Source organism: Acinetobacter sp. ABJ_C4_1 (genome assembly GCF_044538495.1).
GTDB lineage: Bacteria > Pseudomonadota > Gammaproteobacteria > Pseudomonadales > Moraxellaceae > Acinetobacter > Acinetobacter nosocomialis_A.
Genome location: NZ_JBIUCQ010000007.1, coordinates 1 through 57,671 on the forward strand (window position 1 = coordinate 1; position 57,671 = coordinate 57,671).

At 39.2% G+C, this 57,671-nt stretch carries 44 protein-coding genes and 3 pseudogenes (1 of these 47 running past the window's edge); 19 read left to right on the forward strand and 28 right to left on the reverse strand.

Annotation, left to right across the window (positions count from 1 at the left end):
• Positions 1-196 precede the first annotated feature (196 nt).
• Positions 197-397 (reverse strand): annotated as a pseudogene (locus ACIF8R_RS10295) (hypothetical protein); the annotation flags it as partial.
• Here ACIF8R_RS10295 and ACIF8R_RS10300 point away from each other — a divergent pair.
• The 3 genes and pseudogenes from ACIF8R_RS10300 to ACIF8R_RS10310 form a co-directional block, all read left to right on the forward strand.
• Positions 393-479 (forward strand): annotated as a pseudogene (locus ACIF8R_RS10300) (TetR family transcriptional regulator); the annotation flags it as partial. The pseudogenes ACIF8R_RS10295 and ACIF8R_RS10300 overlap by 5 nt on opposite strands.
• A gap of 259 nt (positions 480-738) precedes the next feature.
• A complete protein-coding gene (locus ACIF8R_RS10305; RefSeq protein ID WP_396480578.1) occupies positions 739-3,933 on the forward strand; it encodes a type VI secretion system Vgr family protein in 3,195 nt (1,064 codons plus the stop codon).
• Between the two features lie 70 nt (positions 3,934-4,003).
• Positions 4,004-8,698, forward strand: coding sequence for an RHS repeat-associated core domain-containing protein (locus ACIF8R_RS10310; protein ID WP_396480580.1), 4,695 nt, complete (start codon positions 4,004-4,006; stop codon positions 8,696-8,698).
• A 27-nt stretch (positions 8,699-8,725) separates the two neighbouring features.
• Here the strand turns inward: ACIF8R_RS10310 and ACIF8R_RS10315 are convergent, their stop codons facing one another.
• Positions 8,726-9,583 (reverse strand): tetratricopeptide repeat protein, encoded by an 858-nt coding sequence (locus ACIF8R_RS10315; RefSeq protein WP_107973765.1) that lies wholly within the window; start codon positions 9,581-9,583, stop codon positions 8,726-8,728.
• Between the two features lie 377 nt (positions 9,584-9,960).
• On the opposite strand from ACIF8R_RS10315, the pseudogene ACIF8R_RS10320 reads away from it, so the two are divergent.
• From ACIF8R_RS10320 to ACIF8R_RS10340, 5 genes and pseudogenes are all read left to right on the forward strand, one after another.
• Positions 9,961-10,685: pseudogene (locus ACIF8R_RS10320) on the forward strand (tetratricopeptide repeat protein).
• A 171-nt stretch (positions 10,686-10,856) separates the two neighbouring features.
• Entirely contained in the window at positions 10,857-11,327 is a 471-nt protein-coding gene (locus tag ACIF8R_RS10325) for a tetratricopeptide repeat protein (protein WP_396480583.1), read from the forward strand.
• A gap of 343 nt (positions 11,328-11,670) precedes the next feature.
• A complete protein-coding gene (locus ACIF8R_RS10330; RefSeq protein WP_257258690.1) occupies positions 11,671-11,796 on the forward strand; it encodes a hypothetical protein in 126 nt (41 codons plus the stop codon).
• 12 nt (positions 11,797-11,808) lie between these two features.
• Positions 11,809-12,069, forward strand: coding sequence for a hypothetical protein (locus ACIF8R_RS10335; RefSeq protein WP_396480585.1), 261 nt, complete (start codon positions 11,809-11,811; stop codon positions 12,067-12,069).
• Between the two features lie 58 nt (positions 12,070-12,127).
• Complete coding sequence (locus ACIF8R_RS10340; RefSeq protein WP_396480587.1) at positions 12,128-12,427, forward strand: hypothetical protein; 300 nt, start codon at positions 12,128-12,130, stop codon at positions 12,425-12,427.
• A 316-nt stretch (positions 12,428-12,743) separates the two neighbouring features.
• On the opposite strand, the gene ACIF8R_RS10345 is transcribed toward ACIF8R_RS10340, so the two are convergent.
• The 10 genes from ACIF8R_RS10345 to ACIF8R_RS10390 form a co-directional block, all read right to left on the reverse strand.
• A complete protein-coding gene (locus tag ACIF8R_RS10345) occupies positions 12,744-13,214 on the reverse strand; it encodes a hypothetical protein (RefSeq protein ID WP_168726846.1) in 471 nt (156 codons plus the stop codon).
• A 238-nt stretch (positions 13,215-13,452) separates the two neighbouring features.
• Positions 13,453-13,812: a hypothetical protein gene (locus ACIF8R_RS10350; protein WP_000416092.1), complete on the reverse strand. Its 360-nt coding sequence runs from the start codon at positions 13,810-13,812 to the stop codon at positions 13,453-13,455.
• Positions 13,813-14,193: 381 nt separating this feature from the next.
• A complete protein-coding gene (locus ACIF8R_RS10355) occupies positions 14,194-15,552 on the reverse strand; it encodes an amino acid permease (protein WP_396480590.1) in 1,359 nt (452 codons plus the stop codon).
• A gap of 144 nt (positions 15,553-15,696) precedes the next feature.
• Positions 15,697-17,142, reverse strand: a complete 1,446-nt coding sequence (locus ACIF8R_RS10360) for an NAD(P)/FAD-dependent oxidoreductase (protein WP_396480592.1) — start codon at positions 17,140-17,142, stop codon at positions 15,697-15,699.
• A 19-nt stretch (positions 17,143-17,161) separates the two neighbouring features.
• Positions 17,162-18,493, reverse strand: a complete 1,332-nt coding sequence (locus ACIF8R_RS10365; protein ID WP_396480594.1) for an APC family permease — start codon at positions 18,491-18,493, stop codon at positions 17,162-17,164.
• A 195-nt stretch (positions 18,494-18,688) separates the two neighbouring features.
• Positions 18,689-19,396 (reverse strand): cache domain-containing protein, encoded by a 708-nt coding sequence (locus ACIF8R_RS10370; RefSeq protein WP_396480595.1) that lies wholly within the window; start codon positions 19,394-19,396, stop codon positions 18,689-18,691.
• 65 nt (positions 19,397-19,461) lie between these two features.
• Positions 19,462-20,181, reverse strand: coding sequence for a FadR/GntR family transcriptional regulator (locus ACIF8R_RS10375; RefSeq protein ID WP_396480596.1), 720 nt, complete (start codon positions 20,179-20,181; stop codon positions 19,462-19,464).
• Between the two features lie 59 nt (positions 20,182-20,240).
• Positions 20,241-21,011 (reverse strand): nuclear transport factor 2 family protein, encoded by a 771-nt coding sequence (locus ACIF8R_RS10380; protein WP_191106788.1) that lies wholly within the window; start codon positions 21,009-21,011, stop codon positions 20,241-20,243.
• A 28-nt stretch (positions 21,012-21,039) separates the two neighbouring features.
• Positions 21,040-22,470, reverse strand: a complete 1,431-nt coding sequence (locus ACIF8R_RS10385; RefSeq protein WP_396480598.1) for a gamma-aminobutyraldehyde dehydrogenase — start codon at positions 22,468-22,470, stop codon at positions 21,040-21,042.
• A 319-nt stretch (positions 22,471-22,789) separates the two neighbouring features.
• Positions 22,790-23,212 (reverse strand): Lrp/AsnC family transcriptional regulator, encoded by a 423-nt coding sequence (locus tag ACIF8R_RS10390; RefSeq protein WP_002001056.1) that lies wholly within the window; start codon positions 23,210-23,212, stop codon positions 22,790-22,792.
• Between the two features lie 135 nt (positions 23,213-23,347).
• On the opposite strand from ACIF8R_RS10390, the gene ACIF8R_RS10395 reads away from it, so the two are divergent.
• From ACIF8R_RS10395 to ACIF8R_RS10405, 3 genes are all read left to right on the forward strand, one after another.
• On the forward strand, positions 23,348-24,583 hold the full coding sequence (locus ACIF8R_RS10395; protein WP_396480601.1) for an aspartate aminotransferase family protein: 1,236 nt from the start codon (positions 23,348-23,350) through the stop codon (positions 24,581-24,583).
• Positions 24,580-25,674, forward strand: coding sequence for an arginine N-succinyltransferase (astA, locus tag ACIF8R_RS10400; RefSeq protein ID WP_396480603.1), 1,095 nt, complete (start codon positions 24,580-24,582; stop codon positions 25,672-25,674). Before ACIF8R_RS10395 ends, astA begins: the two co-directional genes overlap by 4 nt.
• A gap of 333 nt (positions 25,675-26,007) precedes the next feature.
• Positions 26,008-27,471 carry an amino acid permease gene (locus ACIF8R_RS10405; RefSeq protein ID WP_396480605.1) on the forward strand — a complete coding sequence of 488 codons (1,464 nt, stop codon included), beginning with the start codon at positions 26,008-26,010 and terminating at the stop codon, positions 27,469-27,471.
• Between the two features lie 82 nt (positions 27,472-27,553).
• Here ACIF8R_RS10405 and ACIF8R_RS10410 read toward each other — a convergent pair whose 3' ends face one another.
• Positions 27,554-29,014 (reverse strand): coniferyl aldehyde dehydrogenase, encoded by a 1,461-nt coding sequence (locus ACIF8R_RS10410; protein WP_396480607.1) that lies wholly within the window; start codon positions 29,012-29,014, stop codon positions 27,554-27,556.
• A gap of 129 nt (positions 29,015-29,143) precedes the next feature.
• On the opposite strand from ACIF8R_RS10410, the gene ACIF8R_RS10415 reads away from it, so the two are divergent.
• Positions 29,144-30,214, forward strand: a complete 1,071-nt coding sequence (locus ACIF8R_RS10415; RefSeq protein ID WP_396480609.1) for an AraC family transcriptional regulator — start codon at positions 29,144-29,146, stop codon at positions 30,212-30,214.
• Positions 30,215-30,229: 15 nt separating this feature from the next.
• Here ACIF8R_RS10415 and ACIF8R_RS10420 read toward each other — a convergent pair whose 3' ends face one another.
• From ACIF8R_RS10420 to ACIF8R_RS10460, 9 genes are all read right to left on the reverse strand, one after another.
• Complete coding sequence (locus tag ACIF8R_RS10420; RefSeq protein WP_284116131.1) at positions 30,230-31,126, reverse strand: DMT family transporter; 897 nt, start codon at positions 31,124-31,126, stop codon at positions 30,230-30,232.
• A gap of 145 nt (positions 31,127-31,271) precedes the next feature.
• Positions 31,272-33,023 carry a tannase/feruloyl esterase family alpha/beta hydrolase gene (locus ACIF8R_RS10425; protein ID WP_396480611.1) on the reverse strand — a complete coding sequence of 584 codons (1,752 nt, stop codon included), beginning with the start codon at positions 33,021-33,023 and terminating at the stop codon, positions 31,272-31,274.
• A 33-nt stretch (positions 33,024-33,056) separates the two neighbouring features.
• Positions 33,057-33,446 carry a PaaI family thioesterase gene (locus tag ACIF8R_RS10430; protein WP_396480613.1) on the reverse strand — a complete coding sequence of 130 codons (390 nt, stop codon included), beginning with the start codon at positions 33,444-33,446 and terminating at the stop codon, positions 33,057-33,059.
• Between the two features lie 40 nt (positions 33,447-33,486).
• Complete coding sequence (locus tag ACIF8R_RS10435; RefSeq protein ID WP_075382566.1) at positions 33,487-34,023, reverse strand: DUF3237 domain-containing protein; 537 nt, start codon at positions 34,021-34,023, stop codon at positions 33,487-33,489.
• 57 nt (positions 34,024-34,080) lie between these two features.
• Entirely contained in the window at positions 34,081-35,331 is a 1,251-nt protein-coding gene (locus ACIF8R_RS10440) for an OprD family porin (protein ID WP_396480616.1), read from the reverse strand.
• Between the two features lie 82 nt (positions 35,332-35,413).
• Complete coding sequence (locus tag ACIF8R_RS10445; RefSeq protein ID WP_396480618.1) at positions 35,414-36,553, reverse strand: acyl-CoA dehydrogenase family protein; 1,140 nt, start codon at positions 36,551-36,553, stop codon at positions 35,414-35,416.
• Positions 36,554-36,628: 75 nt separating this feature from the next.
• Entirely contained in the window at positions 36,629-38,515 is a 1,887-nt protein-coding gene (locus ACIF8R_RS10450) for a feruloyl-CoA synthase (RefSeq protein WP_396480620.1), read from the reverse strand.
• A gap of 81 nt (positions 38,516-38,596) precedes the next feature.
• Complete coding sequence (locus tag ACIF8R_RS10455) at positions 38,597-40,048, reverse strand: aldehyde dehydrogenase (protein ID WP_396480622.1); 1,452 nt, start codon at positions 40,046-40,048, stop codon at positions 38,597-38,599.
• Between the two features lie 37 nt (positions 40,049-40,085).
• Positions 40,086-40,925 (reverse strand): p-hydroxycinnamoyl CoA hydratase/lyase, encoded by an 840-nt coding sequence (locus ACIF8R_RS10460; RefSeq protein ID WP_276124221.1) that lies wholly within the window; start codon positions 40,923-40,925, stop codon positions 40,086-40,088.
• A 248-nt stretch (positions 40,926-41,173) separates the two neighbouring features.
• Between ACIF8R_RS10460 and mhpT the strand changes: the two genes are divergently transcribed.
• The 3 genes from mhpT (at position 41,174) to ACIF8R_RS10475 (ending at position 43,749) form a co-directional block, all read left to right on the forward strand.
• Positions 41,174-42,406, forward strand: a complete 1,233-nt coding sequence (gene mhpT, locus ACIF8R_RS10465) for a 3-(3-hydroxy-phenyl)propionate transporter MhpT (RefSeq protein ID WP_032037968.1) — start codon at positions 41,174-41,176, stop codon at positions 42,404-42,406.
• Positions 42,407-42,476: 70 nt separating this feature from the next.
• A complete protein-coding gene (locus ACIF8R_RS10470; protein WP_396480625.1) occupies positions 42,477-42,932 on the forward strand; it encodes a MarR family winged helix-turn-helix transcriptional regulator in 456 nt (151 codons plus the stop codon).
• Positions 42,933-43,056: 124 nt separating this feature from the next.
• Complete coding sequence (locus ACIF8R_RS10475) at positions 43,057-43,749, forward strand: GntR family transcriptional regulator (protein WP_005802836.1); 693 nt, start codon at positions 43,057-43,059, stop codon at positions 43,747-43,749.
• A gap of 43 nt (positions 43,750-43,792) precedes the next feature.
• Here the strand turns inward: ACIF8R_RS10475 and ACIF8R_RS10480 are convergent, their stop codons facing one another.
• On the reverse strand, positions 43,793-44,737 hold the full coding sequence (locus ACIF8R_RS10480; protein ID WP_396480627.1) for a PDR/VanB family oxidoreductase: 945 nt from the start codon (positions 44,735-44,737) through the stop codon (positions 43,793-43,795).
• A gap of 12 nt (positions 44,738-44,749) precedes the next feature.
• The gene (locus ACIF8R_RS10485; RefSeq protein WP_396480629.1) at positions 44,750-45,826 is read right to left on the reverse strand and encodes a Rieske 2Fe-2S domain-containing protein; all 1,077 of its coding nucleotides are present in this window, start codon (positions 45,824-45,826) and stop codon (positions 44,750-44,752) included.
• 516 nt (positions 45,827-46,342) lie between these two features.
• Between ACIF8R_RS10485 and ACIF8R_RS10490 the strand changes: the two genes are divergently transcribed.
• From ACIF8R_RS10490 to ACIF8R_RS10500, 3 genes are all read left to right on the forward strand, one after another.
• Positions 46,343-47,689, forward strand: coding sequence for an MFS transporter (locus ACIF8R_RS10490; RefSeq protein ID WP_396480631.1), 1,347 nt, complete (start codon positions 46,343-46,345; stop codon positions 47,687-47,689).
• Between the two features lie 31 nt (positions 47,690-47,720).
• On the forward strand, positions 47,721-49,001 hold the full coding sequence (locus ACIF8R_RS10495; protein WP_396480633.1) for an OprD family outer membrane porin: 1,281 nt from the start codon (positions 47,721-47,723) through the stop codon (positions 48,999-49,001).
• Between the two features lie 252 nt (positions 49,002-49,253).
• Positions 49,254-51,452 (forward strand): OsmC domain/YcaO domain-containing protein, encoded by a 2,199-nt coding sequence (locus ACIF8R_RS10500; RefSeq protein WP_016802978.1) that lies wholly within the window; start codon positions 49,254-49,256, stop codon positions 51,450-51,452.
• 64 nt (positions 51,453-51,516) lie between these two features.
• Here the strand turns inward: ACIF8R_RS10500 and ACIF8R_RS10505 are convergent, their stop codons facing one another.
• The 4 genes from ACIF8R_RS10505 to ACIF8R_RS10520 all read right to left on the reverse strand — a co-directional run bounded on the left by ACIF8R_RS10505 (position 51,517) and on the right by ACIF8R_RS10520 (position 56,567).
• The gene (locus tag ACIF8R_RS10505; protein ID WP_206261065.1) at positions 51,517-53,187 is read right to left on the reverse strand and encodes a GMC family oxidoreductase; all 1,671 of its coding nucleotides are present in this window, start codon (positions 53,185-53,187) and stop codon (positions 51,517-51,519) included.
• A gap of 27 nt (positions 53,188-53,214) precedes the next feature.
• Positions 53,215-54,108, reverse strand: a complete 894-nt coding sequence (locus ACIF8R_RS10510) for an alpha/beta hydrolase (protein WP_396480636.1) — start codon at positions 54,106-54,108, stop codon at positions 53,215-53,217.
• Between the two features lie 72 nt (positions 54,109-54,180).
• Positions 54,181-55,035, reverse strand: coding sequence for an SDR family NAD(P)-dependent oxidoreductase (locus ACIF8R_RS10515; protein ID WP_396480638.1), 855 nt, complete (start codon positions 55,033-55,035; stop codon positions 54,181-54,183).
• Positions 55,036-55,079: 44 nt separating this feature from the next.
• On the reverse strand, positions 55,080-56,567 hold the full coding sequence (locus ACIF8R_RS10520; protein ID WP_396480639.1) for a flavin-containing monooxygenase: 1,488 nt from the start codon (positions 56,565-56,567) through the stop codon (positions 55,080-55,082).
• Between the two features lie 134 nt (positions 56,568-56,701).
• Between ACIF8R_RS10520 and ACIF8R_RS10525 the strand changes: the two genes are divergently transcribed.
• Positions 56,702-57,671, forward strand: partial view of an AraC family transcriptional regulator gene (locus tag ACIF8R_RS10525; protein WP_396480641.1) — the 5' portion only. 44 nt of this gene lie beyond the right edge of the window; the window shows 970 of its 1,014 coding nt (coding positions 1-970); it begins with the start codon at positions 56,702-56,704; its stop codon lies off the right edge, out of view.

The following is a 57,671-nucleotide window of genomic DNA, read 5'->3' on the forward strand; positions in this document are numbered from 1 at the left end:
ACCAATTAATAAAATTTAACGACTAATTTTGATATTATCTGCTCTATTTTTTTGTGCTTTTTAAAATGTCTTAGGTCTTATTTTTGAAAAAATAATTTATATCAATTACTTTTTAGTTAGGTAAGTAAATATGTCCCAATTACTTATTTTTCTTATTTCTTAAATAAATTAAATCTAGGCTTTACTCAGATGAATCTTACTTCTTTTTGTTAAAGTGATATTTATATTTTAGACATCCATAACTCTGGAAAAATATTTTTATCAATCATTCCTCTGCTTTTTTTCCAAAAATATTACTAACCACACCGCCAGTAATTCCTGCACTAATTGCACCGAAAGATGTTCTTACATTACCATCCATAATTACACCTAATGATTCATCTACAGTACCAATCGATGGTTTACTGCTACAGGTTTTAAGCTCAAACAGTTTAGAAGAGAGGGATGCGGTGGTGGAGCGGTTTTTTATGCCTGTGTGATAGCGGGAAAACTCATACTAATTATTCAGTATATGGCCTGAGGGGGATTTATTATGATTTGTTTTAATAATGATAGTTTGAATTCTATGACTAGGTCCTACTGAATTATTAATATTTACTTAAGTTTTAGCTTTATATTTTTTCTATAAAATAGTTATAAAACTAAGGTTAAAACTGAAGTTAATATAAACGAGATAGACAAATCTGTCTATTTTATATAAAGTATAGTCGATTGTAACTCAAATTTATAAATAAAGTGATGTTTAATAATATTACCCAGATTTTAGAGAGTGTTGGTTTTCTCTCACAACATCGTTCGGTGTATCTCCAGTTTTCAGATGCATCCCTGAATAGTCAGGTCTTTTTACAACGCATAGATGGGCAACATTATCTTAATCAGGGCATGACAGCAGAGCTGATTTGTTTATCAACAAATGCCCATATTCCACTCAAGCAATTTATTGGGGTGCAGGTTGCTGTTGACCAAGTAACAGACCGAGGAAGCTTTTTCCGTACAACTGGTATTATTACTGGAGCATCGCAAGGACAAAGTGATGGTGCTTTAACTTTATATAAGCTGGCTGTAAGTGATCCAACTTATCTCTGGCATAAACGCAGAAATAGTCGTGTGTTTATGAACAAGAGTGTGAAAGAAATTAGTGAAATTCTATTTCAGGAATGGCAGGGGAAAAGTCCATTATTTGCTTCTAGTCTGACTCTAGATTTGAGCGGATTGAAACAGACCTATGATGTCCGTCCTTTTGTTATGCAGCTCAATGAAAGTGACTATGACTTCTTAACTCGTTTATGGCGTAGTGAAGGCGTTAGCTGGCTCATTGACGAAGCTGAGCTTACTGTAGAGAGCAATACAGATGATATTCAGCCACAAAAATTACGTTTGATTGATGATAATAACCAATATGAAGCACTGACAAGAAGAGCGATTCGTTACCACCGCAGCAGTGCAACTGAACAATCTGATAGCATGACCAGCCTCATGGCTGATCGTAGTTTACAGCCGACCTCTGTTTTTGTGCAGCGTTGGCAGTCAGATGTATTAGAGCAAACTGATGGGGTAGGCAGTGTCCAAAGTAAACATTTGCATAGCTCTAACTACGACAATCAAAGCTTAAGCCTTGAAGAAGCATGGCACTATAGTCCGGCATGGATGCAAGATTTAAATAGCGAAGATGGTGCAACCTCAGCAAGTAATCAACAACTAGAAAAGTTCAATCAGAACCTAAGTGCTTATTATGATGCTCAGTCTAAGCAGTTTATTGCTAAAACCACAGTACGAGATACCCAAGTCGGCTATTGGTTTGAACTCAATGAGCATCCTGAAATAGATCAGCATGAAAGCTCAGATAAAGAGTTTTTAATTGTAGGTAAGAACTACTATAACCAAAATAATTTACCCAAAGATTTAAACCAGCAAATCCAGACTTTAGTTCAACAAAGTGATTGGCAAGCGAGTAATAACGACGAGCGTCAAGCGAATCAGTTGATTTTACAACGTCGTCATATTCCAACAACACCCGCCTATAACCCACAAACCCATAGTCCTGCCACTCATCCACAACGTGCGAAAGTGGTGGGTCCTGAAGGTGAAGAAATCTATGTAGATGAATGGGGACGTATTAAAGTCCGCTTCCTGTTTACCCGTAGTGATGACCATAGCCATGATGGTGGAGCAGGAACCAACAACAATGACACCGATTCTGCTTGGATTGACGTTCTAACGCCGTGGGCTGGAGAAGGTTACGGTGCACGGTTTTTACCGCGTATTGGTGAAATTGTTGTTATTAACTTTTTTAATGGCGATATAGACCGACCGTTTGTGATGGGACGAGTGCATGAGGCTCAGCGCCAACCGACCAAATTTGATAACAAAGGTAAGCTTCCCGATACTAAAAAGCTGAGCGGTATCCGTTCCAAAGAAGTCTCAGGTGGTGGTTTTGGACAACTCAGATTTGATGATACCCCGGGGCAAATTAGTACTCAACTTCAAAGCAGTCATGGTGCAAGTCAGTTAAATCTGGGGAAACTCAGCCATCCTAAAGATAAAGCGGAAAGTGAAGATCGCGGAGAAGGATTTGAACTGCGTACTGACCAATGGGGAGCTTTGCGCGCGGGGCAAGGTTTGTTGGTGTCCACCCATAAACAGGATAATGCAAAAGGCGAACACCTCGATGCCGAAGTTGCGAAAAAGCAACTTGAGGGTAGTCAAACTAACAGTAAAGCACTGAGTGACATTGCTAAAAACCAGAAAACCGATGAAATAGAATCGATTGAACAGTTAAAAGATTTTGCTTCACAAATTCAGCAGCAAATCGCTAAATTTGAAAAAGCTTTACTGCTTTTAAGTTCACCAGATGGCATAGCTTTGAGTACGTCTGAAGATATTCACATCTCGGCTGATGCACAAATCAATCAGGTTGCTGGAGACAGTATCAATATAAGTACTCAAAAGAATGTCATTGCCCATGCTCAAAATAAGATCAGCCTCTTTGCAGCGCAAAGTGGACTAAAAGCTGTAGCAGCACAAGGCAAAGTAGAAATACAAGCTCAGGCAGATGCGCTGGATGTGTTGAGCAAACTTGGAATTACAATTTCATCAACCGATGACAAAGTCATCATTAGTAGCCCGAAAGAAGTCAAAATCACGGGTGGCTCATCGCAAATTACTCTAAATGGCTCAGGAATCTTTCCGAAAACTGGCGGAAAATTCCAAGTCAATGCAGGACAGCATTTGTTTATGGGAGGAGCGAGTGCAAGTGCTAATGCTCCTGAGTTACCTAAAGCAAAACCTATGCAAGGAGCATTGGAGCTACTGCGGAGTTATGGTGGAGATAACTTCTTTAAGCAAAATAGTTATAAGGTCATTGATTCATTAGGTAAGCAAATTACAGGCAAACTTGATGGGAATGGTTTTGCACAAGTAAAAGGTATTGCACCTGGACCAGCTAGAGTAGTTTTTGAGAAGGACAATACCAGTGCTTGGCTACAAAGCAGTGATTTTAATCGTAAATACACTTGGGCTGAGCCAGTCAAAAGTGTTCAAGGATTAATGAAAAATGCCCTAGGAACAGTGGGGCAAAATACGATGTCTCAGTTGCAAAATAATCTTCTTTCAACTGATAAAAATAGTTTCAAAAACTTGGGTAAAAATACTTTAGATAATTTAGCTGGGCAAGCAGTAGGCCAGATTAAAAATCAGGTCACTAATACTGCGCTCAACACTGTTTCAAAAGAACTTAATCTCAATTTATCTGCTGATCAAATGAAAAGTCTTGGTCAAATGGCGATAAACCCAAGCCAGTCTCTTGAAATGCTAAAAGAGCAAGGCCAAGGTTTTTTGAGTGATCAAATGACCGCAAAATTATCTAAGTCCACAAATCAAGATTCACCTATTCAGCAAGGGGCTTTAGATACTTTTGTTCGGACAAAAAAGTAGATTGGATGAATAGAGCGATCCAACATAGAAAAATATTGCTGTAATTGAATGAATTAAAGGTTTTATATTAATGGCTAAAGAGAATACAAAACAGAAAGAAATTAAAAAACAACCTGCTGTTGAACTTGCTGTTTTTAACTTAAATAGCGTGAGGGATGTAGCGGATTTGCAAATGATCGCAAGTCAGGTTCAGCGTTATTTACAAGTGTGTGGAAACACAACACTAGAACAAATAAAAAGTAAAGCCAATATAATCACGGTTGCTAATATCTTTGCATTGACGGGTAGTGTACTAGACCTTATGCTCTTTGCCACAGATAAGAAAACTGGTGATGCTGCTGTACAACGTGGGGCATTACTTGCGGCAAATTTAATAGGCTTATTTTCAGAACCGAGTAATGAAGCTCATGCGCGCATGGCTTTACGTCCGATGTTTGGTTTAATGGCACAGTGCTTATATCGAGAAAATGGAAAAATTACAGAAACTGATATTAAGCGGTTAGGTTTACATCTCAATGCGATGATCGCTGGAGATTTAGAGAACTTTTTAAAAGAGACTCAAGCGAAGTTAAGCACTCTACTTGCCAGTGCTACGGCGTTGGGTGTAACTATATTACAAAGCATGGCGACCCCAGCAACAAATATAAATGTAGGAATAACCACTGCGGCAGGTGCAAGTGCAGAGAAACGAGATCCGAAACTCAAATTTACCAACTGGGCTGTTCCACTCATTGATTTATTAGGGAAGCCGAGCCAAGCAAATTTAACCCCAAAAATACAACCAAATATAACAAGTCGTTTGCAACACGAAGCAACTCAGGCTATTGCGGCTTTAGGTCAAGCTTTACAGCAACAAGCAAATGCTAGTCAAAAATATACGTTGGCATGGCTATTACAAGAAACACTGAAAGCTATACAAGCATTAGAAAACAAAGGTAATGCAAGTGTGCCAATCAACCAGACGGGTGAATATGAACGGCATACGAAAGGAGACACTTTAGAGTTTGTAAGTTTACAAGCAGATGCTTTAAATGCTCCTCCATGTGAAGGCCCTGATTCCCAATCTAGAAAAAGTATTAGCTATTCAATTGGTGCTGAACGGGTTCAACATACAGACTTCTATTTACCAAAAATAGGTTTTTCTTTTATACGGCAATATAACTCACAAATGGATGAGTTTGATCAAAGCATGGTCGGTGCACGTTGGATGATGCCATTTTCCAATATGATTCAACGAACTGCTCAAGGCTATTTATTTATTGATAGTAAAGGGCGAAAGCATCAACTGCCAGCTTCCATTACACTTGAAACTTATGAAGTTCCTTATGAGGGAATAATAGTACAACCTCTTAAAAATGGAGATCTGGTTCTAAACTTTGGGGGAGACTGGACTTTTCAATTTCATCAGTTTTCAGTCGGACAGCCTTATCAATTGATTCAACAATTCAATGAAAAAACACAAGAAAAAATTGATTTAAGTTACCTTATTTTTGAAAAGGTTGCTTATCTTCAATGTGTTGATTTTCAATTAGAGCATGCTAAACACCAATTAAAATTTGCTTTTAATGAGCAAGTTAAAATGATTGCGGTGTTTTTAGATGATAAAGCCGAACCATTAGCACGTTATGAATACGATACCCAAGGGAACTTAATTAAAGCTATTGATCAGAATGGCCATACAAGAACTTATGAATATAACCACTTTCATCAACTAACGCGCTATACAGACCGTACAGGGCGTGGACAAAATATTCGTTATGAATCAACTGAAGCCAAAGCTAAAGCAGTAGAAGAATGGGCGGATGATGGTAGTTTCCATACCAAACTAAAATGGCACCCGCGCTTACGTCAAGTGGCGGTTTATGACGCCTATGATGTACCAACCTACTATTACTTTGACCTCAATGGGTTTACTTACCGCACACGTTTAGCGGATGGGCGTGAGTCATGGTATAGCCGTGATGGGCAAAAGCGGATTACTCGTCAAATTGATTTTGAAGGACGAGAGACTCAACAGGAATATAATGATCAAGATCAACTTGTTAAAATTGTCCAGCCAAACGGTGGGATAATTCGTTTTGCATATAATGAACAAGGTAATTTAGTTGAAATTAAAGACCCAGAAGGCAGTATTTGGAAACGGGAATATGATGAAAATGGTAATCTTAGTAAGGAAATCAATCCATTAGGGCATATCACACAGTACAAATATAACAATGATAATCAACTGGTTGAAGTCATTGATGCAAAAGGTGGGGTTAAGAAAATTCAATATAATGAATTGGGGCAGATGATTTCATATACCGATTGCTCAGGTAAGAGTAGTACATGGGAATATGATGAAGATGGTGCACTGACAGCTCAACAAACTGCAAATAATAAAGTTGTACAGTATTTTTATAGTACCAAAGGCCGAGATAAAGGACAGCTGCAAAGTATTATTTATCCTGATGGGTTAAAAGAATACTTTGAGCATGATGAAGAAGGACGCTTACTTAAGCATATAGACACTAAAGGTTTAGTAACGGAATATAAGTACAATCAAGTTGGCTTATTAGAGCAGCGTATTGATGCCAATCGACATAGCGTAACTTATCAATGGGACAAACAAGGCCGCATTCAAAAGCTGATTAACCAGAATCAAGCCGAATATTTGTTTGGATACAATCCGTATGGATATTTGATACGTGAACAGGCCTTTGATGGAGAGGAAAAGCACTATAGTTACAATGAGAACGGAAGGTTATTTCAAATCCGTCAACCAAATATACTGACCGAATTTGACTATTATGCAGATGGGCAAATTGCTTCGAAAAGCTTTACCCATTTACATACAGGCCAGAAACAAACAGAGCAATTTGACTATAACCTGAATAACCAGCTGAGCCGAGCCAGTAATGAGGTTAGCCAAATTGATTTCTATCGCAATGCACTTGGGCAGTTGGTTAGAGAGCACCAGCATTATAAAATTCTAGAACTGAAACCGCTCACAGCAGTATTACATTATGAGTATGATGAGCTTGGAAATTTAATTAAAACAATTCGACCTGATGGACATACACTGAATCATCTTGTTTATGGTTCAGGACATATTTATGCAATTGGTTTAAATAACCAAGAAGTTGCTTCATTTCAGCGTGATGATTTGCATAGAGAAACAACAAGATTACTAGCAAATGGGCTTATTCAAACTAAACAATATAATGATGTGGGATTACTGAGTTCACAGCTAATTCAACCTGAGCAAGAAACTCAAGACTATTTACAATATCAAGTATATAGACACTATCAATACGATCAAAACTATTTGCTTAGTCAAGTCGAAGATAGCCGTTTGGGTAAGCTCAATTATCAATATGACCCAATTGGGCGTTTAATTGCAGCTCAAAGTTTACATAAAACAGAAAGCTTTAGCTTTGACCCAGCAGGTAACTTAATTGATTCTGACTCGGTAGTAAGTCCTGCACAAATTAAAAATAACCTTATTAAAGGTTATAAAGGTAAACACTACCAATACGATGCACAAGGTAATGTGACAGAGATTATTCAAGCGGGCAAAAACCTTAAACTGACTTGGGATAATCAAAACAGACTTATTCGAAGTGATAATAATGGTCTAGTTACAGAATATGGTTACGATGTCTTTGGTCGTCGACTCTACAAAAAAACAGCCAGAGCATTAACGTTATTTGGTTGGGATGGCGATTTAATGATATGGGAATCATTTAAATCGGCACAGACTAGTTATACAAAGCACTATATTTATGAACCTGATAGCTTTGTTCCACTATTACAAACAGGTTATAAGGATTTCATTCAACTGATAGAAACTCCTGATTATCAGGAATATCAAACAAAACCATATTCTATTTATAAAGACCCGGTATGGAATAGTACTACTCGGAAAAAGCGTGCTGATTTAGAGCAAATCACATTTTACCACTGTGATCAGGTCGGAACACCACAAACCATGACTAATACTCGCGGTGAATGTGTATGGGAAATTCTCCAAGACACGTGGGGAACAGCATTAGAAATTAAAGCAGTAAATCAAGATAATCCATTTGAACAAAATAATTTACGCTTTCAAGGTCAATATTACGATCTGGAAACAGAACTGCACTATAACCGTTATCGTTATTATGAACCTCATAGTGCAAGATATGTGAGTAAAGATCCGATTGGTTTGAGTGGCGGAATTAATACCTCTGCTTATGTAAGTGATCCAACTCAATGGGTAGATCCGCGGGGGCTTGCATCAAATTCAATTGGATCATATGGAAGTGTAAAATCAGCATCAGATACATATGAAAAGTATGCAACAAGTAAAAGTTTAAAAGATGTAGCTGAAAGATATGCGGCAGGGAAATCTGTAGGCGGCTCAGCGACAGCAGGAGTTGGTGTTGGGATTTACGCTAATTATAAAGGTAATGGTGAAAGTACATTAACAATGGAACGAAAAGTAGGTTTAGGTTATGAGTATGGGGTTTTTGAACGTAATTACCATTATGGAGAAAGACAAGTTAATAGAGGTTATATAGAAGGGTGTGCGGCAACAGGAGAATCTAAATACTGTGCGGGCTCACATACTGATAAAATAAGCCCTTATATTTATAAAGATGAGTATAAGTCAAAAAGTAAAGCAAGAGGTATTACTATTAGTCAAGGTAAAGAAATGGTTGGTAATCCAAATGGCCCATCTATTATTCATGGTCCCGGTCATAGTTGGGATTTGGGAGCACATGGCTTCCCTTCAACATATTAAAGAGAAACCTGTCTAAATATAAAGATATTAGTTCATCTTGGATAATTCTTGAGCTGCATAAGAGTTTCCTGCTTCAGCAGACTTTTCAAACCAAGTACGGGCTAAGGATAAGTTCTTATCTACTCCTAGCCCGTCTTTATATATTTTCCCGAGATGGTATTGTGCATTGCTTTCGCCTTGATTTGCAGCTGCCAAAAACCATTTTTGTGCTTGAAGATAATCTTGTTTTATACCATCTCCGAGTAAGTACATAAGCCCTAAATTATATTGGGCATCAATATCTCCTTGGACGGCAGCTTTTAAATACCATTGAGAAGCTTCTAACTTGTTTTGAGTTACTCCTCTACCATGTAAAAACATAGTGGCAAGATTTGTTTGAGCATCTGAATCACCTGCATTTGCAGCATCTAAGTAGTATTTTATAGCCTTTTGATAGTCCTGCTTAATACCTAAGCCTTTACTGTAGAAATTTCCAAGTTCGTTTAAGGATGGAATATCACCTTGTACTGCAGCTTTCTCATACCAATATTTTGCTTTGATGTAATCTGGTTTAATATGCTTATTTCCCATGTATAATAAACCTAAATTATATTGAGCATTAACATAACCTTGATTTGCAGATAAAGTGTACCATTCAATAGCTTTTAGAATATTGGGTTGAATATCTTTATATCCTTCTGCATACATTACACCTAAATTGTACTGTGCTTCCGGATCTCCCTTTTCAGCTTTTGATCGGATATCATTTACATTAATATTATCTATATTATTCTGATTAGAGTGCTGTTGTTCATTATTGTCATTAGCTTGATTGACAGATTTTGCACAACCTGAATTTAAGATACTTAAAAGACAAACAGTTAGAAAAATTTTTTTTGATAACATCTTTTATCTCGGATAGATTAATGGGTGTTAATTTACTATATAGGAATTCTACTTGCTCAATTTGCAACGTAAAATAACATAAACGAAAAAATAACGTTTCAAAAAGAAGGATTTTCATAGATCAATTTAAGAAAAGATATGCCTATATCTATAGAAAATTATAATCTATCTAATTACTGATTTTAATAATAAGAATAATTTTATGATCATGTACATACTACTAAAGATTGAGAATATAATTTCAAAGCTTCACAAGACCAACAGTCAACTGTTGATCATAAATTACCAGCAGCTCCAAGAATTCCTGAGGCTCCTTCCAAAATGGGCTATCATCCACTTGATTTCCAAACCAAGGCATGTTTTAAATGAGAGATAATATGAAAATTTTCTTATCAATATTTATATTTAGTACATTAACTTTGGTAGGATGTGATTCTTCTAATATAAAAGTCAAAAGCTCCAATAGTGAGTTAAGTAAATATGAAAAAGATGCAGAAAATGGTGACCCAGTTGCTCAATATAATATAGGTGTTATATATCAACAAGGATTAAATGGTAATAAGGTTAACTTAGATAAAGCGGTGTATTGGTTTGAAAAAGCTGCCGAACAAGGTGAAGAGGAAGCCAAAGCTAATTTGGTATAATTTATTATACAGAGGGAACTAAATATACTAATATTCCCAAGGCATTAGATACTTTTTCTGAACTTTCGAAAAAAGATAATAGAGTAGCTATTAATTTTTTAGGAAGAATGTATAAGGATGGAGTTGGTGTAGATCAGGATAGTAATAAGGCCTTTAATCTTTTTAATAGAGCTGCTCTTTTGGGTGACTTAAGTGCACAGTTTAATTTGGGCAATATGTATTTTAATGGTGAAGGGACCCCTTTAGACTATGAAAAGGCTACCTATTGGTATAACAAGGCTATTATAAATGGAAAAGATGGAGATGCCGCTAAAATACTTGCTGGAATGTACTATGAAGGGAGAGGGGTAGAAAAAAACATTAGTAAATCAATTGAATTACTTCAAATTGCTGCTGATCAAGGAGATCAAGAGGCGGCCAAAAATATAGAAATTATAAAAAAAGAATGTAGCTGCTAATAAATATTTATTAAATTGTTCTAAATTTAGATAAATTTTATATAAACTAAGAATAATATATAGTTAATTAGATATAATATTTTTATTGAAATTGTTGTTGGTATTAAGGAGTGCTAGATTTACTTTTGAAAATGAGTTTTTTAATAGTATTTTTTAAAATTTGAGTCTATTATGAGTAAATATTTAAATATCTTTATATTCAGTATATTAGTAGGGTGTAATATCCCTGATAGTTCAGCAAATTCTGAATTCGAAAATTTAAAAAGTGCAGCAGAACAGGGAGATATTCGTGCTCAGTCACAAATGGGTGATGCATATCTATTCGGTGAGTATGATTTAAATGTTGATTATAAACAGGCTATTAATTGGTATCAAAAAGCTGCTGATCAGAGTGATGCAAAGTCTCAATATAATTTAGCAATAATGTACCTTAATGGTTATGGTGTAAAAAAGGACTTATCAAAATCTGTAGAATATTATCGTAAATCTGCTTTACAAGGAGATGCTGATAGTCAACTTCAATTAGGAATTAGGTACTTAAATGGAGAGGGAGTTGAAAGAAATATAGAAACTGCAAAAGAATGGTTTAAGAAAGCAAAATTATCTGGTAATCAAGAAGCTGATGTTTATTTAAAAAAATGAATAATTAATAAAGAATATATTAAATTTTTCTGGGTTACATAAATATTATCTAAGCTCAGGATGATATGTGGATAATAAATTTTATTAGTTAATTAGCCTATTTTATACTTTTTAAATTATAATAAAATTAAATTATAAATTAATCATATAATTTGCTGTAGTAATTGTACTCCAAATTAGTAAGACTTTTGCTTTTAAGTAACTTAACCCATTGGGTCGACCCTATAGGGCAGCAGCTAGTAGACGGAAAAAATTAGGATTAGGTATAGGTTTCTTATTTTTAAATACTATGACTTGATTTGGTCAAGTTGGTTGAAAAAGTATAGTATTAAATGCGCCAAATATGGGACAGTTCCTTAAAAATAATGCTTCAGGAATGGTGATATTTACAAATAAACAAATGATTGGACAAGCTGGTTCGAGAGGTGTTAAAGCTGCGACTGAGAAAGATAAATCAAGTAAGAAATAGTAAGGTGAAATAATGCTAACGATATTGGTAGAAGTAATTATGGCTGTTTTTATTGCTAATTTTAAAGTATCAGAACACCCTATTATAAATATAATAGTACGTGGCCTTTTGGTGGCAGTAATCGGCTCTTTTATAGCATTATTTTCTTCAATCCTAGAAGGTTGGGATTTTTCGATTGGGTTTGCTTTAATATTCAGCCTGATAATTGGCTTGGCCGTAAGTATTTTTCTGTTCGCGGTAGAGGCTTTTTTTAACTATATTGATAAGAAATGATTTTATATATTAAGAAACGTTAGAGAAGTAGTGATAGGAGTTATAAAGGGAAGTTGAAATGAAAAAAATTGCAACGAATCAATTGAATCTTGAAGATATACCTATGAACTACAAATGGAATAGTTTTGTTCAGTTTGCTTTAAGTTTTGATCCTAGATTAGAGATGGATCAATGGAGCGAAAGTGATTATATTAGTCCAAGTCGGTTGCCAACTGAATCGGATTCTATAATAGGATTGAGAGGCTATTTGTACCATCTTCAGAGAGTAAATAATCAAGATATTAATGATGAAAATACTTTAAAGTTTAGAGTGGAAAAGGCATATAGTTTATTAAGAGAAAAGTTAAAGGAATCTTAATTTTTCAGTATTCTTATATCCTTAATGGAAATATACACAAATTATTTTAGTAAGAGAAAATAGGAATATTGATAGTTTTATTTGAAGATATTATGCGCGCTTTTATAGAAAACTTTAAAGTATCCTATTAAAAATATAGTAATACATAGTATTTTAATTATGATTGATGGTGCTAATTTTGTAAGACTTTCATCAACAATAAAGACTTGATAAGTAATTGAATTATAGATTCTTATTGCTGAGTTAACTATATATTCCTTTATTATTTTGAGCCAAACAACTTGTTTGGCTCTTATTTTCAGAATTTAATTCCTATCTATTGAGACTCATCTAAATCACGTTCGCGGCATGATAATTCATAATAATTACCTTTTGGCAGAGAACTAATTTTAAACCCATAGTAAGTGCTATTGGTTTCTATCGGAGCGATATTACATTGATTCTTTTTTGCAAATTTTTCAATTAATTTTAAATTGGTGGTTTGCTTAAATACAGCTCCCCAACCTTCACTCACACAACAGCCCACATATTCAGACATATATTCATCTGAAATAAGCACAACGTTTTGTCCCATAAATTCATAAGGTTTTTTGAGTTTGTATATATCGTTATAGTCTGCTCTTGAAATATTAGGTTTTTTGGCTAGGAAACCTTTTTGTTTAAGAATTTGAAAATTTAAAAAATCTTCAGGACCAGTACCAAGTCCCCGATAAATCGAGCTATTGTCCTCTGCAAAACTATATGAGCTGAAAATGCTAATTAAGCTTAAAAGTAATAATTTTTTCATTTTAAATTTCAAAAGTTATATGAGGCCACAATTCTTTCATATCTTATGAATAGCGTAAAGTAAATGACTGATTTTTATAGTCTACTCATAAAATATAGTATCGGTAATAGTTAGTTATTAGATTATTTTTTTCTTTGAATAAGATGAGATAAGAGAGGGAGGAAAGCAACCTAAATAGTGGCTTTCCTATCTTTTAAAGTCATGAACGTGCTTTAAAAATAAGCTTAATGAAATAGGGTTATTTCTTCTGTTTAAAACGGTATTTACATTTCAAGCAGCGATAGTCCTGAAATATATTTTTATCAATCATTACGCCTGCTTTTTTACCAAAAATATTACCTACCACACCGCCAGTGATACCTGCACTGATTGCACCGACAAATGTTCCTACAGTTCCACCAACAATTACACCTAATGGTCCGGCAACAGTACCAATCGCTGCCCCTACAGTAGCACCAGTTGCGGCGCCGCCTACAGTACCTGCCGTAGTACCTGCAGCTGTTAATAAAACACCGCCAGTGGTTTTAAGTAATTTGTCATGATCACGTGTTTCAATTTCTGTAGAACCACATTTCGGACATTGCAGTGTTTTTTCCATAAAATTTTCCTGTCTTTCATCATTGAGCGACGCAGTAAATAGCGCGAAATCTATAAGTGGGTAAAGCACTGGGTTAGATGAAGTGTCTTTTTCCTAGAAGGGCATCGCAACAATATACTTTGTCAGCCTCGATTTTAGCTGAACATAAGCACAAATAATTATAGATCATGTAAACACTTGTATTTTACTCATGATCTGTTGAGTATGGCTTAATTGCTTGTTTTAGAATGAATAAAGACTACATAAAATATCTCAGAATTAATTATTGTGAATTAAATTAGAAATAGGCATATGGCATAATTGGTTTGTTCTGAAGGCAAATTGTTTGTAAACCCCAAAATAATAAAGGCTTATCCTGTTTGAATAAGCCTTATTTGAAGATTAGAGTGATTTTTTCCAACTCAAAATTGTATATAGCCCAAACATAAAGGCGATCCAGATTGGAATGAGAATCACCGACTTTTCAAAGCCTTGAGTCCACATGATATATAAAATCATGCCAATAAAAGTCAAAACGATATAGTTACTCAAAGGTGAAAATAGGGCAGGAAATTTGGCAACTTTATTTTCAAGCTTCATCGAACGTTTAAATTTTAAATGGGTAAAACTAATAATTGCCCAGTTTAAAACCAAAGCTGCTACAGCCATGTACATAAGATAGCTTAAAGCTTCTTCTGGTATGAAATAGTTAAGTAATACACACCCAAAAATTAGAATAGAAGAAAAGATAACCGCTGATGTAGGTACACCTTGTTTGCTTACTTTTGCAAAAACTTTAGGTGCGTTGCCTTGAACTGCTAGCCCGTACAACATACGGCTATTGGCATACATCCCACTGTTATAAACAGAAAGGGCAGCAGTTAAAATAATAAAGTTAAGTAAATGTGCCGCCCAACCAATGCCCAGTTGGCTAAAAATCATGACAAATGGACTCTTATCTAAACCGCCGAGGTCCAGTTGATTCCATGGAATAAGCGACATAATAATTGCCAGCGAAGCCACGTAAAAAACCAAAATTCGGAAAATAACTTGGTTAATGGCTTGTGGAATACTTTTTTCAGGATTTTCAGCTTCAGCTGCTGTCATTCCAATGAGTTCAATACCACCAAAGGCAAACATTAAAAAGGCGAGCATATAAAACAGGCCCGAGAACCCATGAGGGAAAAATCCGCCATGCTGCCATAGGTTTGAAAAGCTAGCGATAGAGTCATTACCTGCGGTAAGCAGTAAATATAAGCCAAATACAATCATTGAAATGACCGCAGCAACCTTAATAATAGCTAACCAAAATTCAGATTCGCCATAAAATTTAACGTTGCCCAAGTTCAAACAAGTGACCAGTACAAAGAAAAATAAAACCGAAACCCACGCAGGTATATGAGGCCACCAATAATGCACATATTTAGCTACGGCGGTAAGCTCAGTCATAGCCACTAAAATGTACACTACCCAATAGTTCCAGCCCGATAAAAAACCGGGAAATCTTCCCCAATACTTTTGTGCAAAGTAGCTAAAAGAGCCAACCACAGGTTCTTCTACAATCATTTCACCCATTTGGCGCATAATTAAAAATGCAACCAAACCGACAATGGCATAACCTAAAATGATTGAAGGACCAGCAGATTGAATGACTTGTGCAGAGCCTAAAAACAGTCCTGTGCCCACAGCACCACCCATAGCGATTAACTGGATGTGACGATTTTTAAGTCCACGTTTTAATTGGGAAGTTGAGTTACTCAAAATACTATGCGCTGTCTAAAAAAGCCGATGCTATTGTAATGGATTGGATAGGGATAACCTAGTTTGAAAAGTAATATTGGGCTTATATAAAAAGATTCGCACAAATCTGTACGAATCCTTTTTAGAAAATGACGTTTTTATAAATTAGAAAGATACCATTTTGCCTGGGTTAATCATTGCACCGATACCATACATACTTTTCGCGAGTGGAATAACGACAGGGGCAAGGGTACGGCCAAAAATAATATTTTGATGGTCAATTTTAGATAACATTTCAAAGTCATTCGATTGACCAACAAAGTCATTTGCAATGGCTTTACCAATACGTACCGTCTGTGCAACGCCGTGACCGCTCCAACCGTGAACAGCATAAATCGGAAATTTATTGCCAAACTTACGGCTGTCGACAGCACCATTTACCGTTAAATCAGTGGTTCCACTCCAAACAAAATCCATCTCTAGATTTTTAATTTGCGGGAACACGGTATGAATTCGATGCTCTAGATAATTTAGAGTTTTCTCTGGTCCCCAACATGTTCCAGTACCTTGTCCACCAAACAGTAAACGGTTATTAAAGACAGGGCGGTAATAATCAATCTGGAACTGAGTGTCATAAACCGGATGTCCAAATGGCAAAAGCTCTTTGGTATCAAGCTCTAAAGGAGCGGTGGTCGCGACATAGGTATAAAACGGGATAGTAGTATTATTTTGTTCAGATAAAAGTTTAAATGAAGCATGGTGTACCGCTAACACCACAGACTTTTTAGCTTTTACGACAGCATTTGCTGTTTGAACATAAATACCATCTGCTTTTTCTTCTATTGAAATGACTTCTGTTTGTTCATAAACAGTACCGCCATTTTGGCAAAAGCCATAAATTAAGCCACGGTTTAAAGCTAAAGGATGAATTTGTCCACCTAACTCATCAATTAAACCACCTGTATAGTAGTCCGACTTAATAAAGTCCATGAGTTCGTGCTTACCCACAATGCGGGTATGGTCTTCACCTAAATATTTTCGAGCATCGGCGCCTTGGGTTAAGCCAACCAAATGTCCTTCATGAACGGCGGCAGTAATATGGCCGTATTTTCGGTCAAAGTTAAGTTGGTATTTTCCCGAGATGTCATCAATCAGTTGCATGGCCTCCGTAGAGGTAAAATGCCACAGTTTTTTAGCATCTTCATAGCTGAGTCGATCGGCCATTTCTTGAGCTTCCCAGCGTGCTAAACCGGGAGTCAGCTGTCCGCCATTTCGGCCTGAGGCTGCACTACCAATGCGGTTTTTTTCTAATAAAACCGTATCTACACCTTGTTCAGCTAAGTGTAGGGCAGTCGATGAACCTAATAAACCACCACCAATAACCACGACATCACATTCAATGTCAGCATTTAAACTATTGAAGGTATGCCAATCAGACAGTGAACTTTCATAGTAGTTGGCTGGGTTATCTACCGATGCATCATCAACCGCGGCTGTATCAAATTTCGCATGTTTTGGATTTAACCAACTCCACTCTTTGCCCACTTGTAGAGATTTACTTGGTTTGTATTCCACGTCTTTTAAAAGTTGAGGTTTAGAAATAATTTTCATAGAGAAGTTCCTTAAAAAATTAATAAGCATTACTAATGGCAATACTTTGTTTTTTAATCGTTTTATAAATGAATAGAAGAATGCCTAAAGATAGCCAGAAGCATCCAAAAATCAGTGAAGATGAGTCAAGATTGAGCCATAAGCAAATAATGCTAATGACCGATAGAAGCGGTAAAAACAGGTTTAGAAATTTATTTTTAAAACCTAAGCGCTGTTTATCTTTAATATAAAATTTCATAAAAACTGAGAAGTTGACGGCCGTAAAAGCAACGAGCGCACCAAAACTGATCAGGCTTACGACTTGAGCTAAATCTAAAAAAATAGCCGACATTGAAATAAGCCCGACAAATAAAACCGAGAAAAATGGCGTACCTAAAGAGCTATGGATGGTTCCAAAATACTTTTTAGGAAAAATATTGTCGGATCCCATTATATACAGTAAACGCGAAGCACTGGCATGTGAGGCAAGACCAGAGGCGACCGTGTTCATAATTTGGCCGCATAAAAATATCGACTGGAACAAAGCACCGCCGACATAAAGCACAATTTCAGGAAGTGCTTCTGAAGGGTGGTGAAAACGAACATTGTTTGGAAAATAAAGTTGAATAAACCAAGCAGCTGTGAAGAAAATAAGTCCGCCAGTAAGTGTTGTTAACATGACTGCACGAGGAATATTTTTGGTGGGTTGTTTGGTTTCATTTGAAAGGGTAGTAACTGCATCAAAACCTAAGAATGAAAAACATAAAACCGAAGCGCCAGCAACGAGCGGTAATAGTGACTGCTGACCGTGCCATAGCGGAGCCAAGGTCAGCACGTGTTCATAACCTTGAGTTGAGCCAATACCACGAACCACTAAATATACAAAAATGACCATGAGGATAATCGGAGCAAACACAAACACGAGACTTAGGTTGGCAAGTAACCGAATACGGAAACTGTTGACTAAAGTCACAAGGCCCGCCGATACCAATACCCAAAACCAATAAGGCATACTAGGAATGAGTGCGGTGAGATAAATTGCAGCCAGTAACACATTAATAAGGGGTAATAACAGATAGTCGAGTAGAGAACACCAGCCAACGAAAAATCCACTTTTAGGCCCTAAACTTTCAGCAGTATAACTATAGGCCGAACCTGATCTTTCAGAATTTTTACTAAACCTCGCATAGCTCCAGGCGGTGAGCAGCATCGCGCCTAAAGCAAGTAAATATGCGAGAGGAACATGCCCTTGAGTAATTCCGGAAACAATGCCGAAAGTATCAAAAACCGTCATGGGGGTCATATAGGCAATACCAATAATCGTGACTTGCCATAGTGTTAGTTTTTTTAAGGAAGACGCTTTATTTTCCATGTCTTTTCAACCTCAAATTTCGTTGTTTTTGCTTTTCATCCAGAAAGGCGATGCTATTTTTAGGCCAAAACTTCCCTGTGACCTGAATAAACAAGTCTGATTGAAGAAAGTTTGAACAGTAGCTAGAGGCTTAAAGTGCTATTTCACCTTGGTGGTACACTAAAGCGAGAATAAAGAACCAATATTCTTTGCTTTTTAAATCACGACCAACTGGAAAGACTGACACGGTCGCGAGAAAAACTGTTGAGCAGTCTTTTCTTTAAATAATGTTCCAGTTCTGATGCTAATGTCGTTTGAAGTAATGACCCGAGATGAATCATTCATAATGACTGCTTTTTGCTTGATATTTTTGAGTTTTGGCATAAGTAGTTTTTCAAGCGCCGAAACTAAAATATCGGTAGCAATGACACCAATAAACTGATCATGAATCATGACAGGGTGAGCAATGGTGATGGTGTAGGCGCCGTTGCAAATATAATCAACATAAGGGCCATGTATGCACGGGCTTTTATCTTGAGCAGGTTTATGGAACCACTCAAATGAGCGGAAATCTAAAAAGCGCTGCGCATTTTGGTAGTTTTCAAGTTTCGCTTGTTGTAATTGGTCTTCTTTTTTATACCACCATTCGAGTGTCCAATAGTCTTGTTCATCTTGCGTTGCTGGACTATAACTTGCAAAACCAGTTCCTTGACTATAATGGCTCTGATTTAGCGCATTTTTAATTTCCTTCTGCAAAGCAGAGCGTTCTGAAGTTGAAAGCTTAATATCTGCATTTTTTTCAGATGCATGCTTTGACAGAATTTTGCTTGCTTTAGCCGCCAGTGTTTCCGTAATCGTTGTTGTTTCCTCAACAACACTTTTTAACAAATTTTGAAGCTCTTCTATATCTAAATGTTGGGTCATTCCTATAACTCCTAAAATTCCGTATTTCTCACTTGATACTTTATAAGCGCTCTACTTTATTGTTTTTATTCGATAGATAACTTATATCGAAGCATTTGGTCTGTTAGCATCGAAATGATTTTTCGTGCTTGAATAACAGCATCATCTTCATTGCCTTGAACAAAAGATGATAAAAGTTGATGGTATTGAGCGACGACCGATTGATGAAACTGATCATCTTGGTAAAGCACAGCAATGAGCGGTGCCCATTCGGCTTGTATGGTTAACTCTTGATTTGCCAGTCGAGCTGATTGAGCAAAAGAGGTGAGTGTTAACAAGCAACGTAAATCAAGTTGGGCACGTGTGTCTGCTTCAACGGCCTGTTCAAATTGATCAATAAGCTCTTTAATTTTGCCTAATTCATATTCAGTGGTTCTCTGTGCTGCCAAATATGCACCATGGCTTAAAATTGCACTGTGAAACTCGCCTAAATCGGCAAGATACTCATTTGAAGCTTGGCGCAATGGGTGTTGGTTTAACAGTAAATCTGAAGGTAGCTCACAAACAAAACTTCCACCATTTCTGCCGCGACGTGTATCAATTAAACCTTTTACACGTAAAGTGTTTAACGCTTCGCGAACAGTAATGGGTGAAACGCCCATTAAGCGTGCTAAATCTGCCTCATTAGGAAGTTGTTCATTGCTTTTGAGCAAACCAGAGATAATTGCATTTTCCAAGCGTTCTACAACTTGTTCCGAACGAGTTGCTTGAGCAATAGGTGCAAAAATTATCGTATATGCTGACATGGCGAATTCTCTAAAAGCTAAGTCAAAAGACTTAGCTTAATGAAGCGGATAAATAATTATTAAAACACGCCATAACCATGGACAGCCTGTTCATCTTCAGGCACAGCTGGTATTGCATCCCAAAGTTCAACAATTTTGCCATTATCTACACGCCATAATTCAAAATAGGCATGTCGGTTACCGGCAATACTGCCTTCGGAATGAGTCAATACAAATTGACCATCAGCAATGGAGCGATGCGTTTTTGAGTATACCAAACCTTGTCCTTCATTACGGATATTGTTCAAAAAATCAATGACGGCTTTAACACCATCTCCAATATCTGGACTATGCTGAATGAACTGATCGCCGTGGGTGTATTCTTTAAAGGCATCGTAATTTCCATCAATTAATGACTCCTTAAAGAAAGACGTCACAATCTCACGGTTTTTCTCTGGGTCATGGTGAGTTACGATTTCAGTCGGGCCATCTAGTTGAGTTCTACCGCTTACATTCGGTGCAGCTTCTGCTACAAGACCATCCCAATGCTCCACAATTTTGCCGTCTTTTACTCGGTAAATGTCAAAACCAACTAAAGGGTTTTCATCTAAGCCTTGAAAGCGGCCATGAATTGCAACCAAATCACCATCTGCGAGCACACGTACAGCTTCGTGTTGCATATCGGGACAATCTTCTACTAATTGGCGAAGACCTGAAATACCATTTGCAACCAGTGGTGAGTGCTCTATAAAGTCTTCAGAAAAATAACGGTCTAGAGCAGTGGTGTCATGTAAATTAAAGAGCTCATGATGGGCTTTAGTCACCAAGTCTTTCATTTCTTGCTTATTCATTTTGATCTCCTTTCAAAACGCATTGTTATTATTCGTTTGAACTCATCACATGTTTAACGCGGGTATATTCTTCAAAACCGTAGCCAGATAAATCTTTACCATAACCTGACTTTTTGAAGCCGCCGTGTGGCATTTCTGCGGTTAAAGGAATATGGGTATTAATCCAAACTGTACCGAAATCAAGTTCACGTGACAGACGTGTTGCACGAGCATGGTCTTTGGTCCAAACACTTGAAGCTAGGCCATATTCAACATCGTTGGCTTTTTCAATTGCATCATTTTCATCGGTAAATTTTTGAACGGTAATGACTGGTCCAAAAATTTCTTTTTGAATGGCTTCATCGTGTTGTTTTAAACCACTAATAACAGTTGGTTCAAAATAGAAACCTGGGCGGTCTGCTTGTTTTCCGCCTGTTTCAACTTTTGCATGAGCAGGTAAGTTATCTATAAAGGCTTTAACATTCTTTAATTGATTGGCATTGTTGAGTGGACCATATAGAGCATTTTGATCATCTGGATCGCCAAAACGAGTATTTTTGGCTGCTTCAACGAGTTTAGCTAAAAACTCATCGTGAACAGCTTCAGCCACAATGACACGCGTCGCCGCAGTACAGTCTTGGCCTGCGTTGAAATAGCCAGTTAATGCAATCATTTCAACTGCTTTATCAAGATCCGCATCTTCAAAAACCAGTACAGGAGCTTTACCGCCAAGTTCAAGATGGGCTTTTGCTAAATTTGCCGCAGCAGAAGCTGCAACTTGTAATCCGGCACGAACCGAACCTGTAATCGAAACGAGAGCAGGGGTTTTATGTGATACAACTTTTGAACCAACTTGCGCTTGGCCTAGCACTACATTAAATGCACCTTTCGGAAAAAATGGTGCAGCAATTTCTGCAAGTAAGAGGGTACTTTCAGGAGTGGTATCACTTGGTTTAAGCACTACAGTGTTACCCGCTGCCAACGCTGGAGCAATTTTCCAAATTGCCATCATAAGTGGATAGTTCCAAGGCGTAACTTGACCAACCACACCGATGGGTTCGCGGCGGATAGAAGAGGTTAAACCTTCTAAATATTCACCAGTTGCTGAGCCATCGAGTAAACGTGCTGCACCTGCGAAGAAACGAACTTGATCTGCCGATACACCTACTTCTTCAGATGCAATTAAGTGTTTTAACTGACCTGTATTGCGGCTTTGAGCTTCAATTAAACGGTCAGCATTTGCTTCGATAGCATCTGCTAACTTAAGTAATGCTTTTTGACGCATTGATGGTGTACTGCGTCCCCAAATTTTAAATGCTTCTTTTGCAGCGGCATATGCTGCGTCAACTTCTGCATCGGTTGCATTGGGTGACTGTGCATAAACTTCACCAGTCACTGGGCTCACCAAGTCGAAGTAATCATTTCCTTTGCTAGCAACATATTCGCCGTTAATAAAGTGTTGTAGTTGAGTTTTAGCCATTTTCTTATACCTTGTCCTTAGGTTTTAACATATAACATATAATACTATATGTATTATGTTTTAATTTTTCTGTCAAATGCCTTGATGATGGGAATGAGTAAAAAAGTGAGAATTTAAATCAAATTAGATTTTAAGTTTTTGATTTGATTATTTAAAAAAAATTAAAAATTTATTGAGGATTTTTAGAATGAACTATGGTTGTGATGGTTTTTAATTTTAATAAAGGGTAATTAAGGAAATTTCTTTGTAGGAATGGGAGGGTGAGCCAAACTTTATGCTTAGCTCATCAATTCTTATTCTTTGAAGTTAAAGTGCTTTATCAGGTCTTATGACTCGCAAGCAGAATGCTAGTTTCACTGTTATAAATACCTGAAATATTTCTGATTCGTTCTAAAACTTTGTCGAAGTTTTCTAAAGTGTCGGAACGTAGCTCAACCAAAATATCCCATTTACCGTTGGTTTTATGCAGACATTCAACCGCACTTTCTAGGCGTAGTTCTTTAATTACGGATTGTGCTTTGGTGCCTTCAACCATAATGCTCATCCATGCACGGATGACATTGCGTTCGGCATTCGGTTTAAAACGAACCGTATAGCCAGTAATGATGCCTGAAGACTCAAGATACTCCATTCTCTTTTTAATGGTTGCTCTTGAGACGTGAACTTTTTCGGCTAACTCGGTCACAGACATCCGTGCATTATCTTTAAGTAAACCTAAAATAATTTGATCAATATTGTCCATAATGTCATTGTCAATTATCAAATTGGTAAAAAATAATTCATTTTTTGCTGAATTACAAATTTTGTGAATCAATTTGATTTTGAATAATAGGGGCATTAGCTCACCCGAATAATTCAATTTAATGGACTAGATAAAATGAATAATTTTGCAGTTTCTCGTAGCGACTTTAACGAGTGGATGGTTCCAGTATTTGCACCGGCAAATTTCATTCCGGTACGTGGTGAAGGTTCACGTATCTGGGATCAAGAAAATAAAGAATATATCGATTTTGCAGGCGGGATTGCAGTAAACGCATTAGGTCATGCGCATCCAGTGGCAGTAAATGCATTAACAGAACAAGCAACAAAACTTTGGCATGTCGGTAACGGTTATACCAATGAACCTGTTCTACGCCTTGCTAAACAACTCACCGAAAATACATTTGCAGATAAAGTATTCTTCTGTAACTCAGGTGCAGAAGCGAATGAAGCCGCATTAAAACTGGCTCGTAAAGTTGGACTCGACAGCGGTGTTGCAGGTAAAAGTGGCATTGTGGCATTTAACAATGCTTTCCACGGCCGTACTTTATTTACCGTTTCGGCGGGTGGTCAACCTAAATATTCACAAGACTTTGCACCACTTCCAAATGGCATTAACCACGTTGCCTTTAATGATTTAGAAGCTGCCAAAGCAGTCATTAATGAACAAACCTGTGCAGTTATTGTTGAACCGATCCAAGGTGAAGGCGGTGTTATTCCTGCTGACATCGAATTTTTAAAAGGTTTACGTGCGCTGTGTGATGAGTTTGGTGCCTTACTTATTTTTGATGAAGTGCAAACAGGTGTCGGCCGTACAGGTACACTTTATGCCTATATGAACTCTGGTGTTACACCAGATGTACTCACTACTGCAAAAGCATTGGGCGGTGGTTTCCCAGTTGGTGCAATGTTAACAACTGATAAATTTGCGCCGCATTTTTCAGTGGGTACACATGGTACAACTTACGGTGGTAACCCGTTAGCAAGTGCGGTTGCGGGCACAGTCTTTGAGTTTATTAATACACCAGAAGTGCTTAACGGCGTAAAAGAACGTCATGACTACTATAAAAACGCTTTAAATCAATTAAATGAAGAATATGAAGTTTTTGAAACAATTCGCGGTGAAGGTTTGCTAATAGGTTGTGCCTTAAAAGATAAGTTTGCTGGTAAGGCAAAAGATATTAATAACCTTGCGGGTGAGGAAGGTTTACTGAGCCTGATTGCTGGACCAAATGTTGTACGTTTTACGCCGTCTTTAATTATTCCGTTTGCTGATATTGATGAAGGTTTAAAACGCTTCGAACGTGCACTTGCTCGCTTTGTAGAAATTCAAAAGGATGAACAAGCCGCATGATGATTATTCGCTACATTGAACCTAAGGATGTTAATGATCTTTACCTTTTGGCTCAAAAAGCGGGTTTTGGTTTGACATCTTTACAGTCAAATATGGAAAAGTTGGCTGCACGTATTGAACGCGCCTGTAAAACGGTTGCGGGTGAATTACCAAAAGCAGATCAGGTTTATTTATTTGTTTTAGAAGATACCGAGCTCAATAAAGTGGTAGGTGTTTGCGGTATTGAAGTTGCGCTTGGTTTAAAAGAGCCTTGGTACAATTTCCATGTAGGCACCCAAGTGCATGCCTCGGAACCTTTAAGTGTCTATAATGCTTTACCAACTTTGTATTTGAGTAATGACCACACTAACTGTAGCGAGCTTTGTACGTTATTTTTAGATCCAGACTACCGTTTAAATAAAAATGGTAAATTTTTATCTAAAGTTCGTTTCTTGTTCTTGTCTGCATTTCGCCAATACTTTGAAGAAACCATTGTGGCTGAAATGCGTGGCTATTCTGATGTAAATGGGCAGTCTCCATTTTGGAATGCGGTAGGCCATAAATTTTTTAATATTGAATTTACCAAAGCGGACTATTTAAGTGGAATAGGGCAAAAGGCCTTTATTGCCGAGCTGATGCCGAGACATCCGCTCTATGTCGATATGTTGCCAGACGATGCTAAAGCGGCAATTGGAATGGTTCATCCAAATACACGGCCTGCTTATAATCTTTTGCTAGAAGAAGGGCTTCGCTATAAAGGCTATGTCGATATTTTTGATGGCGGAGCAACACTACAGGCCGATATTGAAAATTTAAGGGCTATCAAAGAAAGTCAGATTTTAACTGTAAAGGTTGTAGAGTCTAATCACCTAAGTTTAGGCGATGAACCTTATATTGTTGCCAATGATGATTATGAAAATTATCGGGCAATTGTGGTGTATAGCGCACGTTATCAAAATCGAATACAGCTAAGTTTAGAGCAGGCTAAACAGTTAAATGTTCAAAATGGGGAAGAAGTTCGAATATTGAGTATTAATGTTCAACAGGCTTCAAAATCAAAAGCTGTAAATAGGCTGGAAAATAATCAGCATTTGCAAATGGTGGTTAATTAGGCAGTGAGTTTTTACAACACACCAAATTTCATGAGGAATATTATATTATCCCTGAGTCAAAAAATTGATATGGATATACATCATCTTAATTGAATGAATGGAACTTGTTATTTCATTTTAGGTATTAAGATGATGAGGCATAACGGGATAATTCTATGGTTTATATTTTATTGTTTTAAATAACTATTTTAAGATTTAAAAATGGAATTTACTAAATTATAAGTGGTTTTAATAATATTGGTAAGATGATTTATTCGGCTTAATCGAAGCTCATGTCACTCATATTATTAAAACATATTTATAACGGTTGCTATAAATTGGAGTTAATATTACATGAGTAATAATAAAGGAAAGCAGTTCCTGGAAGGAGACCTCCTAGGCAGTCAGCATATGACTGAGCAAGAGGAGGAAAAGTTGCAACGCTCATTGACCAATCGTCATATTCAAATGATTGCGATTGGCGGTGCAATTGGTACCGGATTATTTATGGGTTCTGGAAAAACATTAAGTGTTTCTGGGACTTCAATTATTTTAACCTATTTAATTATTGGCTTTTTCTTTTTCTTCGTGATGCGAGCAATGGGTGAGTTATTGCTTGCGAATACCAATTTTAAAACATTTGCCGATTTTGCAACCGCTTATTTAGGTCCATGGGCAGGTTTTTTTCTGGGTTGGTCGTATTGGTGTAACTGGATTATTACAGCGATTGCCGATGTGATTGTGATTGGAGGGTACATGCAGTTTTGGTATCCCGATTTACCGGTCTGGATCCCCGCATTTACTTCATTAGCCATATTAACCATACTCAACTTTGTAGCAGTTCGGCTGTTTGGTGAACTCGAGTTTTGGTTCTCACTTATCAAAATTACCGCAATTATTCTATTTATATTGGCGGGTATTTATTTAATTAGTACCGGATTTACTTCTCCGAATGGAGTCAAAGCTTCGGTGAGCCATTTGTTTGAAACACAATCTATGTTTCCTTATGGTGTAACAGGTTTCTTGGCTGGTTTCCAAATTGCCATCTTTGCATTTGTGGGTATTGAGCTTGTTGGTACAACTGCTGCCGAAACCAAAGACCCGCACACCTCACTTCCAAAAGCCATTAACTCTATTCCTTTACGTATTTTATTGTTTTATGTGGGCGCATTGGTTTGTATTATTGCAGTTACCTCTTGGGCAAAAATTTCACCAGAAAAAAGCCCATTTGTGGAAATGTTTACGTTAGTTGGCTTACCAATTGCGGCAGGTTTAATTAACTTCGTTGTGGCAACCTCAGCTCTTTCTTCAGCAAATAGTGGAATCTTTGCAACCAGCCGTATGTTATACGGTTTAGCATTAGACAATGATGCACCGAAAAGCTTTAGTAAGTTATCTAAAAGAAAGGTTCCAATTAGAGGACTCGTCTTTTCAATGGCTTGTGTAACGCTTGGAACTTCTATTTTATTTATTGTTCCAAATGTTATGACTGCATTTACGATTATTTCAGCACTGACTTCAATTTTATGTATTTTTACATTTATGCTGATTGTGATGTCATATATTTATTATCGTAAGAAAAGCCCTGAATTACATATCCAGTCAAAATATAAAATGCCGGGTGGCTTATTTATGGCATGGCTGACGATGCTATTTTTAGTTTTTACGATCGTCATTTTAGCTTTAGATCATGATACGCTGATTGCTTTAGAGTTTTCACCAGTATGGTTTATTGGTTTATTTATTGCTTATAAATATAAAAAGAAAAAGATGTTGCAGCTTGATATTTTAAAAGCACAAAAGGTTGATTATATTTAAATAAATTTTAGTGGTTTTATTAGAAATTTTATTATTTTAAACCCAATAAAAAAGCCTCATTACGAGGCTTTTTCTATAAGGGTTACTTAATATTTGGATCGCCTTTTTTCAAGAAAAAGCGAATTGCTAACTTTTGTAAGAATGTCCCATAAGGAGGGTGGAATAGCTGAGTCGGGAAAAACCGATGGCGAATAAAAACAGTTTTTGCATGAGAAAGTTCACGGAAACCTTCTTCACCATGATATGACCCCATGCCTGAGTTTCCGATACCACCGAAAGGAGCATCGTGGTTGACTACATGCCAGCCCCAGTCATTAATGGTCACGCCACCTGAATGTGTTTCACGTAAAATACGATCACGTTCTACCGAGCTATGGGTAAAGCAATAAAGTGCTAAAGGTCGCTCGTCCGATTTTACATAGGTAATTGCGTCATCTAAAGAATCATAAGCCACTACAGGTAAAATAGGGCCAAAGAGTTCTTCTTTCATAATCCGCATGTCTGGTGTGCAATTCAGCACAATCTGTACGGGCATTCTACGGCCTTGTTGGTCAAAGCTATACGTATCGCAAGGAATAATACGTGCACCTTTTGCTTGTGCATCGGTCAAAATATCTTGAATACGTTTTAAATGACGGTCGTTCACAATAGATGTGTAATTCTCATTATTTGTGATGTTTTCACCAAACATTTTTATAAAGCTTGATTTTGCTGCATTCACAAATTCATCAATACTTTCTTTCGGAACCAACGCATAGTCAGGCGCTACACAGATTTGCCCACTATTGGTTGCTTTGCCATGGGTAATGCGTTTTGCAGCGTCAGCAAGCGGGTAGTTGCGGCTTACAATCGCAGGTGATTTACCGCCTAACTCAAGTGTAACAGGCGTTAGATTTTCAGCTGCTGCTCGCATGACGACTTTGCCAATCGCAGGAGAGCCAGTAAAGACAATATGGTTAAATGGCAACGAGGTAAATCTTGCTGGGTCTGTAATTTCTTCACCAAACACAGCCACTTCATCTTCATTAAAGACTTCCGCAAGCATGCGTCGAAGCATCGCATTGGTATTCGGGGTAATTTCAGGCAGCTTAATCATGACTCGGTTGCCTGCAGCTAATGCGGCAATGAGCGGGCCAAGTGCTAAATAAACCGGGAAATTCCAAGGTACAATCACACCAACCACACCTTTAGGTTGGTATTGCACACTTAAACGATTTGATAAAAATAAAAGCTCGGTACGGCGTTTACTTGGACGCATCCAGCGTCGTAAATGATGAATCGCATGATCGGCTTCTAACACAGAGCCAAGCAAATCTAGTAGTTTAGATTCATCAAGTGATCTTGAACTAAAGTCAGCATTAATCGCGGCAGCCAAAGCATCTTGATAACGAATAATTTGTTTTTTGAGTTGATGCAGTTTGGTGCGGCGTGCCTCAAGACTTGGATAGGGATCTGCCTCAAAATTGGCACGTTGTTTGGAAAAAATAAGTTCCATATGTTCTGTGGCAGAGCCGCTATATTCTTTTAAAGTGGAGCTTTCCATTATTGTTCCTTCCATACTTTTGCTTATCATACTTTATGCTTGAAGCGTTGTATGGTCGATGTTAAATTGAGACAACAAGAGGTAGTTTAGTGCCATTATGCACGTCACTCTAGGGATGGTGTGAGTTAAATGCCTAAAAATCTTTATAAAAATGCAAATAGTGTTATTGAAGGAAATTATGATAATACATCCTTAGGTTCGAATACATATTTGCTGGGTTTGACCAGTTTATTTGATGAAATGGGGTTGCAAGGCCATTCAATATCAAATGTTCTATCTGGCACAAATATTTCGCCAGATACGATGAATCAATCCTCTTTATATATTTCTCAAGTCCAAAAAATTCAGTTATTTCAAAATATACAAAAACTATCTCACGATCCTTTAATTGGACTACGCGCAGGACAAAAGCAGCGGCTGTCAGATTTTGGGGTGTATGGTTATGCGCTTTATTCTTCGCGTAATTTTAGACAAGCGGTTGAGCTTGGCATCCGACACATTAAGCTTGCAGGACCTATTTTAAAGAAGTCTTTTTATATTCGAGATGATGTTGCCATTTTTGAAGGGCAGGACATTATTGCACTGGGTAAGCTTCTACCTTTAGTGTGCGAGTTTTGGTTTAGCTCCATGCAAACCTTAATTGAACGTGTGCTTGAAGGACCATTTCAAGCGAAGAAGCTTTTATTGCCATACCCAGCACCTGACTATGCGGAAGAATATGAAAAAGTGTTTCATTGTCCTGTTCAGTTTAATGCTGGGGTGATGCAATGGCACTTTGATTTAAAATGGCTCGATCTACCTTGCCCAAATGCCAACCCGATTACTGCGGACATGTGTAAGTCATTTTGTGAGCGGATGCTTGGTGCAGCTGAACTTGAAGAGCCTGAGTTGGTGAAAACAATCCGTTTAATATTATTGGATGGAACAGAACTTTTCCCATCAGCTCAAGAAATGGCTGAACGGTTACATATGTCAAAGCGTACCTTACATCGGCGTTTGGCAAGTTTTAGTCTGACTTATCAAGAGTTATTAGATGAAACTCGGCGCCGTCTTGCGGATGAATATTTGCGAGAAACAACTTTAACCGTAGATGAAATTGCTGAAAGAATTGGCTTTTCAGATACCTCTAATTTTAGAAAAGCCTATCGTCACTGGACAGGCGTTTCACCGAATGAGTATCGAATACAGTACCAAAATTAAAATCAAGTTTGGCTGCTACTTAAATCGAGAAAGTAACTTTTTCTGCAAAAATGGATTACAGAGCAAAATGGCAAATAAAATAATAAATATACCGATAATGCTAAACAGATCCGGTAATTCATGCCAAAAAACAAATCCCCAAATTCCTGCAAAAATAATGGCAATGTAATTCATGGGGCCAATTTGTCCTGCTGGCGCTAAGCTATAGGCATAAGACATAAATAGTTGACTAATATTAGCTAAAAGTCCTGCGGCAATGAGTAGGCCTAATTCGTGCCAAGTAAAAATGCGCCAATGCCAGAACATGGGAATAGAGGAAATTAAACTACCAAAAATACAGAAATAAAAAACGATACGCTCAGGCGGCTCTGTACTGGTTAAAGCTCTTACAGTCACAAAAGCCATTGCTGATAAAAAGCATGCACCCAAGCCAATAAAAGATAATGCGTTAAATAGACCCTGATCGGGTTTAGCGACAAATAAAACCCCAATAAGTCCAATCACAGCGGCAAAAATCATCGATTTGGTAATTTTTTCTTTTAAGAAAAGCCATGCAATCAGTGGAATAAAGATAGGAGATGAATAACTAAAAACCATGGCATTTGATAGTTTTAAGTTCGCTATGGCATAGAAAAAACCGTACATTGCAGCAAGACCGACTAGACTTCGCCACGTGTGCATCCAGAGTTTATCGGTTTTAATAAAGTCTAAACCCTGTTTAAACAGCATCGGAATAAAAATAAATAAACCTACTGCATTTCTAAAAAACACGACGGTCGCGTTGTCCACTGTTTGCGAAGCAAAACGAATGCACACCCCCATAATGGAAAATAATAATGCCGATGTCATAAGACAAAGCAGTGCTTTTCCTAGTTGAGTTGAGGGGAGATTTGGAGCAGTCTGATTTTGCATATCGAAATGAGTTTTTGGTTTTCGGTGTTATCTTAGCAGTGATGCAGGCATTGGATGAAATATCATTTGATAATGATTTAATAGTGATACTTATTAGAATAAAAAAAGAGAGCATAGGTCAGCTCTCTTCTAATTTTATAGGGTGTTATTTACAGCTAAAGTTTTCAGCTTTTTCACTATCGCCTTGACCATTGTAACGGGCAATCAGTGGATAAGGGCAAAGTGGGCGGGTACGGTCTGGTGCCCAGTCTTGAGGAAGCTCAGTATTCACTTGACCACTTGGGTTACCTGCGCCGCGTGCGGTCGCAATGATTTTGTCAGGTGCTTGCCCGTATTCAACCCAGCTGACTAAAGCAGTCAATGCATCAAATTGATCGGTCGCAATGCCATCACGGGTATGGTTCATGCCTGGAACTCTAAAGAAACGTGCAAATTCAGGTGCTTTACCTTTTGCATCATTTTTATAGTGTTGGAGTAGTTGATCGTACCAATTTTGGGTGTCATCTACAGAGAAGACGCCGTCAGCTGTGCCTTGTACCACAATCATTTTTCCACCGTGATTACGGAGTTTATCTAGATTCAATTCATCAGGTGGCATCATGAATGACATCGAACTTTCGGTATAGACATCATTGGTTGCCGAGAGTTTTGGATAGTCGGTATCGAAGTTAAAATTAAAGGCAAATTGTCTAGTGTTTTGAGTCACAGTTGGGTCTGGTGGAACCTGAAAAAGAATGCCGACTGCAACGGGGTCACGTGCTGTTCCCACCGAAGATTCGAATTTCCAGCTTGCCCAGTTACTGCCGACTAAACCGGGGTCGAAAGGTTGGGTTGCATAGAGTGCTTGTCCAGCCGAATTTACAGGACCACGGTAAATGTTGGCTAATACATCAATTTGTTCGGTGCTTAAACAAGTACCATCTCTTGTGCTTGAGCAAACGGGTACATCTTTGTGAATATCAAAAGCCTTACGGCAAGATTCGACATCTTGAACCAAGCCATCTGCAACGCCGTCTAAAGCATCGCATCGATCTAAAATCGCTTTTGCTAATACTTTGCGCTCTGAAAGGGTAAGAGCAGTACTTAGATCATTTTCATCTGTTGCGACACGACGGAGCTGCTGAGCGGTGTAGAGTTGAGCCGCGGCCGCACGAGGTAAATGAAAACCTGGTGTGCTTGCTAAAATTCCATCATATTGGTCACCCAAACGGGTTGCGGCAATCATGGCATGACGCCCACCGTTAGATGTGCCGCCTGCATAGGAGCGGTCTGGCAATTTACCATATGCGGCTTTAATTAGGTTTTTTGCCATAGGCGTGAGTTTGGTAATTGCACCATAGCCATAGTTGATTCTGGCTTGAGGGTCTAAACCAAACATTGGATTTTGTGAAGCGTTATGTCCAGCATCGGAGGAAATAACAGCAAAACCATCATGTAGAGCATTGGTGAGTGGTCCACCGCTACCAACCTGACCTGTTGCAGGGACTAAATTACCATCGGTTCCGCCATTACCTTGATAGAGAAAACGACCATTCCAGTCAACAGGTAGGCGCATTTCAAAACCAATTTGATAGGTTTGTCCATCGACAGGGCTGATACGCTGATCCATATAACCTTTAACCAAACAATGAGCGCCAATCGGTTTGTTGGCGACAGTCAATGTGCCTGCTTCTTGAAGGGTAGCTGAGCTAATGACTGTATTGTTGTATTGAAATCCGAGTAAGTCCGTACAGCTTCCTGTCATTTTTACGCCCACAGCAGCAGACAACTGTGGTGGTTTGGTTGTTGAGGGAACCGTTGTTTCATCATTATCACTTCCACAGCCTGCCAAAGAACCAAGCATGGCAAGCACCAAAGCGGAGCGGGTCAAAATTCGTTTATTGTTGGTGTAATTCATTTATTCATATCCTTATTGAATGAATGGTTGTAATTAATCTAAAACCAAAAAATTAGCTGTGCTTCGTGCAATCATTTTGTTGTTTTGCCAAGCTTCACTTTCAAGATTCAGTACAGTTTTGCCTTGTTTAATGAATCGGCATTTTGTAATGACTTCACCAACAGCACAGGGTCTTAAAAAATCCATTGTTAAGTTGATGGTGGTAGCGGGTTTACGGTCATTGGCGAGATATGCAAAAAGTCCCATCACGTCGTCAAGCATGGCGCAGATCATGCCGCCTTCAACTGTGCCGCGTGGATTGGTAAAGCTTTTTAGCGCCGTGTAGTGGATGGTGAGTTCAGTGTTTTTGTCATTCCAATGGATATTATGTCCACCCAAATGGTGATGGATTGGCGGTAAGTGTTCTAAAGTTTTTTGATCCATAATGAAGGCTCCATCCTTTTGGTAAGTGTTATAAAAATTATTATTTCAGGGTGTAGGCATCATAAATAACCGCTTTGCCCAAACGCATTGCACTACCTACCGCAACGGTCTGGTTAAGCCATGAGTATTTAGGTGAGCTGGTTTCAAACTGCATGGTAATTTTGAAATAGTAATTTTTCGGGTCGACATCTTTGCCTTGAGCAAGCTGTTTTAGTGTTTCTGCCGAGCCATGTCGGTAACCTTTGGTTTGAAGGTAAATGAGTGCACCGTCATCGGTTTCTAACAAATATCGCGTATCAATAATGGCCAGCCCTTTACTGTCGACAATTTGCCAATCTGCACCATTATTTAAAATGCGGCCCTTAAGTGATTTCCCTTCAAATGTCCCACCTGTAATGGGAATAATTCGGCGTTTACCTGCGTCACTGGTTGTGCCTAATTCCCAAACAGGCGCATTTAAATCAACACTAAATTTTGCTAAAGGTTCAAGCTGAATAGGTGGCGGGCTATATTGTGTTTCGGCATGAGTCAGGCTAATGAGACAAATTCCGCAGAGTAGCGCTACAACTTTCTTCATGATGAATTTCCCGAAATAAAAAGAGGTTCTATGTGCGACAGAACCTCTTGTTTTGAATTATTTAAATTTCCATGTGTAGTCAATGTTGATACGGGTTTCGTTGACAGGTTTGATGTTGGCTGTAGAGAGCATGTTGTTGTCATAGATTGCATAGCGCGCGCGTAGCCCTAGATTTTTTAACCAGCCACTTTGAACGGTGTAGCCTAAATCAAAGTCTGTTTCGCGTTCTTTTAAATTGGTTCCGCCTAAGTTGGGTGCATAAATATTATGACCTGTGGTGTAACGGGTCATAAAACGTAAACCCGGTACATAATCTTTAAAGTCATATTCATAACGGAAGCTATAGGCCTTTTCTTTTGGGTTTAAAAACTCACCCGGCCATGTATCAATGAGTAGACCCGTTTCACCGCCAGTCAAATACGGAAAGGCGGTGTCGCCGTGATGCTGGAAAGTTCCAAAAATAAATTTATGGTTTTGATGTTTGAGTTCGAAATGCGCATGATACAGGTCATTATCGACTAAACCTGCTTTGGCTTGTCCGTCATCTCGGCTGCGGTAGTAACGTAATTGCGAGCTAAAATTAGTGGTGTCATTAATTTTGTGTTGATGTAAAGCACCGACCATGGTTTGGTTATAAAGATCATCAACATCCATGTAAAAAGCTGTGAGTTTGAATGCAGGATTAAACTGATAGTTTCCACCTAAGTAATAAAGCCCATCAGTTTCGGCACTTTTAAAGCGTCCATTTACGCCTGAAATTTTAATTTTTTCATAGTTGGTCGAATCACGATGATTCACTTTATCGAGGTAGGCCGCTTGTAAGTCGAAGTCTTTAATATCTTTACTGGTCAGTGAAATTCCTCGATAGGTTTGAGGAAGCAAACGAGCAGGTGAAGCCACTAAAACTGGGTTCATCGGCATTAGCGTACCAATGCGCAGCTCGGTCTGGCTCATTTTTGCTTTTGCTGTGACCCCAATTTCGCCATAAGAGTCAGCAGGTTCATTGGTACGTGTGTCTCTAGGTAAGTTTCCTGTACCTCCATGTTCTGCGTCGGCATCGAGTTTAAAACCCGCTGTTGCAAGCACATCCAGCCCAAAACCGACAGTCCCCTCGGTATAACCTGAATTGGCTTTAAGAATAAAACCTTGTGTCCAGTCCTTGGCAGCAGGGTAAGCAGATTGCTCTTGGTAGTCGCGGTCAAAATAAAAATTTCGTGTGGTGAGTTCTACTGAGCTGTTGTCAATAAAATTGCCAGCCCACACTGAACCAGAGAGCATAAGGGTAGAGTACATCCATAATTTCGACATAGCATTTCTTCCTGAAATAACATTTTTTTGTTTTCAATAAGGCTTAGTTGTTGTGTCAGCCTTGTTTGGTTTTTAAATCGAATTATTTTCCGAGCAGTTCTCGGGCCACGATTTCTTTCATAATTTCATTGGTTCCCCCATAAATTTTTTGTACTCGTGCATCCACAAAAAAGCGTGAAATCGGATATTCCTGCATGTAACCGTAGCCACCAAAAAGCTGAAGTAATTGATCAATCACTTCACATTGAACATCGGTAATAAAGCACTTCAGTGCGGCAACTTGAGTGACGCTTAACTGGTGTTGTTGATAAAGCGCCGCACATTGATCTACAAAGGCTTGTGCGGCTTTGGCTTTGATTTGCGCGTTTGCAAGCACAAAGCGTGTGTTTTGCATTTGACTTAAAGGTTGTCCGAAAGCTTTGCGTTCCAAAACATAGTCTTTAGTAATTTCAATGGCGCCTAAAATTGACCCCAACGCCATCATTGAAATGCTTAAACGTTCACGAGGTAACTCTTGCATTAAATAAGCAAAGCCTTGTCCTTCTTCACCTAAACGCTGAGTTGTAGGCACATAAACATCATCAAAAAATAGTTCGGCTGTATCTTGGGCATGCAGCCCGATTTTTTGTAAAGAGCGACCTTTTTTAACGCCGTCTAAAGTGGCATCAACTAATAAAATTGAAATACCTTTTGCTTTAGCTTGAGGATTGGTTTTTGCTACTAGAACGATCAGGTCAGCATGTAAGCCATTTGATATAAATGTTTTTGAACCATTAATACGGTAGTGGTCATTTTCTAAAGTGGCTTGAGTGCGTATGGCCTGTAAGTCTGAACCAGCATTGGCTTCGGTCATGGCAATTGCAGTAACGACTTCGCCTGTCACCATTTTCGGTAACCAATAGCTTTTTTGCTCTTCAGTTCCAATATTTTGCAGATAAGGAGAGACCAACTCATTTTGCCCGCCAATGGCAACTGCTAAAGATGCGAAGCCAGCTTGAGCCGTTTCTTGAACCAGCATGAGTGAGTAGTGCACAGGAGCGCCGTACCCTCCATATTCCTCGGGCACATCGACGCACAAAAAGCCATTTTCCCCAAGACGAAGCCACAGATCACGCGGGATGAGGCCATCGTGTTCCCACTGTTCATAATACGGAGCAACCTGTTCTTTTAAGAACCTGCGGTAGCTGTCTCGAAATAGTTCAAATTCTGTATCGTGTGGCATGTTGAACCTTTTTTTAGGCAAAAGTGAGGCTAAGGCCCAAACCGAAGTTTGAGCTTCCTTTTTTATTTCAATTGCTTATTGCTTTAAGGTGGGCACCCGAATAATCAGTGGGTTTTCGGCCTGCTTTTGATAAAGTTCATCAATTAAAGCGGCTCGACGCTTGGTAATACTGCTTTGATTGAGGTTGCCTTTATCGGTCACTTCGCCTGCATCGAGTTGAGGCGGTTCGGTCATTAAATAAAGCATTGAGACTGTATTTGAACTGCCAGTCGCATCTTTATTAAAGGTGGTTAAAAATTGGCGGAACCATTGTTGGACTTTAGGGTGCTGTAGTATCTCTGCTGGAGAATGTTCGCCCAGCTTAAGATCAGCTTGTTGAGCACACGCTTCTAATTTTGGAAAAATCAAAAAGCCAACCGCATTCAGGTTTGAGCCTGTAATGCAGACATCTTGGACCAGTAAATTACCTTGAATGAGCACTTTATTGCGTAGTGTGCCCACATTCACAAAAGTACCCGTATTGAGTTTAAAGTCTTCAGCAATTCGTCCGTCGTACATCAAGCCTTTGGTCGGATCATTCACATCGACCAAACGAACAGCATCACCCGTATGGAAAAAGCCTTCGTCGTCAAAAACAGTGCTTTGCTGGTCTGCCTTTAAACGCCAATAGCCTTTCATGACATGTTTGCCACGAACACAAAATTCTAGTTTGTCACCACATGGCACTAACTTAATTTCGCATCCCGGAGCAGGGTAACCAATAAAGCCAGCCATCACACGTGGGCCGGTTGTAAAAGCGCAAGAGGGAGCAGTTTCGGTCATGCCCAATCCGCTCATAATGCGAATTTTTTCTCCGCAATGTTGCTGAGCAATTTTATCGAGTCTATTCCAACCCGCTTCTGAAAGCGCTGCACCTGCAAAGAATAAAATTTTAACTTTGGCAAAAAAGCGGTCTCTTAATTCTTCATCTTTTTCTAAAGCCTCGGTGAGCTCTTCCCAACCTTTTGGCACATTTAAATAAACGGTTGGAGAAATTTCTTTGAGGTTACGAATGGTTTCGTCAAATTTTCCTGCAACGGGTTTCCCATCATCAATGTAAATGGTACCTCCGTTATAGAGTGCAATGCCGACATTATGACTGCCGCCAAAAGTATGGTGCCAAGATAGCCAGTCGAGTAGGACAGGTGGTGTTTCTTCAAACTCAGGGAAAGTCTGTAATAACATTTGCTGATTAACACACAACATTAAATGCGTGGTCGGTACAGCTTTAGGAAGCTTGGTTGAACCTGAGGTAAATAAGAATTTGGCAATCTGGTTTTCATCAAGGGTTTGATAAAACTCTTGAACATTTGAAACAGGTGTATCTAATAGCGATTGAAAAGATGTGCAGATCTGATCACCCACAATCCCTTTATTGGTTACTACTTCAATATCGGATGTAATACATGCCTGAATCGCTTTGGCAAAAGCTTGTCCATCGCTGGCATAGACCATACCAGGTGTAAGCACTTCAAACACATGTTTGAGTTTGCCGAAGTCTTGAGAAATAAGAGAGTAGGCAGGGGAAATAGCCGAGAAAGGCACACCCGCCAGCATGGCAGCCATAGACAGTGTTAAATGTTCGAGATCATTACCACTTAAAATGACCAGAGGTCTTTCTTGGCTCAAATTACGTTCATGTAAGGCTTGAGCAATGTGCCATGCACGCTGTAAAACTTCTGCATAACTCAGTTTGACCCATTCACCTTGAGCATTGCGTTTTGCTGCAAAAATATGGTCTGGTTTAGTTTGTGCAAAATGAATTAAACGATCTGTCAGTTTTTGTGGATACGGTTTTAATTGCTCTTTTGGGCTGATATAGAGCGTGTCATCTTTATGGTGATAATGAATATCATGTTGCCCTAATTTTACGAACCGTTCGCGGTCTTGTGATTGAGTGGCATTCATTTGCATTTCTTTCACTCCATGGAAAGCGCATCACTGCGCTTTATTTTTTGCATCATGCAATTTTTATTTAATATGTTGTTGTCCGCATTAGTCTGACTAAATCGGGTAATGACGTGTTTGAGTTTGAATAGTAATCCAGCGTAGTTCAGTAAATTCGGCAACAGAGACTTTACTACCAAAACGTCCGTAACCACTCGATTTTGTTCCGCCAAATGGCATTTGAGCTTCGTCATGTACGGTTGCTCCGTTAATATGACAAATACCCGAATCAATCTGTTTAGCGACTTCTAATGCCAGCGAAATATTTTGGCTAAACACTGCCGAAGACAGACCAAACTCGCTGTCATTTGCCAGTGCTACGCCTTCTTCAATGCTTGAAAAACGTTGAACTGTGCATACAGGTCCAAATGATTCTTCGCGGTAAAGCAGCATGTCAGGTTTAATATTGAGCACCAGTGTCGGTTGCATGGTGGTGTCTTCAATATGGATACCTAAAGGTAAGTCAGCACCTTTGTTTTGAGCATCTTCTAGCAAATGCTGAATACGGTTTGCAGCACGGCGACTTTCTAAAACACCGAGTACATTGTCTTTTGAAGTTGGATTACCTGCCTGAATAGAGCGGGTTTTTTCAATCAGTTTTTCAATAAATTGGTCGGCAATATTGTCTTGAACCAAAACACGTTCGGTCGACATACAGATTTGCCCTTGATTAAAGAATGCTCCAAAAGCAACTGCATTTACGGCTTCATTAATGTCAGCTTCATTTAAAACCACAACAGGGGCTTTCCCACCGAGTTCGAGTAAAACTGGTTTTAAATATTTAGCAGCAGTCTCGGCAATAATTTTTCCTACGTTGGTTGAGCCGGTAAAATTAATGCGTTTCACGGCTGAATGAGACACTAAGCGCTCCACGATTTGTGGTGCATCTTCGGCGGCATGCGTAATCACATTCACGACACCTTCACCCAGACCCGCTTCATGTAACACTTCACCAATGAGACGGTGTGTTGCTGGGCAGGCTTCTGAGGCTTTTAACACTACCGTGTTACCACAAGCCAAAGGCATGGCAAGCGCACGTGTTGCCAAAATCACAGGAGCGTTCCAAGGAGCAATCCCTACAATCACACCACAAGGAACCCGTACACCCATTGCAAGATTGCCCGGCACATCTGACGGAATCAGGCTTCCGTCAATTTGTGTAGTCATTGCTGCTGCTTCACGTAACATGTTGGCAGCAAGGTGAACGTTAAACCCATACCATGTCGCAGTTGAACCTGTTTCTTGCATTCCAGTTTGAATGAATTGCTCGGTTTTTTGGTCCATTAAATCGGCTGCTTTTAATAAGCGTAAGCGACGTTCGGTAGGCGAGAGTTTCGACCATACTTTAAAAGCTTGTTGTGCCGAATCGATTGCACGATCAACATCTTCCAACGTTGCAGCAGCAGCTTTAGTTGCCACCGATCCATCAATTGGACTGATACGCTCAAAAGTTGCCTGATTTGATGCATCAACAGATTGACCGTGAATAAGTAACTGTACATTTTGCATGGGTTGTGTCCTTACATTGCCATTAAAGAATCAAAAGTTAACCAGTACGTTTATAGCTCTGTAAACCCGGTTTAATTGATTTTTCATCTAAAAATTGTTTCAAACCTTCTTGGCGGCCATTTTCAGTATCTCGGTGGATACATTGATCAAGTTTGGCATATAAGTAGTCTTCGTTTTGATCCCATGTCAGTTCACGGCAACGCTTAAAGCCATTTTTAGCGGTACGAAGAACCACAGGGTTTTTCTCAAGTAAGCAATTTGCAAGTTCAGTCACTTCTGCTTTTAATTGGGCAAGCGGTACGCTTCTATTCACAAGGCCCATGTTTTCAGCTTCTTTACCACTAAAGGTTTTACCCGTCATGATGTAATACAAAGATGCACGATGACCTACGGTATCTGCCATTGCTTTGCTTACAAGGTTACCTGGTGGGATCCCCCAGTTAATTTCAGATAAACCGAAAGTTGCTTCATCTGCTGCAATTGCGAGGTCACAAGCCACTAAAGGTGAGAAACCGCCTCCAAAGCACCAGCCGTTAACCATAGCAATGGTTGGTTTTGAATACATACGAAGAAGTTGCCACTGCCAGCGACATGAGTCACGACGAATACGCTCTTGGAAAATCTCTGGTTGAGTATCGACTTCACGGAAATATTCCTTCAAATCCATACCCGCTGTCCAAGAGTCGCCTGCACCCGTTAACACTAAAACACGTGCATCTTGATCAAGCTCAAGGGTTTCAAGCACATCAATCATTTCACGATTGAGGGTTGGGCTCATGGCATTTTTCTTTTCTGGGCGGTTTAGTGTTACCCATGCAATTCCATCTTCAACTTTGACATCTACTGTTTCCCAGCGGTTTTCATAACTCATCTTCATACTCCTTGAATGATTTTTAGCTGTTCTGGGATTTAATCTAATATCAGTTAAACTTACATTCAAGTCTTTTTTATAAAATTTCATAAATATTTTATAATTCATTGTATTTTAAATATTAATTAATTTTATTATTGATTTAATATAAAAATATGTTGATTTTTTAGTAAGTTTAACTGATATTTTTGGTGTGTTTAAACAACAATACACAAAGGGCTAAATGGAACGACTAGTCAATAAAGGACAACACAATGGAAAAAATATCAGGACAGCCTTCAAGGGCAAAAATCACGTTGCTACTGTGCTTTGCCATAGCAATTTTTGAAGGGTTTGATCTTCAATCAATGGGGGTAGCCGCTCCACGAATGCGGGCTGAGTTCATGTTAGACAATGCCCAGATGGCGTGGGCGTTTAGTGCTGCAATTTTAGGGACGTTACCAGGTGCAATATTAGGCGGTAGATTTGCCGATATTGTCGGGCGTAAGAAAATTCTGATTTTTAGTATTTTACTTTTTGGAATTATGTCTTTGCTAACGGCTTATGCTGCTAACTTTAGTTTGCTGTTACTCATTCGTTTTTGTACTGGTTTAGGAATGGGTGGGGCACTTCCAATGATGATTACACTGGCATCTGAAGCTGTACCTGATAAATATAAAGGTACCGCGGTAAGTATTATGTATAGCGGTATTCCTTTTGGTGGATTACTTACTTCTGTAGTTGCCATGTCGTTGGCTGGCGACGCAGAGTGGCGTCATATTTTCTATATTGGTGGGATTGCGCCAATTTTACTCATTCCGCTGATTATGCGCTTTTTACCTGAGTCAAATGATTATCTACAACGTAAAGGTCAAGCGCAAAAAACGACGCCATTTTTGGAAGTTTTATTTGCGAAGGAACGTCGTATGTCGACAATTCAACTTTGGGTCAGTTTTTTCTGTACGCTCGTTGTACTGTATTTCTTGTTGAACTGGTTGCCGTTACTGATGGGCGCGCAAGGCTTATCGAAACTTCAGGCAAACTATGTACAGATGGGCTACAACGTGGGTGGAATTTTAGGTTCAATTCTCATGGGTGTATTACTTGATAAATTACGTATGAGTTTTGTGATTAAGCTGATTTATCTCGGCATTTTATTTTCGCTTTGTTGTTTAGCAATATCCCCAACCGTTGCTTTACTTGCACTTTCGGCAGTGGGCTGTGGCTTATTCATTGTAGGTGGACAATCGGCATTATACGGTTTGGCTGCCATGTATTATCCAACCGAAATGCGTGGAACTGGAGTAGGTGCGGCAGTTGCCATTGGGCGTATTGGTTCTTTTGCAGGACCTTTAATGGCTGGTTTTTTACTCTCACTTGGACAAAGCTCAACCATTGTGATTGGTTCAAGCATTCCAGTGATTTTAATTGCAGCGATCTCTGCATTACTTCTTGTCAAAAAACCTAAACAGCCTGTACATTTAGTACAAAGCTCAGGTGCTCGCTAAGTTTTAACGAAAGTATGGGGTTGGTGCCTCATACTTTCATTACAGATTTTCTTATGATGATTGAAAGGTTATGGTACGTTCGAATTCAGTTCAAAAAAAAGTAGAAGATGAGCCTAGGTTAAGTTACATGATTGCTCGTGTTGACCGAATTATTAGTAAACATTTAACAGAACACTTAAAAGAGCTTGAGATTACCTTGCCGCAATTTACTGCGCTTTCTGTTTTAGCTTCAAAAAGTAATGTATCCAATGCCAAACTTGCTGAGCGCTCTTTTATTAAGCCGCAATCGGCTAACAAAATTTTGCAAGATTTACTGGTCAATGGCTGGATTGAGAAAAAACCAGATCCAACACATGGCCGCCGTATTTTAATTACCCTGACTGAAAGCGGTGTTGAAAAGCTAAATAAATGTAATGAAGTGGTTTTAAAAGTCGAAGAAAAAATGCTTGAAGGTATTGATATTAACTTGGCTTATTTAATCCGTAATAATCTCGATATTATGGTCAATAATCTTAAAAACCTTTGATGAAAAGTAGGTTGCAATTTAATTTTTTTAAAATCTACAGAAATACTTAAGCACTGATTCACACAGAAAATTTATTTCATTTTACAAATGAACTTGCTAGCATCGAAGTGACGTTTTTGGTGATGTGTGGCAGCGAATGTCTTCAGGACAACAAGTTTTACTTAAACTAAGAAAAATGATTATTTCAGGGGAACTTGAAGGCGGTGCCAGAATTGCCGAAATTCCGACTGCCGAGTTACTTGGTGTTTCAAGGCAGCCTGTTCGTATTGCCTTTCGCTTGCTCGAGCAAGAAGGCCTCCTCATTAAAAACCCAACTCGTGGTTACACAGTTCGTGAAATTTCAGAACAACTTGTTCATGATGCGCTTGAAGTGCGCGGTGTGCTCGAAGGGTTGGCTGCGAAAACTTTGGCAGAACAAGGCTTAAGCGAAGAGCAGAAAAAGACGCTACAACATTGCATTCAAGAAACTGAAAAACTCTTTAATGAAACAGACGAGTTTGGCGATGCTGAACTCGAACGTTATCATCATTTTAACGTCATTTTTCATGACACCATTATTGAAGGCGCGCAAAACGTCGCACTCATCCAAGCCTTAGCAAAAAACAACCAATTGCCGATGGCTTCTGCTCAAGCCATTACCTATGATCAGAATCAGGCTTTGTCAGAATATCGCCGTTTGCACTATGCACATTTACAGCATTGTTCGATTTTTGATGCGTTGGTACATCGTCAGGCAGGGCGTGCTGAAACTTTAATGCGTGAGCACAGTAGTGTGGTGATTTTAGGTGAAACGCTAAGAAATGTTCTCAGCGCTTAAGCTGAAATAAGTTCCTTTATATTTGAATAAAGGAACTCAAGAATTAAAGCTCAATCACAAGATTTTTAGTTTTTGCACGAGAACAGCAAGGCGTAAATTGGTCATTCAATGCGTGTTCCTCATCGGTCATAAACATATCTCGATGATCAGGCGTGCCTTCTACTACGCGGGTAATACAGGTCCCACAAATGCCTTGTTCACACGAAACAGGAATATCAAAACCATTTGCAATTAATGCCTCAGTCGCAGTCTGCTCTGGTAATACTTCAATTCTGCGGCCTGTACCTTTTACTTCAATGGTAAAAGCTTCATCGTTAGACGTATCTACTTTCTGAGCGACAAAATGCTCTTGATGTAACTGATCACTATGCCAACCTGCTTGTTCGGCTGAGCTCATAACAAACTGCATAAACCCTGTTGGTCCACATACATATAAGTGTCTATGTGGTGAAGTTTGGGCTAAAACCTCTGCCATATTACATTCAGTGTCTGGTTGATCTTGAATATGAAAATGGACTTGCTTACCAAAGTGCTCGGTTAAGTTGCCATAGAAGGCAATCATTTCATGACTACGAACGAAGTAGTGCAATTCAAAAGGAATATTGGCCGACTTAAGCCAATATGCCATCGACAAAATAGGGGTAATACCAATACCACCAGCAAATAAAACTGCCTGTTTGGTTTGTGGGTGAATCTGAAATAAATTACGCGGTTCACCAATTTTTAAGAGGTCGCCTTCACGATATTCAGTGTGGATGCAACGTGAGCCACCGCGTGAATTGGCATCATGTAAAACACCAATGACATAGCGATGCTTTTCAGAGCAGCAGTTTGAAAGTGAATATTGACGGGTCAGGCCGTTTTTTAGGTGCACATCAATATGTGCACCTGCCTCAAAATTCGGTAGCTCCATACCATTTGCTGCAACCAATTCAAATGCACGAATGGTCGGGGTGAGCTGGTGAATTTTTTGAATAATAACGTCCATGTTCATACTCCTTTAAATAATCCGAATGTTTGGAAACTTTTGTGCGGACGTTTCAGGAGGTGTTTTATTTTCTTCAGTAAGCAGTCGCTCAATCACCTTACGAGACTGTACACCGCCTGCGTCGATATTGAGCATCAGTAATTTGCGATGTGGGTTGTTTAAAATATTTTGTTGTTGTTGCTCCAGCATTTCTAAATCTTCAGTAAAGATTTTGCCTTGGCCTTCACGAATTTGATCGGTGAGTTCAGCATTATTAGGCTGGAAGTTGCGTGCCATTCCCCAGAAATACCAATGTGAAGTTTCAGTCTCTGGCGTAATAAAATCGACCACAATTGAGGAAACTTTTTTGTCATTTGGCGCGTGATAACCACCATGTCCAGCATGCGCTACACCTACTTCAATATGGACATTACTTGGAGCAAAGAAGTGACAACGTTGCCAACGGTCAACAGGTACATCATCTGCTAAGTGGTTACCACGAAGAGCCATTTGCCAAAATGGAGGTGCGATCACATTTTCCATGTAGCGTTCGGTAATGACATGATCACCATCAACTTTAGTGACAGGTAATGATTCATCAATTTCTTTTTGTCCGATGCTGCTTGAGTGAACATAGGTCTCGTGGGTTAAATCCATCAGGTTATCGACCATCAAGCGATAGTCACACTGGATGTGAAATAGGCCTCCGCCATAGCTCCATTCAGGATGATCTGCCCATTCTAAAGTTGGCAGTTTTGTTTCATCTGCTAAAGCTTTCTCGCCTGGCCATATCCAAATAAAACCGAACTTTTCGACAACCGCATATGCTTTGTTACAAGGAAAGCCATTTACACGTTGGGCTGGCATTGAAACGGTCTTTCCGTCACAGCCCATGACTAAACCATGATAACCACATACAAGGTTACCATCTTCTACATAGCCAAGTGAAAGTGGGGCACCACGATGGGGACAAAAATCTTCAACGGCTGCAACTTGGTTTTCTTTACCGCGATAAAAAACAATTTTTTCACCACAGATGGTGCGACCTAATGGTTTGTCTTGGATTTCTTCTGGACGGCAGGCAACATACCAAGCATTTTTAATAAACATTGTGACGACTCCTTATCACTTATTGGATCCAATTTATAATAAATAAAAATATTGGTCAATTGATAGGCAGTATATTTTTTAAAAATATTGATCTTTAGGTTAGGTTGTTTTGTAGATTTTTAATTGCTATTAAAGACTTTTGTATTTACTTTGAATTTTAGAGGCTAAATTTTTATTCATCTTAATTTGGATCCATAATTCTTCAATCCCATTCTGGATTTGGATAGCTCTTGAAGTTACAAATTTAAAAATGGATAAATAATTTATGGATCCATATTTTTTATTTCATAAAGTTAAAATAAATTATAAATATATTTTTCAATTATTTAATCCGTTGTTGATTAAATTTTAAAAATATTGTTGATTTTTTGGATCCAAATATTCAGTATAGAAAAAGAGCAGGATGCTCAAAAAACAAATATTCCTCTAGGTCATTATGGATACGGATATGCATAACCACCCAATCGCTCATATTAGCAATGTCGTGTGTATGTCTTATCCAAGGGAGATACACAAATGGAAAGAGACGTTCTAAGTGAGATCAATCAAAACAACATGAGCCGTTACCAATGGTTCGTCATTTTGATCTGTATTTGTCTCAATATTATTGATGGCTTTGACGTGATGGTAATGGCATTTACCGCTCCATCCGTGTCAGCAGAATGGTCACTTTCAGGCGCACAAATTGGTTTGTTACTCAGTTCAGGTCTTTTTGGGATGGCTGCCGGTTCAATTTTTCTTGCTCCTTTAGCCGATAAAATCGGTCGCCGTTTACTCATCTTAGTTTGTCTTGTCATTGCAGGTCTGAGCATGTTGGGCTGTGCTTTTGTACAAAGCCACGGCATGTTAGCAGCACTTCGATTTATTACCGGAATTGGGGTGGGCGGCATTCTTGCGAGTAGTAATGTACTGGCAAGTGAATATGCCAATGCTCGTTGGCGCAGTCTCGCAGTGAGCTTAATGTCTACTGGTTATGGAATTGGCGCGACACTTGGCGGAGTGTTATCACTGGCATTGATTGAGCACTTAGGTTGGCGCTCAATCTTTTTAGCAGGTGGGGTGACTACCATTGCAATGCTACTGATCAGCGCATGGTTATTACCAGAATCTTTAGATTACTTACTCGCGAAACGACCAAAACAGGCACTAGAACGAATTAATGCAACTGTAAATCGTATGGGGCTAAACGAATTACCAGTTATGCCTCGTTATGAAAAAATCAGCACGCAAAATGGTAGTGAACTGGGCAAATTATTTGCTGGACAACTTGGATTTCAAACACTTTGTTTGTGGTTTGCATTCTTTTTAGTGATGTTTGGCTTTTACTTCGTGATGAGCTGGACACCAAAAATTCTTATTTCAATGGGGATGTCGCCACACCAAGGTGTAAGTACCGGCATTTTAATTAGTATTGGCGGGATTTTCGGGGCTGCTATTATTGGTTTATTGGCATCACGCATGAAAATTTTTTATGCCTTAAGCCTGTTTTTAGGGCTAACCTCGACATGTGTTTTCCTATTTGTCGCAGTCTCTGCTCAAGTCAGTATTGCACTCATGGTGGGGTTATTACTCGGTACACTCATTAATGGCTGTGTAGCAGGTTTATATTCGATTTCTCCAACAATTTATGATGCTGAAATTCGTAGTCGCGGCGTGGGCTATGCAATTGGTTTTGGACGAATTGGGGCAATTTTATCGCCAACGGTCGCAGGCATTTTTCTGGATAAAGGTATAGCACCCGCAACACTGTATGCCTATTACGGTGTGGTGTTTATTTTGGCTATTTTCCTGATTTTAAGTTTAGGTAGTGCTTTTTACCGCAGTCAAAAAGAGCAAAACTACTCTCTTAAAACAGCACCTTAATCCATTAAAAATTAAAAAGTTGAGATAAAAAATGAAAAAGACACCATTGTGGGTGGGGGTATGCTTGTGCCCATTATTTAGTCAAGTCGTGCATGCCGAGTTTATTGCAGACAGTAAAGCTGAGCTGACACTACGTAATTTTTACTTTGACCGAGACTATAAAAAAGACCCATATCCCTATACGGCAGCCAGAGATTGGGCGCAGGGTCTAATTTTTAAAGGACAGTCTGGTTATACCGAAGGGACAGTTGGGTTTGGTGTAGATGTACTGGCAATGGCAGGTTTTAACCTGATGGGAAGCCGTGCTGATGACTATGCGCGTAGTGGCTTATTACCAGTGAATACCGATAATTCGCGTGATGATTATTATGGAAAAATAGGTATTACAGGAAAGGCTAAATTTAGAAAAAATGAGCTTTTTGTGGGAGATTTAGTTCCACAATTACCAACCATATTTTCATCGCCAGCGCGTTTGTTCCCTCAGACTTATCGTGGTATCCGCTTTGTTTCAAATGAAATTCCAAATCTTCAACTCGAAGGCTTTTATGTCGACGAAGTACGTCAGCGCGACTCAATCCGTTATACCGATGTTGGAACAGACAATATCAACCATCGTTTTGACAAAGCGGCAACTACCGATTCTTTTTATACATTAGGTGGAAGCTATCAGTTAAAGGATTATCGTCTACGGGCTTACCATGCTGAACTCAAAGACATTTACCAGCAACAATTTTTAGGTTTTAACGGCAAACAACCTTTAAATGATCAACTTAATTTTTTAAGTGACGTGCGTTTTTTTAATAGTGAAGAAACTGGAAGCAAAAAAATAGGAGAGGTCGATAACCGACATATTAGTGGCTTATTTGGCTTGAACTATCAAAACCATACAGTTTCTTTGGGCTACATGCAGTCATTTGGCTCGACCGGTTTACCATTTTTGTCGGGAACTGAAAGTCCAGTCGTACTTGATTTTATGAGTTCGGACTATTCAAATAAAGACGAAAAAGTCTATTCGATTCGTTATGAATATGACTTTAAAAATGCGCGGGTAGGTGATGTTTCATTAAACGGACTGCGTTTTATGACTCGCTACGCAAAAGGTGAAGACATTGATTTGTTGCAATATGGCGATCAGCGATTTAAAGAGGATTCGCTAGAGTTTGATTTGGGTTATAAAATTCCTGAAGGTAAGTTAAAAGGTTTGGGAATGCGAGCCCGTTTTTCTCACTATCGCAACGATATGCCTACTAATATGACATTTCATTCGGCAAATGAAACGCGGTTAAATGTCGATTACACCTTTAAATTTTAACGTTCAATATTTAACTAAATTCAAGACAAGTTAAAACATTGTGAGCAGCAATGTTTTAACTTTAGTTATCAACTGCACAAAATCCCTCTATAATACCGCCAATCTTATTAAAGCCACTTGAGTCTCTCATTAAACACATGGCTTTAATCTCTCATTTTTTTAAGTCAATTTCTTCGCTGTGATTCGGCTTATTTTTCAATATTTAGAATTTTATGTGTCTGTGCTGACACATAAAAATATTTAGGTGCCAGCATGGAAATCAAGGTTAATTATCTCGACAATCTTCGACAGGAAGCTAAGTTCGATGACTTTACGGTAATTGCCGATCAACCAATTCGCTATAAGGGTGACGGTTCGGCACCGGGCCCATTTGACTACTTTTTAGCATCGTCAGCATTGTGTGCAGCGTACTTTGTTAAAGTGTATTGTGCCGCTCGAGATATCCCAACTGATAATATTCGTTTATCGCAAAATAATATTGTTGATCCTGAAAACCGCTACAAACAAACCTTTAAAATTCAAATTGAATTACCAGCCGATATTTCAGAGAAAGATCGCCAAGGGATTTTACGTTCGATTGACCGTTGTACTGTTAAGAAAGTGATTCAAACGGGTCCTGAATTTATTATTGAAGAAGTGGAAAGCATTGATGCAGATGCACAAGCATTGTTATTGCCAAGCTTAACTTCTGAAAACCATACCTATATTCAAGGTAAAGACCTGCCATTAGAAGAAACCATTGCCAATATGTCTGCCATTTTGGCAAATTTGGGCATGAAGATCGAAATTGCGTCTTGGCGTAATATTGTTCCAAATGTATGGTCGCTACATATTCGTGATGCCCAGTCACCGATGTGCTTTACCAATGGTAAAGGTGCAACTAAAGAAAGTGCTTTGGCATCTGCATTGGGCGAGTTTATTGAGCGTTTAAACTGTAACTTCTTCTATAACGACCAGTTCTGGGGTGAAGATATTGCGAATGCTGAATTTGTGCATTATCCAGATGAAAAATGGTTTAAACCGGGTCCAAATGGTGAATTACCTAAAGAAATCTTAGATGAATACTGTCTTGAGATTTACAACCCAGATGATGAGTTACTTGGCACGCATTTATATGACACCAACTCAGGTAACGTAGAGCGCGGCATTTGCTCGTTACCTTTTGTGCGCCAGTCGGACGGTGAAGTTGTCTATTTCCCATCAAATTTAATTGAAAACTTGTACTTAAGTAATGGTATGAGTGCGGGCAACACTTTGGCAGAAGCCCAAGTTCAATGCTTGTCAGAAATTTTTGAACGTGCTGTTAAACGTGAAATTTTAGAAGGTGAAATTGCACTTCCAGACGTTCCTGAAGACGTATTAGCAAAATACCCAAGTATTGTTGCTGGTATTAAAGGTCTAGAAGAGCAAGGTTTCCCTGTATTAGTTAAAGATGCATCGCTAGGCGGTCAGTTCCCTGTAATGTGTGTGACTTTAATGAACCCGCGTACGGGTGGGGTGTTCGCATCTTTCGGTGCGCATCCAAGTTTTGAAGTTGCATTGGAACGTAGTTTGACTGAATTACTTCAAGGTCGTAGTTTTGAAGGCTTAAATGATTTACCTCAACCGACTTTCCAAAGTAATGCAGTCACTGAGCCGAACAACTTTGTTGAGCACTTTATTGACTCAAGCGGTTTGGTATCTTGGCGCTTCTTTAGTTCTAAATCTGACTATGACTTTGTTGAATGGGATTTTTCTGGCGAAGGCGAAGAGTCGAATGCAGAAGAAGCTGCAACATTGTTCGGCATTCTCGAAGAGATGGGCAAAGAAGTATATATGGCAGTCTATGAGCATTTAGGTGCGACCGCTTGCCGTATTTTAGTACCAGATTATTCTGAAATTTATCTCGTTGAAGATTTGATTTGGGACAATACCAATAAAGCACTTTCATTCCGTGAAGATATTCTAAATCTGCATCGTTTGGATGATGAACAGCTTGAGGCATTGGTTGAGCGTTTAGAAGAATGCGAGCTAGATGATTACACTGAAATCACTACGCTTATTGGCATCGAGTTTGATGACAATACAGTGTGGGGACAGCTCACCATTTTAGAACTGAAATTGCTGATTTATGTTGCTTTACAACAGTTTGAAGAAGCAAAAGAGCTTGTCGAAACTTACTTGCAATATAACACCAACACCGTTGAGCGTGGCTTGTTCTATCAGTGCATGAACGTGGTGCTTGAAGTGATGTTAGATGAAGAACTAGAGCTTGAAGACTACCTGACTAATTTCCGCCGTATGTTTGGTGATACACGAATGGATGCGGTATTAGGTTCTGTCGATGGTAGTGTTCGTTTCTATGGCTTAACACCAACAAGTATGAAATTAGAAGGACTTGATCGCCATTTACGTCTGATCGAGAGCTATAAAAAATTGCATGCAGCTCGCGCTAAAGCCGTAGCGATGTAATTTAAAAAGCGAAATAAAAAAGCCTATTTTTAAATAGGCTTTTTTTATAAAACGACTCGCTAGTTTAAGCAGAAGCTTTAGTAATCTCTATGGTTTCTGCATCTGCTCTATAACCTTGTTGCTCATCCAAAGTATGTTTAGCCGGAATATAAGACATTGCGCGTTCTGCAAGAGCTGTAATGGTGAGACTTGGGTTAACGCCCAAATTTGCACCTAACATTGAGCCATCTACAACGTATAAGTTTTTATAGTTAAAGACACGGTTTTGTCCATCTACCACACCGCGCTCTGGGCTTGAAGCAATTGCACAGCCACCCATACAGTGCGCTGTAAAAGGTACATTAAACAAAATTTCGGTAATAGTCGTCATTGGATGACCATTAAACATTTTGGCAACTTTTTCGGTAAATGCATTGGCCTGTGGAATATACACAGGTAGCTTTTTACCTTCGCTCGATAATACTTTGCCAAAAGGCCAGAACCAATTACGTTTCAAGCGCATATTAATGGAGGCATCAGCTGTTTGCATCACCAAGAAGATTAAAGTTTGACGTGCAAAACTGACAGGATTACTCATACGAAGGAAAATAAATGGATGGCAAATAAGTGCCCATAACCAAAAGAAGATACGCGTCCAACCCGGTTTACCTTTAGCCATGTAAGTACACATGAGGCCCATGGCATCTGAACCAGTTTGGTAACGCGTCGCTTCAATGTGAGTGTCATGGTCAATGTAAATACTTGAACCAATGGCAACACCTTTACTCATGTCGACATCTTTACCAAAAAAGCGAACGCCTAAAATCGACTCGGCATTAGTACGAACCCGATTACCCAAATCATCAGAGATATTTGGCAGTGAACCAGACTGTTTTAAACGGAATAACATCTCTTGCGTACCCAAAGAAGATGCAGAGAAAATCGCGTTACGAACACGCCATGTACGGCGTTGTTTATTGAACCATGAGCTCGAACATTCAGTCGTAACTTCATAGCCATCGCTGCCATCGGCTTTACCATTGAGTGGTTTAACGTCAACGACTTTGGTTTCTTCGTAAACCTTGGCGCCATTTTTTTCGGCAAAGTACAAATAGTTTTTATCTAAGGTATTTTTTGCGTTGTGTTTACAACCTGTCATACAACCGCCACATGCGGTACAGGTTCCGCGGTCTGGACCTTCGCCGTTAAAATATGGGTCAGGGTAGGTCTTGCCGCCTTGTTCACCTTCGGGTGGAAAGAAAGTTGCAACGCGCGTCGGTTTAAACGTATGTCCAACCCCAACTGCATCGCCCATTTTTTTGAGCATGTGGTCGGCAGGACCGAAAATTTTATTATCCGTCACACCAAGCATGCGTTCGGCTTCAGCATAGTGCTGTGGCATTTCATTTTTCCAGTCCGCTGCATCTGCCCATGTACCTTCATCCCAAATATGTTCAGGTGGAACCAGTAAGGTATTGGCATAGGTGATTGAGCCGCCGCCTACAGCATTACCGCAAATAATGGTGACATGGCGAAAAAAACGCATGTTGAAATAACCGAAAAGTTTCATGCCTGGGCGCCAAATCCAGCGACGGGTATTCCAGTTATTTTTAGCAAAATCTTTAGCTTCCCAGCGTCGCCCCATTTCCATTACAGCAACAGAGTAGCCTTTTTCGGTTAGACGGCAAGCAGAAACACTACCACCAAAGCCTGAACCAATAATGAGGTAATCATAGTCATAATTGTTTGTTGTCATGCCGAGGACTCCTCTCTGGCGATATTTTTATATTGACTGTGTATGTTTATCAATGAATTGCCCAATGCGCTCAATCGAGTCATTAGATTCGTTTAGTATACCTGCGTGGAATTGAAAAACATGTCCGACTCGGTCATAAACCCTTAAGTTCGTCGGAATACCATACTTTTCGGTTTGTTCAGCGAGACGGTTTGCATCGTCCAATAAGACTTCTTCGGTACCGACGTGAATCAAAATAGACGGTAATCCAGTTAAGTCGGCATAGAGTGGAGAACAGGTTGGATCAGTTGCCGATTTTTGTCCGCAATAGTTTTTTGCACACCAAGCTAACCAGTTTTCTGACAGCATCGCATCTTGAGCAGCATGAGTTTTCATCGTGCTTCCTGAAAGACTTAAGTCAACCCAAGGCGAAAGTAAAACTAAAGCCGCTGGTAAAGGTAAACCCGCATCTCGTAAAGCAATTACGATACTTAAACTCAGTCCACCGCCAGCAGAATCGCCAGCGATCACGAGTTTTTTCGGGTCCTGCCCTTGAGCAAGTAGAGCTTTATAGACAGCAACGGCGTCTTCAATAGCAGCAGGGTTTGTGTGCTCTGGGGCTAGGCGATATTCAGGTAACCAGACTTGTGCTTGAGCTGCATGTCCAATTTGAGCAGCAAGCTTAGTGTGACTTTTTGAGCTCCCCACCACATAGCCACCGCCATGTAAATACAAGATGCCGAGGCCTGATTGAGTCGTTTTGGGCTGAATATGAACTGTCGGTACTTGAGCAATTGTTTGCTTTTTTGTTTGATAGCCAGGTGGCCCAAGCACAATTGCACTGGCTGCATCACTACAAAAACGTTGTAGCTTTAGTGGCGTTTTAGGGGATAAAGCTGGACGTAGCGTGGTACGAATAGTCCATGCAAGAAGCTGCTTCATAATAAGGACTCATACTAAGCATTTAATGTCAGTCAGCATCCCTTAAAATAAAGAGTATGCTGACCACTATTTTTATTTTGCTGATTTGTTGAGTAGGCGAGTTTGCAAGGCAGTCGCAGTTGCAAAAATCTTTTGGTAACCCTGTGGAAGAATACGCTGAATCACATCAACGGCTTTCGCATCGGCTCCAATGAGTAAGCGGCGACGGTCTTTACGAACAGCTTCTAAAATTTGTTGAGCGGCATCGTCAGCAGGGGTGCGAAGTAATTTATCGAAAGCATCCTGACTTTTTAAAGGATCCATTCCTAAAGACTGGACGCTATTATTCATGCGGGCAGCTTTGGCAATATTGGTACGAATACCACCCGGATGCACACAGGTTGCACTCACTCCAGCATTTTGTAGATCGAGTTCTTGGCGCAATGATTCAGTAAAGCCACGAACGGCAAATTTACTGGCGTTATAAGCACTTTGAGTTGGTTGAGCTGTTAAGCCAAACATACTGGAAATATTAATAATATGCCCGTCACCACTTTGCTTTAAGTAAGGTAAAAACTCTTTGGTCCCATAAACTACACCCCAAAAATTAATACCAATCAGCCATTCAAGGTCTTCATAGCTCACACCTTCAGCCGTACTCCCTATTGCGACACCAGCATTATTAAAAATCAGGTTAACTTGGCCATGCTCATCTACCACTGCCTTTGCCCAAGTTGCAACCTCATCACGTTTAGCCACATCAACTTTTTGAGTGGTGACTTTGATTGAATAAGGTGTTAACAGCTCGACTGTTTCGGCTAACCCGGCTTCACTAATATCAGAAAGTGCCAGATGGCAACCTTGTTTTGCGAGTTCTATTGCAAGTGCTTGTCCAATACCAGAGCCTGCACCTGTCACAGCTGCGACTTTATTTTTAAAAGACTTCATAAAATTCTCCGTTTATTTTTCTCATTTCCTATGGTGAAGCTTGTTTAAGAAATAGCCGAAACCTGAGTGTAGTTTTCAACATCGAAGCGACGAGTACGTTGTCGATATTCAAGAGTAAAACCTGGCCAGTTATTGGTATTTTTGCCATCAGCAGTTTGATACCAACTGGTACAACCTTGCGCCCAGACAGTTTTTTTCATTTTTTCTTGAATGCTTTGATTAAACTCATGTTGAACTTCTGCACGAACATTGGTGAACAAAAGTTTGTTTTGTAAGGTTGTCTGGATAGCATCTAAAATATAATTCACTTGGCTTTCAATCATATAAACAATTGAGTTATGCCCAAGATTGGTATTTGGACCATAAAGCATAAAGAAGTTTGGAAAGCCGCTCACAGTTAAACCGAGATAAGCTTCTGCACCATCTTTCCATGTGTCTTTTAAGGTGCGACCATCGAGACCTGTAATCTGCATGGGCGCCATAAATTCCGTTGCGGCAAAGCCTGTCCCATAAATAATGGTATCGACTTCACGCAGATTTCCTTCCGTATCTAAAATGCCGTTTTCGGTAATTTCTTGAATGCCAGTATTAATCACATCGACATGAGGCTGAGTCAGCGTTTCATACCAATGGTTAGAGATTAAAATACGTTTACAACCAATTGGATAATCCGGCATTAAGCGATGGCGCAACTTCCCATCTTTAACGACTCTACGAATGTGGCGCTGGAATAAATATTCCACCAAAGGCATTTCATTAAGTGAAGTTGTAAAAGCAAGTAGGCGGATTTCATGATGACCATATTGCAAAGCACGGTCTAGACTTTGCAAAATCGGCAATTTACGGAAAGCTTTTTTCTCTAAAGGTTGGTAAACCCGATCTGGTTTAGGAATAACATACGGTGCCGAGCGTTGATAAACGTCTAGATGTGCTACCTGTTTGGCAATTTCAGGTACGAACTGAATTGCGCTTGCACCTGTACCAATCACAGCAACACGTTTGCCAGTTAAGTCATAGTCATGATCCCAACGCGCTGAGTGAAATGCCTTACCTTTAAAGTTTTCAATCCCTTTAAGTTTTGGATAGGCAGGGCGGTTAAGTTGGCCTACCGCGCCCACTAAGAATTCAGCTTCGAACTGTTCACCAGAAGTACTTTGAATGTGCCATACACCTTGCAGCGCATCAAATTCGGCACTGGCTATTTCAGTATTAAATTGAACATGTGGACGAATGTCATATTTTTCCGCACAGTGGCGTAAATATTGATAAATCTCTTGAGATGTCCCATAGCGATTTTTCCAGCCTAGCTCTTGCTCAAAAGAAAAAGAATACAGATGAGAAGGCACATCACAAGCAGCGCCCGGATACGTATTGTCACGCCATACGCCACCAACATCGCTAGCTTTTTCAAAGAGCGTAAATTGTTCAAAACCTGCTTGTTTGAGACGAATGGCAAGGCCTAGACCACCAAAGCCAGTGCCAATAATGGCGATGCGTACATTTTTATTTGAATTAGTAGACGAATTAAACATGGGCTGCTCTAAATCCTTAAAAACAGTGAGCGAAAAATCGCAATTTCCTGTATGCAGAATAGACGTTTATTTGCTTGATTTAGAGGATGGATGAGGACAAAATATTGTGATTCGAGGACATTCTGAGCAATACAGTGAAGTATGCATGGGCTTTTGAACGCAGTGTACATAGTGTTCGGTTAATGGCTGATTTTGCGGTGGAATCAGGTATTTCTTATCAGACGATTTTAAAAGGGACTGGGCTTAGCCAACAACAATTACTCGACCCAAATATGGTGGTGACAGGCCATCAGGAATTACAGCTCATTCAAAACTTGGTTGAGCAACTAGGAGACAGGCCCACATTAGGCTTAGAAGTAGGTACACGCTATCATTTCACCACATTTGGGCCATTAGGTATGGCTCTGATGAGTAGTGCTAGCATTCGTGAAGCACTAGATTTGGCTTTAACCTATTTTACTTTAACTTTTGCGTTTACCCGCTTTGATGTATCCGATACACCACAGGGCGTCCGCATTGAAATTGATGAGCAAGATATTCCCTTATCAGTTCGTCAATTCATTATTGAACGAGACGCCGCTGCGCTCATTACGGTACAACGAGATTTGGTGCAGGACAATTTTTGCCAGTATTTGGCTTTTTCTTTTCAACCCAAAGGTGATGTTCAGCCTTATCAAGACTTATTTGGCGTAATACCAGCATTTGGCTCAGCTAAAAGTTTTGTAATTCTTGATCCACAAAAAGTAGATCAAAAGCTACTTATGGCAAATGATTTGGTGCTACATACAGCCGAAGAACAGTGCCGTCAAATATTGGAGAAACGCCAATCACAAAATAAATTTACAACCTTGGTGCAACAGCAACTTATGAATGTGCGAGGGGAAATGCCTTCTATGGAAATAGTCGCTGAACGATTGCATTTAAATGTCCGTACTTTACGCCGTCACTTGGCATCTGAAGGAATGACTTTTATTCAAATACGTGAAGAAGTGAGGCAAGTTTTAGCTGAGCAATATCTAGCTTTGCCTAAAGTATCTATCGAGCAGATTGCTGAGTGGCTAGGCTATGCAGAACCTGCCAGTTTTATTCATGCCTATAAAAGAT

What these genes read in the sequence shown, in the direction of transcription:
- ACIF8R_RS10425 (WP_396480611.1), bottom strand. Translation starts at nt 33,023, where the DNA reads ATGAATTACACCAACAATAAACGAATTTTGACCCGCTCCGCTTTGGTG.
- ACIF8R_RS10510 (WP_396480636.1), bottom strand. Translation starts at nt 54,108, where the DNA reads ATGAAGCAGCTTCTTGCATGGACTATTCGTACCACGCTACGTCCAGCT.
- ACIF8R_RS10375 (WP_396480596.1), bottom strand. Translation starts at nt 20,181, where the DNA reads ATGTCAGCATATACGATAATTTTTGCACCTATTGCTCAAGCAACTCGT.
- ACIF8R_RS10420 (WP_284116131.1), bottom strand. Translation starts at nt 31,126, where the DNA reads ATGCAAAATCAGACTGCTCCAAATCTCCCCTCAACTCAACTAGGAAAA.
- ACIF8R_RS10430 (WP_396480613.1), bottom strand. Translation starts at nt 33,446, where the DNA reads ATGGATCAAAAAACTTTAGAACACTTACCGCCAATCCATCACCATTTG.
- ACIF8R_RS10315 (WP_107973765.1), bottom strand. Translation starts at nt 9,583, where the DNA reads ATGTTATCAAAAAAAATTTTTCTAACTGTTTGTCTTTTAAGTATCTTA.
- ACIF8R_RS10365 (WP_396480594.1), bottom strand. Translation starts at nt 18,493, where the DNA reads ATGGAAAATAAAGCGTCTTCCTTAAAAAAACTAACACTATGGCAAGTC.
- ACIF8R_RS10410 (WP_396480607.1), bottom strand. Translation starts at nt 29,014, where the DNA reads ATGGAAAGCTCCACTTTAAAAGAATATAGCGGCTCTGCCACAGAACAT.
- ACIF8R_RS10440 (WP_396480616.1), bottom strand. Translation starts at nt 35,331, where the DNA reads ATGTCGAAATTATGGATGTACTCTACCCTTATGCTCTCTGGTTCAGTG.
- ACIF8R_RS10395 (WP_396480601.1), top strand. Translation starts at nt 23,348, where the DNA reads ATGAATAATTTTGCAGTTTCTCGTAGCGACTTTAACGAGTGGATGGTT.
- astA (WP_396480603.1), top strand. Translation starts at nt 24,580, where the DNA reads ATGATGATTATTCGCTACATTGAACCTAAGGATGTTAATGATCTTTAC.
- ACIF8R_RS10370 (WP_396480595.1), bottom strand. Translation starts at nt 19,396, where the DNA reads ATGACCCAACATTTAGATATAGAAGAGCTTCAAAATTTGTTAAAAAGT.
- ACIF8R_RS10325 (WP_396480583.1), top strand. Translation starts at nt 10,857, where the DNA reads ATGAGTAAATATTTAAATATCTTTATATTCAGTATATTAGTAGGGTGT.
- ACIF8R_RS10415 (WP_396480609.1), top strand. Translation starts at nt 29,144, where the DNA reads ATGCCTAAAAATCTTTATAAAAATGCAAATAGTGTTATTGAAGGAAAT.
- ACIF8R_RS10335 (WP_396480585.1), top strand. Translation starts at nt 11,809, where the DNA reads ATGCTAACGATATTGGTAGAAGTAATTATGGCTGTTTTTATTGCTAAT.
- ACIF8R_RS10500 (WP_016802978.1), top strand. Translation starts at nt 49,254, where the DNA reads ATGGAAATCAAGGTTAATTATCTCGACAATCTTCGACAGGAAGCTAAG.
- ACIF8R_RS10485 (WP_396480629.1), bottom strand. Translation starts at nt 45,826, where the DNA reads ATGTTTATTAAAAATGCTTGGTATGTTGCCTGCCGTCCAGAAGAAATC.
- ACIF8R_RS10515 (WP_396480638.1), bottom strand. Translation starts at nt 55,035, where the DNA reads ATGAAGTCTTTTAAAAATAAAGTCGCAGCTGTGACAGGTGCAGGCTCT.
- ACIF8R_RS10330 (WP_257258690.1), top strand. Translation starts at nt 11,671, where the DNA reads ATGGGACAGTTCCTTAAAAATAATGCTTCAGGAATGGTGATATTTACA.
- ACIF8R_RS10445 (WP_396480618.1), bottom strand. Translation starts at nt 36,553, where the DNA reads ATGCCACACGATACAGAATTTGAACTATTTCGAGACAGCTACCGCAGG.
- ACIF8R_RS10490 (WP_396480631.1), top strand. Translation starts at nt 46,343, where the DNA reads ATGGAAAGAGACGTTCTAAGTGAGATCAATCAAAACAACATGAGCCGT.
- ACIF8R_RS10345 (WP_168726846.1), bottom strand. Translation starts at nt 13,214, where the DNA reads ATGAAAAAATTATTACTTTTAAGCTTAATTAGCATTTTCAGCTCATAT.
- ACIF8R_RS10310 (WP_396480580.1), top strand. Translation starts at nt 4,004, where the DNA reads ATGGCTAAAGAGAATACAAAACAGAAAGAAATTAAAAAACAACCTGCT.
- ACIF8R_RS10505 (WP_206261065.1), bottom strand. Translation starts at nt 53,187, where the DNA reads ATGACAACAAACAATTATGACTATGATTACCTCATTATTGGTTCAGGC.
- ACIF8R_RS10380 (WP_191106788.1), bottom strand. Translation starts at nt 21,011, where the DNA reads ATGAATAAGCAAGAAATGAAAGACTTGGTGACTAAAGCCCATCATGAG.
- ACIF8R_RS10460 (WP_276124221.1), bottom strand. Translation starts at nt 40,925, where the DNA reads ATGAAGATGAGTTATGAAAACCGCTGGGAAACAGTAGATGTCAAAGTT.
- ACIF8R_RS10470 (WP_396480625.1), top strand. Translation starts at nt 42,477, where the DNA reads ATGGTACGTTCGAATTCAGTTCAAAAAAAAGTAGAAGATGAGCCTAGG.
- ACIF8R_RS10520 (WP_396480639.1), bottom strand. Translation starts at nt 56,567, where the DNA reads ATGTTTAATTCGTCTACTAATTCAAATAAAAATGTACGCATCGCCATT.
- ACIF8R_RS10455 (WP_396480622.1), bottom strand. Translation starts at nt 40,048, where the DNA reads ATGCAAAATGTACAGTTACTTATTCACGGTCAATCTGTTGATGCATCA.
- ACIF8R_RS10350 (WP_000416092.1), bottom strand. Translation starts at nt 13,812, where the DNA reads ATGGAAAAAACACTGCAATGTCCGAAATGTGGTTCTACAGAAATTGAA.
- mhpT (WP_032037968.1), top strand. Translation starts at nt 41,174, where the DNA reads ATGGAAAAAATATCAGGACAGCCTTCAAGGGCAAAAATCACGTTGCTA.
- ACIF8R_RS10385 (WP_396480598.1), bottom strand. Translation starts at nt 22,470, where the DNA reads ATGGCTAAAACTCAACTACAACACTTTATTAACGGCGAATATGTTGCT.
- ACIF8R_RS10405 (WP_396480605.1), top strand. Translation starts at nt 26,008, where the DNA reads ATGAGTAATAATAAAGGAAAGCAGTTCCTGGAAGGAGACCTCCTAGGC.
- ACIF8R_RS10390 (WP_002001056.1), bottom strand. Translation starts at nt 23,212, where the DNA reads ATGGACAATATTGATCAAATTATTTTAGGTTTACTTAAAGATAATGCA.
- ACIF8R_RS10360 (WP_396480592.1), bottom strand. Translation starts at nt 17,142, where the DNA reads ATGAAAATTATTTCTAAACCTCAACTTTTAAAAGACGTGGAATACAAA.
- ACIF8R_RS10340 (WP_396480587.1), top strand. Translation starts at nt 12,128, where the DNA reads ATGAAAAAAATTGCAACGAATCAATTGAATCTTGAAGATATACCTATG.
- ACIF8R_RS10480 (WP_396480627.1), bottom strand. Translation starts at nt 44,737, where the DNA reads ATGGACGTTATTATTCAAAAAATTCACCAGCTCACCCCGACCATTCGT.
- ACIF8R_RS10495 (WP_396480633.1), top strand. Translation starts at nt 47,721, where the DNA reads ATGAAAAAGACACCATTGTGGGTGGGGGTATGCTTGTGCCCATTATTT.
- ACIF8R_RS10435 (WP_075382566.1), bottom strand. Translation starts at nt 34,023, where the DNA reads ATGAAGAAAGTTGTAGCGCTACTCTGCGGAATTTGTCTCATTAGCCTG.
- ACIF8R_RS10305 (WP_396480578.1), top strand. Translation starts at nt 739, where the DNA reads ATGTTTAATAATATTACCCAGATTTTAGAGAGTGTTGGTTTTCTCTCA.